This window comes from Staphylococcus sp. AntiMn-1 (assembly GCF_001663395.1).
In the GTDB taxonomy this organism is placed as follows: Bacteria; Bacillota; Bacilli; order Staphylococcales; family Staphylococcaceae; genus Staphylococcus; species Staphylococcus equorum.
Window position 1 is genome coordinate 1902354 of sequence record NZ_CP012968.1, and the last position, 57671, is coordinate 1960024.

Consider the following 57671-nt stretch of genomic DNA (forward strand, 5'->3'; position numbering starts at 1 on the left):
ACCCAAATAATATAAATAAACAGTTGTCCATATTAAATAAGGGATAAATATTTTAGTGAACCTTGATCGTATAAAATAATTCAAATCAAATCCACGTCTTAATGCAGAATTAGTTAGTAGAAATGCACTAATTACAGCAAATATAGGGGTTCCTAACCTAGCGATTTGACTTAAATAGCCTGCTATTACTGTCATACTCTGGCTATTTTCACTATTAGTATATGAAACTGATAAATGAACGCATACTACTAGTAGTGTTGCAATCGCCCTTATTATTGGAATCTCGTCAAAATACTTCAAAATGATCCTCCTCGTGTTGTTCTCTCTTGTTCTTACATGAAATGCACAAAATGATATACTCATTAGGCATTTTATAAATATTGCTAAATATCACATTGCTTAATATTATCTAAGAATTATCTTTTAATCTATACAAAAAACAAAGAATTTTTAATTTTTATTAATATATTGTATTGAAATGTTAAAATAAAATAATGAATATATGCTTGTTGGGCACAAATTTTAGATAGTATAAAATTGTATGTAATAGTAAATCTAGCTATTTCCTTGGAAAATAATAAGATGACATAAAAATAAACCATGGTGTTATATTTCCAATACATGCTAAAATTAAAATTAATAATAATGCTAAAAATTTCTGTATTATAAAATATAAAAATAATTGAACTATAGAACACTACATTCATAATATAAAAAGAAGGTGTGATTTTATTGGAACTTAGACATATGCAGTATTTTGTTGAAGTCGTAAAACAAAAAAGTATGACGAAAGCAGCAGCTAAACTTTTTATTACACAGCCAACAATTAGTAATACGATTAGATTGCTAGAAAAAGAATTAGAAGTAACATTATTTAATAGGTATAAAAATCAAATATACCTAACTGATGCAGGGGAGGCATTCTTTTTTCAATGTAAAGAAATGCTAAAAATGTATGAAAACATCCCTAATGAATTAAGTAATCTTTTAGAATTGAAAAGTGGACATTTAAAAATAGGAATTCCTACAATTATTAATATTCGAAGACTAATAAAACTCATCTCTCAGTTTCATGATTCTTATCCAAATGTAACATTTCAACTTTTTGAAAATGGGAGTAAGAAAATTGAAAATGATATATATTATGGTGATTTGGATATGGGGATTACTGTCTTACCTACGAATCATAAAATCTTCAGTACATTCACTTTTTTAGAAGAAAAATTAAAGCTTGTAGTTCATAAAGATCATCCATTATCTGATAAAGATACGATTGATATTGAAGATTTAGAGCATCAAGAATTTATTTTATTTAATTCTGATTTTTACTTAAACGATAAAATAAAAAATACGTGTAGAAACTATGGGTTTAATCCTAATATTATTTTTGAAACGACCCAGTGGAGCTTTATAGAAGAAATGTTAATAAATAATATGGGCATCTGTATATTACCTGAGGGGATACTTGATTTATTGGATAAAGATTTGAAAGCTATTAGTATTAACGAACCTTCAATGAAATGGGAACTTGCCATTATTTGGAGAAAAGATATCATAGTTGATTCATTAACTAAAAATTGGATTAAATTTATACAAGAAAACTACTTGTTACACCATTAAACGTAAGGTCATTCACAAAATTTATACCCTTATAAAAAAAGGATATTTTCTATTTATATGCTCCCGCTCTATAATTTATGACATAAACATTATAGAACGGGAGTTTTTCATGGAAAATTATAAATATCCGAGCGATAGTAAAATTGTCAGTACCGATCAAGTGTTAATTAATGACTTGAATAATTACAACACACTATTTGGTGGCGTATTGATGAAAAAAATCGATAATAATGCGACATTGTCTGCTAGAAGACATGCAAGAGTTAAAGAATGTGTCACAGCATCTACAGATAGTGTAGAATTTTTACATCCTATTACTCAATCTGATTCAGTTTGTATAGAATCTTCTGTAGTTTATACAGGAGAAAAATCTATGGAAATATTTTGTAAGGTTATTTCGGAAGATATGATTACAGCAGAAAGAAAAATTGCTGCTATCGCTTTTCTTACGTTTGTAGCCTTAGATGAAAACAAAAAATCAATTAAAGTACCTAAAATTACAGCGCAGACTGCAGATGAAAAAACATTGTATATGTATGGTGAAGAAAGAGCGAAAATGCGTAAAGCGAGAAGAGCACAAAGTAAAACATTAATTAAGTCTCTTAATTTATGTAAACCATGGGAATTGGAGAAGTGATAAAAATGGTTAATGAAATGGATGAACTCACACAATGCAAATTAGATTTAAAAACTTTGAGAGAAGAATCTCCTCAGTTATATGAGCAATTAGAATATATAGCAAGTTTAACAAGACAATTAAGTATTCACTATAAATATTTAGGATTACTTATGTTTTCAAATAATAATGAAGCTATTCAAAACAACAGACCTATCTTAATTAGAGATTCTGTTTTGGAGTTATATGAAAGAGAAGTTGAAAAAGTAAAACAAAATAATGAATTCAAATTTGTTAATGAAATGATATTAAAATTCCAATTTGTAGCTTACTCACAAATATTCCTTATCGTTTTAGGTGCAGAACCTAGTTTTGTATTTAATAACACGATTATTAAATAATACAGGGCTACTTCTATCTTGAAATGAGGCAGCAATAAATGAGCATATCAGAATGTAGATATTTATGTATCAAACAAGACAAATCCTTTGAAAAAGGTAAGCTATATTGGCTTTTCCCAACAGAGGTGTCTACACTTGATGAAAAATATTTTTACGTATCAAACGATGGACAACTTTTAACAGAAGCGTACAAAAGTAGTAACTTTATTAAAAGTGTCTCGAACTAATGTAATTTAGCATTTTTTAAATACGGTAGGAACTCAATCCACTGTTGTTTTAAAAAATTAGGATTTTGAACATGTCTAGTTATCTATTTTATAGTATGCATCCTCAATCATACTATTCCTTAGTTGGCCGGACTCTTCAAAATATGACAAGTATAGATGTATAAAAAAAGCAGTCACAAATTTAATGATTTGTGACTGCTTTTTATAATATCATTCTTTTTCAACATTTGATGCACAAGCAAAGCAATACAAGTGATTGTCATTATATTCACCATTCAAGAAACCATTTAAACAATAAATATCTTTTTGGCAGACAGAACATTTTCCTACTAATTCTCTCATTTAAAAAACCCCTTTGAATATTCATGCATTCGTCTTAAGTTAATCATACTATAAATCAATAATATTTATACAGTTGAGATAATGGAGCTAAATATATTTTGTATAATTGTATCGATTTTGGAACGTGCTGACGCCCAGGGAAATAGTATGAGGGAGAGACTACAGGCTCGAGCCATACCCCTAGGCAAGCATGCACTTTCAAAATCGTAAGATTTTAGTATAGAAAAAAGAACTAATACATAATTTAATGTATTAGTTCTTTGCATTTGAGAATATATGATCATATCAGAGTTTTTTTACAGTCAATAATAAATAGATAAAGAATGGGGCGCCGAATGCAGCAATGAACACACCAGCCGGAACTTCTTTTGGTAAAAATACCGTTCTGCCTATAAGATCCGCAATGACGATGGAAAGTGCGCCAAAGATCGCTGACATCAATAAGCGCTTTAAATAATTCCCTTTAATTAAAGCTTTAGCAATATGCGGTGAGATTAAACCAACAAAGCCAATATTACCCACAAAACTAATCGCTGTACCAGCAAGGATCGTTGTAATCACCATTTGAATGAGTCGCGTTTGATTAACCTTTATGCCTAAACCTGTGGCAACATTATCATGCATAACGGATACTTTCATTCTCGGGAGCACGATAATCAACAATGGCAGAGTGCACACTATAAATAACCCCAATATTAAACTGTTTTCAAATGTGGCACCAGATAAACTACCGACAAGCCAAGTATATGCTTTAGACGCAGCAAGTTGTTTTGTAAGCACAAGTGTGCCATTAACGAGCGCCATAAATAACGTCTGAAGTGCGATACCAATAATAACTAATGTCGTTGGTTGGATATTGCCTTTTTTTTGAAAACTGATAAGAATCATCATGACCACAGCTGCACCAGTGAGCGAAAACGCAGGCAGCCAATGGACACTAATATCTCCTAAAAACGCAATAAATGCTACTGCACCAAATGTTGCGCCACCTGTTACACCTATAATATCTGGAGAGGCGATAGGATTTTTAAGTACATTTTGTAGAATCAAACCACTAACGCCAAGTGCTGCACCAGCTACAATCGCCAATATAATTCTTGGCAAGCGCAACACTTCGATTGTAAATTGATCAGGACTTGAAATAGGATCAATAATATAAGAAAGGATACTATTTAACGATATAAAAGTAGACCCCAGCATTAAACTCAAGATTGAAAAAACAATCAATATGAGTACGGCAATGACTAAGCGTTTAGTATCTTTTTTATGGACTGTCTCATTCATATGCGTTGAATTCCTTTCCTAATAATATAAATAAGTGTAATTGAGCCAATGACTGCTGTGATAACACCTATAGGAAGTTCGAGTGGTTTAATAATTGTCCTAGCTAAAATATCGGACAATGTCATTAATATAGCGCCACTAACCGCAGTGAAAGGTATTAAATATTTATAGTTAGCCGGCATTAACTTTTTACTAATATTCGGTACGATTAACCCGATAAACATAATAGATCCTGCAAGTGCGACCGAAATGCCGGCAAGCGCACTAATAGTTAATACCATAACCATTTTTGTTAATTTGACCTTTTGACCAAGTGAAGAAGCAATTTCATCACTCGTCATTAAGATGTTGATATGTGACGACATCGCAAAGGCAATGAGCAGAAATATAATAATTATTGGAATGACCCAAGGCACTTCCCACACATTACGCATAGCAACAGAACCACTTAGCCAAAACAGAAAACTTTGTAAATTGCTTTGGTTCATAATTAAAATGCCCTGTGTAAATGCTCCGAATAATGCTGAAATCGCTGCGCCAGCCAATATCACACGTTTAGGTGAAAATTGCGCTTGTTTAAACATGCCAAGTGTAATGACAAGAACAGTTACAATAATTGCCCCGATAAATGAAATAGTTATGAGCGCTTCAAATGATTGCACTTTAAAAAATGTTAAGCCACAAATCACGAAGAACACGGCGCCTGAATTAACACCGAACAGTCCAGGTGAAGCAATTGGATTACGTGTTAATACTTGCATAAGCAAACCAGATACAGAGAACGCCGCGCCGGTAAGTAGAGCAATGATTGTTCTTGATGCGCGTGATTCGGCAAGTAGAATATGTATATCGTTATTGCTATTAAAGTGGAACAACGCTTGTACCAACTCTGAAAGTGATACAAGCGTGTTTCCAATTATTAAACTTAAAATCGTTACAACGATAAGGCATAAACCAGAAAGCATTAATTTATACCGCGGTTTAAGTAACATGAGGTAACTCCTTATTGATTAAGATTGTTTTTCAATATCTAATTTTTTGTATAAATCATCAATGAGTTCAAGAGATGAAGTATAACCACCAGCCATGTTCCATGTGATTTCATCTACATTTTTTGAAACTTCATCATTTTTTACTGCATTTAAGTTTTTCCATTGATTACTTGATGTCCAATCTGCTTCTGTCTTCTTAGTTAACTCTGCGTCTTTATCAGTAGTGTTGGACTTGAACATAAATATATGATCAGCATCCATAAGTGGAATGCTTTCTTTAGATGTTAATTGAATGATGTCTTTACCTTTATCAACTTGTTTTTGTTGTCCTTCTGGTCGTTTAAATCCTAAGTCATGTAAGATGTCTCCAGCGTAACCACTTGCATAAATACGTGCATGATCTGGTCTGAAGTTGATAACTGAAGCTGACATTGGCCATTGTTCTCCATACTTAGCTTTTGCATCTTTTTTAAATTGTGCAACTTTATCATCATATTTCTTTAATAACTCATCAGCTTTGTCTTCTTTACCGAGTGCTTTACCCATCATTTTCGTTGTATCTTGAAATTTATACACCGTATCGTGCGTAATTGTTGGTGCGATTTTAGAAAGTTGTTCATATTGTTTTTCATTTCTGACTTTAGAACCGATGATTAAATCTGGTTTTAACTTAGATATTTCTTCTAAGTTTGGTGAAGGTTCTTGACCTACTATATTTGTATCTTTTAGGTCGTCTTTTATGTAATCATATTTAGGTTGTTGCGTCCAAGATTCTACAGCACCGACAGGCTTGACACCTAATGCGACAGATACATCAGTCGCGCCTTGATATAATGTTACGACACGTTTTGGTTTTCCTTTAATTTCAGTGGTCCCCATAGCATGTTTGATCTTGGTTGTTTTACTATCTTCTTTTGACTCCGATGACTTTTCGGACTCCCCATTTCCACAAGCTGCTAACACCATAACGGCTACTAAAACAGTAATGAATACTTTTGTTAAATGCTTCATTTCTCTAAAACCTCCAACTTGGATTGATAATCATTATCAATCCTAATATCTTATAAAGTAAACGATATGTCAACAAAAATTTTTAATTTTTTTAAAAATTAAATAAAGATTTGACATTTTTAGAAAGGATACCTAGAATACAGTTTATTGATAATGATAATCGTTATCAGTATTGTAGTGTTATTAATAATCCATATTTTTTAGGAGGAATTTAAGTGAGACAAGAACCTAAGCATTGTCATGATTCTTTACTTTCATGTATAGGCAAAACGCCAATGATACAGCTCCAGCAACTGTTCCCGGAACATAATGTTTACGCAAAATTAGAATATATGAATCCAGGCGGCAGTATGAAAGATAGACCAGCTCAATACATCATTGAAGATGGTTTTAAAAAAGGAACAATTACTAAAGGTACACATTTAATTGAGAGTACTTCAGGAAATTTAGGTATTGCTCTAGCAATGATCGCTAAGATAAAAGGATTAACACTAACATGTGTGGTAGACCCGAAAATTTCAGAAACAAATTTAAAAATTATTAAAAGTTATGGTGCAAATATAGATATGGTAAACGAAGCGGATGAAAATGGTGGGTATTTAATGACACGTATTCAACGTGTTCGTGAATTACTTGATTCCACTGACAACGCATATTGGATTAATCAATATGCAAATGAATTAAATTGGAAAGCACATTATCATGGTGCTGGTGCAGAAATCGTAGAGCAAATAGAAACTCCAATTGATTATTTTATAGCGCCAGTGAGTACTACAGGTAGCATTATGGGCATGAGTAGAAAGATCAAAGAATATCACCCGAATGCACATATTATTGCGGTGGATGCGAAAGGGTCAGTTATTTTTGGTGAAACGCCTACAGATAGAGAATTACCAGGTATTGGCGCGAGTAGAGTGCCTGAAATTTTAAATAAAGAAGAAATAGACCAAGTTGTTCATGTGGATGACTACCAATCAGCACTTGGATGTAAGCGCTTAGTTGATTATGAAGGTATTTTTGCAGGAGGATCAACAGGTTCAATTATATCAGCGATTGAAAAAGTCATTGATTCAATTGCTAAAGATAAAACAATTGTGACGATTTTACCTGACAGAGGCGATCGCTATTTAGATTTAGTTTATTCAGATGAATGGTTTGATGAAGTGAAAAACAAAAAAGGAGCGCTAACACGATGAACAAAGACATGTTGTATTTAAATAGATCAGATGTTGAACAAGCAGGAGGTAATCATTCAACAGTTTATGTAAATGCATTAACTGAAGCATTAAAAGCCCATGCGAATAAAGATTTTGTGCAACCATTAAAGCCATATTTACGCGCAAATGGTACAGAAGGACATATTGCGGATCGTATTATTGCCATGCCAAGTCATATTGGCGGTCAAGATCCAGTATCAGGTATTAAATGGATTGGAAGTAAACATGACAATCCTTCAGAACGTAAGATAGAACGTGCAAGTGGTGTCATTATCTTGAATGATCCTGAAACAAACTATCCCATTGCAGTGATGGAAGCGAGCTTAATTAGTAGTATGAGAACGGCGGCTGTTTCGGTCATTGCTGCTCAGAAATTAGCAAAAAAAGGATTTGAAGCATTAACAATTATTGGCTGTGGTCTAATCGGTGATAGACAATTGCAAAGTATGTTAGAGCAATTTGATCATATTAAACAAGTATATGTTTTTGATCAATTTGAAAAAGCCAGCGCTAATTTTATTGAAAAATGGACCGAAGCACGTCCAGATATTCACTTTGTTCAAGCGACAACAGCGAAAGAAGCAGTTGAAAATGGAGAGGTAGTCATTACTTGTACAGTTACGGACAAACCTTACATTGAATATGATTGGATTCAAAAAGGCACATTTATCAGCAATATTTCAATTATGGATATTAAAAAAGACGTCTTTACACAAGCAGATAAAGTCTTGGTAGACGATTGGTCACAAGCAAATCGCGAGAAAAAGACAATTAACCAACTTGTATTAGAAGGGCGCTTTAGTAGGGAAGCCTTACATGCTGAATTAGGAGAATTATTAACGGGTGCTAAACCAGGAAGAGAAAATGATGACGAAATTATTTTATTAAATCCAATGGGTATGGCAATCGAAGATATTTCAAGTGCTTATTATATTTATAAAGAAGCTAAGCAACAGCAAATCGGAACAACATTAAGTCTATATTAAGGAGTGTCGTACAGTGATAGAAGTCACAGCGAATCATCAACAAAATCATGCACACACTACTATTTTAAGAGATCTAGTGGATGGTCTATTATTTGAAGATGTCTTTGGTCTTTTGACAAAAAGTGAAGCATTGCAAATCGCTTCAGATACGATATTGAAATATGGCAATGAAGATAAGGTGCTCTATATACCTGTTTATCATAGTGGTTTAAATATTTATAGATTAAAAGGAACGACCGTCTTTGTAAAAGACAATGACGAACAACACGAGATCAATGCTTTAGCGTTATGGGATGCATTAGTTGAAATGAATGCACCGTCGAGCCGTGAATTGAATACAGTACGTTTTCGAGAAGGCCTAGAAGTTGCGATAGATCAGTTAACAGCCCAATTAGCAGGATTAACCTTATCAGAGCATCCCTTTATCAAATCAGAACAGTTTGCGAGTTTAAAGGATCGTCCATTTCATCCTTTAGCTAAAGAAAAACGTGGTTTAGATACAGAAGATTATCAACAATATCAACCCGAATATTTTAAAACTTTTTCTTTAAAAACGGTCGCGATACATCGTGATTACATTTTAAAGAGTGAGTATTTAAACGAAAGCTTACTCAATAAAGCATTAGCAATCGAAGATGAGGATATATTGGCACACACGCTTGAGTCTGCAGGTTTATCTTCAGAGTCGTATATAGTATTTCCTGTACATCCTTGGCAAATGACACATGTGATTCCCGAAATGTTTCAAGCAGAAATCGCAGCGCGCATCATTGTGCCATTAGATTATGAGTTCGGCGAGTTTCTACCCTCATCATCTATGCGCTCGCTTATTGATATTCAACGTCCGTTTCAGCATATTAAGGTGCCGTTTTCAATGCAGTCATTAGGTGCACTGAGGTTAACACCGACACGCTACTTGTTAAATGGTGAAAAGGCAGAACAATTATTAAGTGAAATTATAGCTCAAGACAGCACTTTAGAAAATAAGGTAGCGCTGTGTAATGAAAAGCAGTGGCTATCGTTTATTAATGCAGATAAAGATATATTCCAAGATCAAATAGGCCATCTGACAACACAGATTAGAAGTTATCCTAAGCAAGTGACAGCACCATCGTCACAACTCGTATCGATGGCTGCATTAGCGGCACATGATGCCACATTATATGAAGATATTCTTGGCATAGCCCAAGATCAAATGGAAAGTCAGCAATTAGAAGTGTTATTTGATGAGATGATAGATCAATTTCTTCATATTATGCTTAAATTTATGCAAAATGGTGTCTTACCAGAAGTACATGGACAAAATATTTTAATTTTATTTAAAGAAGGGCACGTGGATCAATTTATATTGAGAGATCACGATACAGTGCGTATTTATCCACGGTGGATGTATGAAAATAACATTGATATTCCACAATATGCGATAAGCAAAAATTCTCCAAATACGTTAATTAATGAAGATATAGAAACATTCTTTACATATTTTCAAACATTAGCAGTATCAGTGAATTTATATGCAATTGTAGATATGCTACATCACGTCTTTGGATTGGATGAACTAATGTTAATGAATAAAATTAAATCATCACTTTCAAAGCATGTGCAGCAGATGGATTGTTCGGAAGTGGATAAAGCACAAATGCAACATATTTTGTTCGAGAAGCAAACGTGGCCTTTTAAACGCGTACTCTTACCACTTTTACATCAACAAGAATCAGGTGGCGGTAGCATGCCATCCAGTATTGGGACAATACCAAACCCAATGATGCGTCATGAACAGTGAAGCGATTTGGTATAGGAACTTTCGCATATTATGGCTGAGCCAGTTTATTTCGATAGCTGGACTGACCGTACTCGTTCCTTTGTTGCCAATCTATATTGCATCGCTCAAGGATTTATCTGTTACAGAAATTCAAATGTGGAGTGGGATTGCAATTGCAGCGCCCGCTATCACAACGATGATTTCATCACCGCTGTGGGGCAAACTTGGCGATAGAATCAGCCGAAAATGGATGGTACTCCGTGCATTATTAGGTTTAGCAGTTTGTTTATTATTGATGTCACTCTGTACGACGCCACTGCAGTTTGTGTTAGTCAGATTATTACAAGGTTTATTTGGCGGTGTCGTAGATGCTTCTAATGCATTTGCGACGAGTGAAGCACCTGAAAAAATGCGTGGTAAAGTACTTGGGAAATTGCAAAGTTCTATTAGTGCGGGCTCTCTTGTGGGACCACTTATCGGAGGCGTTGCAGCAAGTATTGTTGGATTTCAGTCGTTACTGTTAGTGATTGCTATTTTGACATTTATTGTCTGTGCAGTAGGTATTAAGTTACTTATAGAAACCACACATCAGCATAACAGTAGCGAACCAGAACCTATACGTTGTGGTGTAAGACAATCATTTAAATGTTTACTGTGTTCGCAAGTGACATGTCGCTTCATTATCGTTGGTATACTTGCCAATCTTGCGATGTATGGCATGATGACTGCACTCGCCCCTTTAACAACTGGCGCCAACCAGACATTTTTAGATGATAAAGCGGCAGTAGGTCTTGTTCAATCTGCATTTTGGACTGCTTCTATTTTAAGTGCTCCATTATGGGGAAGCTTAAATGATAAAAACTACGTCAAATATGTCTATTTAATCACTGCACTCATTTGTGGCTTAAGTGTTATATTCCAAGGTCTGTCCACTACACTATGGATGTTAATGATTTTTAGAGTGATACAAGGCTTTACGTATAGTGCATTAATTCAAAGTGTGATGTATGTCGTTGTTAAGTCATGTCATCAAGATTTAAAAGGCACTTTCGTTGGTTCCACAAACAGTATGCTAGTTGTAGGACAAGTAGCAGGCAGTATGTTAGGCGCTGTGATTACAAGTAGCTATAACCCTACGGTTACATTTATCGTGATGGGTGGCATATTTATAAGCAGTTGTGTTGTCTTATTATCATCTCAATTAAACACTGTGAAAGATTATAAATTAACAATGAATGTATGGGAGTTGAATAATAAACGTGCAAAGTAATCAGAATATTGAAATAGCTGAACAAGCAGCTGTAGAACGTATATTGAATGTATATTTTAGAGAACAAAATTTGTACAATGCGCAGCCAGAGCAAAACATGTGGCACATCACGCTCGGGCCGTCTAAAACGTTAATAGGTAAATTTAATTATTGGTCAGTAATGGGTCATAACACATACCACCCAGTGATGTGTGCACAAGACAATGGCACGTCTTCACAGTTAGCACCAATGGAAGTGATTGAGCACGTGTTTGAGATGCTCGAACAACAAACAGGAGATGAAGATAAAACCGGATTAAAAGCAACACTACACAATATTTATAAAGATATTAACAATAGTGTAAAACGCACTGCACTCTATTTAACACGTGCGCAACAACAACAAACAGAAGATGAGTATATTATTTCGGAACAATCCCTTTATTTAGGTCATCCGTTTCATCCAACACCCAAAAGTTCTGTCGGATTTAGCGAAGAAGATTTATTGCATTATGCACCAGAGTGCCACGCACAATTTCAACTGTATTATATACAAGTTAATCGTTCTATCATGCTAGAACGGTATGTGGAAGGTAGAGCTGCCGCAGTAAATGAATTGGTATTACAGTTGGCACAGTTAGATTCTGATGACATAGACGACGGTTATACATTGTTACCCTTGCATCCATATCAAATAACCGTATTAAAAGATAACGCTAAGTTTAAACAATGGATGGATAACGGCTTAATTAAAGACATCGGTATCAGCGGACATTATGTCTATCCAACGTCTTCTGTTCGCACGGTATTTTCAAAAGAGCTTAACATTTACTTGAAATTACCGATAAATGTCAAAATCACAAACTTCGTAAGAACGAATGATTATGAACAAGTAGAACGAACGATTGATGCTGCAAATGTCATCGCATCGATAAAAACAGACTATGAAACAAAGCATTTTAAACTGATGTTTGAAGAAGGTTATCGTGCATTGAAATATTCGTCTGAAGCAGGGGCTTTTGATTTATTAGCAAACACTGCAATGATCGTGCGTGAAGGTATTGAAGATTATCATTTGGAGAAACAAATTCACGTGTTAGCCAGTCTATTTGAAACCATGCCACATGAGCCGGATTCTATGTTAGGAGACTTGATTACTCAAAGCGGTTTGTCGGATGTGGAATGGTTAAGTGCATATTTAGACATTACCTTATATCCAATGCTTGAATTACTATCTGAAACTGGCATTAGTTTAGAAGCACATGTACAAAATACTTTGATTGAATTTAAAAATGGCCATCCGCAAGTGTGTTATGTCAGAGATTTGGAAGGTGTATGTATAGCAGAAGATATCGCAAAGCGCGGGCAAATTATTCCTAATATAATACAAAGCGATAGTCCAGTTGTCTATAGTAATGAAGCGGCGTGGCATCGTTTTAAATACTACATTATTGTAAATCATTTAGGACATTTGGTCGCTACAATGGGCAAACGCGTTGGCAGTGAAACGACATTATGGCAAACGGTTCGCAATAAATTGCTGAATTGGTCTCAAGACGCAAGTACATCCACACAAATGAAAGTCTATGTGGATGACCTATACGAAAGTCCAACAATTTCAGCAAAAGCAAACTTTATGAGCAAAATAAAAGATTGCGGCGATAACCCACTTTATACCAATATACCGAACCCAATGTTTATGGAAGAGGAGGTACGACAACATGATGCACAATATTGAACAACAAGTAAAGCAACGCATTATGAATCAACTTGTAACTTCTATTATATATGAGGATGTTGTGCAATATGAGGTGACACAACAAGGTGCTACTTCGATAGTTACCATTGAAGCTGAAGACGCAACGTATCGCACTGAAGTGAGAGAATTAGACAGCTTTCAAAGGCTAGAACTTACGTCACCCGTATGGCGCATCACAGGTGATGGCGATTCAGCAGTAACAGTTGATTACGCTACAATGTTACGAGAAGTTATATATACATTTGAGAAAAACAATGAAAAAGTTGAGGCGTTTATCAACGAATTACTACAAACGGAGCTGAAAGATACACAAGCCGTGCGATATAAAGAGATGACTGCGGGTAGTGTTAAATTAACGTTCGATGCACTTGAATCTTATGCGATGGAAGGCCATCCTTATCACCCAAGTTATAAATCACGCCTTGGTTTTACGCCTGTAGATAATTTGCAATATGGCCCTGATTTCCAACCGACATTTACATTGAAATGGCTCGCAATTCCCAAACAATATATTGAACAAACTGTCTCTCGAAATATTGAAGCGCAAGACTTACTTCAACAACAATTAGGTGATGAAGTTGTGCAGCAGTTTAAAGAAGTGCTACTAGCATTAGACAAATCATTAGCAGACTATGAGTGGTTGCCTGTGCATCCTTGGCAATTTGATCACATTATTGCGAGTGAACTTGCTGAACAATGGATTAATGGTGAAATTATATTACTAGGCGAATCGGAAGAATACTATACACCGCAACAATCGATTCGTACATTATCACCTGTGGACACGTCTAAATATTATATTAAAGTGCCCTTAAGCATTACGAATACATCCACTAAACGTGTATTAGCGCCACATACGATCGAGAATGCAGCGCAAATTACAGATTGGTTAAAGCATATTCATGAACAAGATAGCTATCTAAATAAGGAATTAAAAACAGTATTCTTAGGTGAAATATTAGGTATGTCTTATATTAATGATAATTTAACTGAATCAAAGCGTGAAGCAATATATGGTGCAGTATCTGTCATATGGCGAGAGAACTTACACAGTTACTTAACTGAAACAGAAGATGCGATACCGTTTAATGCGATTTATAGTTTAGACCAACGACAGAATCCAATTATTCAGCAATGGATTGCACAATATGGTGTAGCAGCTTGGGTTAGACAATTTATCAAAGTTGCAGTGCAACCGATTATCCATATGCTTTATTATCACGGTATTGCGCTTGAATCACATGCGCAAAACATGATGCTCATTCATGAAGACGGTTGGCCAACACGTGTAGCAATTAAAGATTTTCATGATGGTGTGCGTTTTAAACGTGGATTACTAAGTACAGAGGCACAAAATCCTCAATTAAAAGACACACCAGAGGAACATAAGAAAATTAATCGTAATTCATTTATCGAAACAGAAGATGTGGAACTTGTTAGAGATTTTGCTTTAGACGCATTTTTCTTTATTAATATTTCTGAAATCATTATGTTCTTTGAACGTCACTACAATTTGAGCGAACATCAACAATGGATGTATATATACGATGAAATCGAGCAGTATCGTCAAACCCATCCTGACTTACCTAATTATGAGCACTTTGATTTGTTTGAAAAAACGATACAAGTAGAAAAATTAACGACAAGAAGATTATTAGAGGATACGGAAATAAGAATCCATCACGTAACTAACCCGTTAGGAGTGATTCATCATGATGACGTTATCCCTCAAAGATAAATTGGCACAAGACGCTGAAGTCTATGGCATTTTCAATTCGATTCCAAATCCACTTGTTATTGAAATCATCGCAGCGAGTGGTTATGATTTTGTAATTATAGATACTGAACATGCTGCCATTAACGATGAAACGTTAGAACATTTAATTCGTGCAGCTGAAGCAGCGCAAATCACGCCAATTGTCAGGGTCACTCAAGTCATTGATCGAGATATTATCAAAGTGTTAGACATGGGCGCAAGAGGTATTATTATCCCTCATGTTAAAGATAAAGCGACCGTAGAACATATTGTGGAATTAAGTCGCTATTATCCTCAAGGTATGCGCAGTTTAAATGGTGGACGTATGGCCAAGTTTGGTGAAATTCCATTAACAGATTACATGGCGAACGCAAACGACAAAATTATTGTCATGGCGATGATTGAAGATCAAGAGGGCATCAGTGCCATAGAAGACATTGTACAAGTTGAAGGCTTAGACATGATTATTGAAGGTGCTGCCGATTTATCGCAATCGTTTGGCATGCCATGGGAAACGAGCAGTGAAGTCGTACAATCAGCATTACGTTACATGCATGACGTGACAAGTGATTATAATAAACACTTTTGTGCCTTACCAAGAAATAAAGAACAACAAGATATATGGGCACAACGTGGTGTTAATACGTTTGTACTTGGAGACGACCGTGGCAAACTCTACCGTAACTTAAAATCAGAATTAACCTCATTTAAAGGAGGAGTCGAACGTGCCACAAATATTCGACAAAATTAAAGAGATAAAGCAAACTGGCGCACCTGTTTGTCATTATATATATGATTTAAACGCATTACGTCAACATATGCATAAAATCGTGTCGTCCTTACCAGAGAACTGTGAGATGTATTATGCGATGAAAGCGAATAGCGAAGATGACATTTTAGCAACGATGAGTGAATCCGTTGCTGGATTTGAAGTTGCATCTCAAGGTGAAATACAAAAAGGCTTAGCACATAAAAAAGCGAACCGTATTATTTTTGGTGGCCCAGGAAAAACAGACGAAGAATTAACATTTGCCATCGATCAAGGCATTCAACGCATTCACGTTGAAAGTATATACGAATTAAAAAGGTTAAATGCTATCCTAGGTACCAAAAATAAACAGATGGATGTCTTATTACGTGTGAATTTATCAGGACCTTTCCCCAATGCGACGCTACACATGGCAGGACGCCCAACCCAATTTGGTATATCGGAAAATGAAGTCGAACAAGCAATTAAACTTGCACTTGAACTACCGCATATCAACTTAGAAGGGTTTCATTTTCATTCTATTTCAAATAACTTAGATGCAGCGTTACATTTAGATGTCATGCGACTCTATTTTCATAAAGCCAAAATATGGTCAGAAGCTTTTCAATTTCCACTGAAACATATCAATATGGGTGGAGGTATCGGAGTCAATTACGCAGATTTAAATCAACAATTCAAATGGCAGAAATTTGTTGAAGGCTTTCAAGACGTGATTAATGAAGAAGCGATGAATGATGTTACGTTGAACTTTGAGTGTGGCCGTTACTTAGTTGCGCATATCGGTTACTATGCGACTGAAGTCATTGATATCAAGCAAGTGCATAATGCGTATTACGCTATTTTAACAGGGGGCACGCAACAATTCAGACTTCCAGTATCATGGCAACACAACCATCCTTTTGAAATATGTCATATTGACCATAACCCTTATCACTTTGAACGCATGGAAGTCGCAAATGAAAAGGTGACATTCGTCGGTCAACTCTGCACGCCGAAAGATGTTTTCTCAAAAGAAACACCAGTAAAATCTGTAAGAACTGGGGATGTCGTAATATTTAATTACGCTGGCGCTTATGGTTGGTCTATTTCTCACCATGATTTTTTAAGTCATCCACATCCGACATTTATCTATTTATCTGATCAATAAGGAGGACTAAAATGGAACAAATGTATAAAGCATTAAAACTTGTACCAGTGGAACACATAGACTTACACGAAACATTTGAGCAAAAGCGTTTAGAAAAGACAAAGCAAAGTATTGAAGCGGAACAAATTATGAGACATCCAGTGTTAGTTACACAAACACAGTCAGGTAGATATATGGTCATCGACGGTGTGCATCGTTTCACGAGTCTCAAGGCACTTGGATGTCGCGTTGTACCAGTGCAAGATATTAATGAGACACAATATTCAATTAGTACATGGAACCATAAAGTGGCTATTGGTCAGTGGTGGGAAACTTTGCGACAAGATAACAGTTTGCCATGGACGACAGAAATTAAAAATGCCACGCCATTTATTACAATGTGCAAAGGCTATGACGAACAATATTTATATGTAGAAGATTTAGGAGAACAGAAACTAGAAGCGTGGGCAAAGGTCGTTGCCAGTTATAGTCAAACCTATGATGTGGAACGTATTGCACAGAGTGATAATAATTGTGTATCTAACCAGCATATTTTGATGAAATATCAGCCGCTTGGTTTTCAAGAAATCGAAACAATTGTCAATAGAGGAGAAACTGTCCCAGCCGGTGTCACACGTTTTAACATTTCTGGTCGCTGTCTTAACTTACAAGTGCCATTAACCATTTTAAAAGAACAGAGTGAGCTAAATAGAAATGTAAAATGGAATGAATTTTTAGAGGGAAAAATGGATAGTGTACGTTGTTACTCTGAAAAAGTATATTTAGTTGAGCAATGACGTCTTATTATAAAAAAAGAACGAGTGATGCATGGCATCCTCGTTCCATTCTGTCGACAAAGTCTTATGATTTTGTCGATTTTTTGTGCCTATTTAGTTTTTTCATCTTTACGAGCCTGTTTTAAATCAATTTGAGCTAATAGTGGATCATGATCACTCGCACGACCTGACATATCAGTGAAATCACTGTTTACATGAATTGGATCTAATTCTGTATGGTTTTTCAAGTTATTTGAAACGAATATGTGATCAAGTGCTTGCGAATTACCTTGATAATTGTATGAATAACGTTCGTTTTCAGGTAAATCGTAAATCATATTGCTCATATTAAAACTTTCAAATGTTTTTAACGGTTTTGACCATTGGAAATCATTATAATCGCCAACGGATACGATATTTGCATTAGGGTTGTCTTTTTGAACTTGTTCTACAAAACGTCCAACTGACTTCGCAATTTCAACACGCTGATTTTCACTTTCTAATACAGGTGGTTGTTGACTACCGAATAGCGGTGTATCACCATTTTTAGAGTTCCAATGATTCGCTAATACGATGACTTGTTCGCCATGGAATTTAAATTGAGCAGCCAATGGTTTTCTAGAATCATCAAAGGCAGGGTTATTTGGGTCGATGCGACCTGGATTTAATGTTAAATCGCCATCTTTATATGAGACTGCTGTGTCCGCATCTCCAGATTCAATAGATTTATCAAATTGAACACGCTTAGGATTGTATAAGAAACCAACACGAATATTTGCATCAGGCTGTCCGCCGTCTTCATTCATTGAAGGATCGATATTTAAATATTTATATTTAGGACCACCAGCTTCTTCAATATCTTTAATTAAGCGCTCATAAGATTTATTAGCTTCTGGTCCGCCTTCTTTTGGTCCGTCATTATCTTGTACTTCAGTCACGCCGATAATATCAGGGTTTTTCATGTGTTCCGTGATACCATTCGCTATTTTATCCGCTTTATCCTCTGTTGTAGATGATGAATTGTTAGAGAAATTTTCTAAATTATAAGATGCAACATTGAGCTTTTGATTACTCGGTTCAATGGAAGTTGGTTGTGGTTCAGTGTCACCCTCGACATGTGCTTGTTTCATGTCATCTAAATCTACATTTAATTTGTAATTTTGGAATCCATAATTCACATGACCAATAATTGGACCTTTAAATTTATCGCCTGTTGCTACATCAAAATCACGCGCTTTATTATTATCATACATTTTAAAAGGAATACGTTCACCATGCTGGTCATTTTCTGTTAAACGTACACCGCCATTGTCAGTTTCAGCAGATTGGTCGTCTAAAACAGTGAAAAGGTCACCGTGTTCTTGTGGGCCAACACTTCTGACATCGCCAACTTCAACACGCATGCCCTCTAGCGATTCCCAGTAGTCAATTGCGTATTGCTCACGATCAAAGGTCTGAAAGTTATCGTTTGCAGAAATTTTGCTTGGTACTTTTTCAATCTCATAAGGCTCGGGCAATTTTTGGTTACTTTCTTGAATAGACACATTGCCACCTTTATCGTCACGCGCATTAATTTGAGTTACTGGTAAGTCAGTTTCTTGTTTATCGCCATAACCGTCAATATAATATTCATCGACAGTGCCCGTAACATTAACTAAGTCACCTTTTTGGGCGTCGTAATTTTGATTACCCGTATAAATGATAAGCCCCTCAGATGTATTTGGGTTATTATCCTGTTTATCGTCAGGTGTTTCAATATGTAAGTACTTGCCACCATTTAATTCATATTGATATGTAACAATGCCTTTTATGTTGTTTACTTTTTTGCCATCGTAAGGTGATTGATGACCTTCGCCTTGGATATCGTGAATCTCTATACTTTTTGTCGAACTATCTTTTGTATCTTTCGTACTCTGCTCTGCTGTCGTTGCGTGAAGTGTACTAGGTGCTATGACAGTAGTTGCTAATGCCATAGATGTGATTAATGACCAAGTTAATTTCTTCAAAACCATTCCCCTTTAAATTTAAAATTTAATTATATTGTAACAAAGCTAATTCAAAGGAATTGTTAAGATAACGTAAATTAATATTAAGTTTGGCTTGGTTGATGGTAATGGGAAATAAAAGTGATGGTTAAGTCGCATATGCAATGGTAATTACTTGTTTAAAAAAATAAAAACTGTAATTCAAGACTGGGGTGGAGTTAAAAGAAGGAGTGATAAATTAGTAATTAAAATAAATAGCCATCTTTATAAGATGACTATTTTAAATTATTTTATTCTTCTATGATATATCTGTAAAGTTCATCTTTTACGGGTGTTTCTAGTGATAAATTCATTGTTACAATATTGTCTTGTTTTTCGTTAGGCATTGTCGTTTGTTCTGCTGTATCTTCAATGTAATGTGCTTTGCCTAAGTAATAATAATCTTTACCATCTGTTAAGGCTTCTTTTTTTACAAAAACATGCATAGTAATACCATCTCTTTGATGATTTAAAATATCTTTAACTTCAGGTGAATCTATCTTTCTTTCAGATTTTGTAAACCATTTTATTTTCTCATTACTTAAAAATGTATCTTCATACTTTGTATTATCACTTATATCATCTTGTTTATGATAATTAATAAAAATAGGTAACGTTCCAGAACCAAACATATAACCATTTACTACTGAAGATACATCGCTATCCCAATTTAATAGTTTTACAAAATCTTTTCGTGAATATTTATTATATAAAATAAGCGAGTTTTTACCATCATAATGTTTTTCATTATTATATTCAGCCAATTTGATAATATCTTCTACATAACACTTAAACAAATCTTTGGATAAAGATTCGATAAAGGTTTCTGTTAAATAAACATTATTATTATCTACCTTGATAATGGGGTTGCCATAAGATATATTTATATTTTCACTGAAGAAACTAAAATCCAAGATTTTCAAACTTGTAGAAACATCGTCAATTGTAACGGTAGAGTCGACTTCTTGTGCTCTAGCAAATAAATGATTGATATTTTGTTCTTGATTCATAACTGCTTTCAAAACTATATGGTCTACATTTTTTAATCCTTGAGCAATTTCTCGTGATAAAAATGTTAAATTCTTTTTCTCGTTTTCATTTAATTCATCTGAAACTTTCTTGTATCTAACGAGAAAATCATGATAGTTTTTATATGGGCTCCTTGAATTTCCGTTTGAATCAGTTTTAGAGGTGTATATGAGTCCCGGATCGATAGAATTTTGTTCAATAAAATCCATTAACATAGGTATTCTACCAATTCTACTTTCAACTGTTGTATAAGCTTCTTTAATTAATTTGGCTGAGTTTAATTTAACTGCTTTCAATGAGTCATAGATTTTCTTCTTAGCTATTTCTTCAAAATTGATTGTCGATACGCCATTAAGTGCTGAATTATTTGTTAAAAATTTTCTGTAGTTATCCTTATTTTGCGACTGATCTCCAGACAAGGCTATTGGGATTAGATAGTTTTTATTATAGTTACCAATAAAATCTATGATTGTTACATATTCTTTATTACTACTTTTTCTTAACCCTCTACCTAACTGTTGGATGAAAATAATACTAGATTCTGTTTCCCTCAGCATTACAATTTGATTGACAGAAGGTATATCAATACCTTCATTAAATAAATTAACAGTTATTATATAATTAATTTCACCTGATTTAAGCTGTTGAATAACTTCTTCTCTTTTTTGAGGATTATCTTCTCCAGTTAGTGCGATAGAAGGAACACCACGTAATGACAAGTTTTCGGCTAAATCATATGCTTCTTCTTTTCTACTTACAAAAATCAAACCCTTTAATTCATCACCTGAGTAACCATAATAGCTAGTTTTTTCTAAGACATGCTCAACTCTTTCATTAGAAGTTAAATCTGACAAATTACTTACCTCATCGATTTTTTCTCCGTTATGGACATAGTCAGTTACTCCAAAGTAATGGAAAGGGCATAGCACTTCGCTTTCAAGTGCTTTTTGTAATCTAATTTCGTAAGCAATATTATAATCAAACATTTCAAATATATTTAGACTGTCTGTCCTCTCAGGCGTAGCTGTCATACCTAGCAAAAAATTAGGTTTGAAATAATTAAATACTTTTTGATAAGTAGCGGCTGCAGACCTATGAGCCTCATCAAAAACGATATAATCAAAGTGATCTTTTTCAAATTGATTGTATATATTTTCGTTAGAAAGAGTTTGAATAGTAGCAAATAAATATTTAGCATTAATATCTTTATTTTTACCAGTTAATAATCCGAAATCTGCGTCATTTGATTGAGATAATACTTTTTTGAATTCATCTATTGCTCTGTTTAAGATCCCCTCGTTATGCACTACAAACAAGAATTTTTTTGGATCATAGTTTCTAACATCTAAAGCACTTAAAATAGTTTTTCCTGTACCAGTCGCCGAAATGATAAGTGCTTTATCTTTTGCATTTTTTCTCAGTGACGTTAATGATTTTAAGGCTTCTCTTTGGATTAAATTCGGCTCAATTTTAATTAAATTTTTTGTTTGTGTTTCAACTAGTGATTGCGTTTCTGCAACTCTAACTGTATTTTTAAAAGTTTGGTATTCAAATGTATTTTCATACGCCTCAATCCATTCATGTGAAAGAGGTACACTCGTTGCCCATAATTCATCAAATTGTGATTTGATATTATATATAAGGTCACCACTTTGCTGTGTTGAAAAAAGGATATTATGTTCATAGTTTATTTTCAAAGCATTAGAGGTTAGGTTAGAGCTTCCAATAATTATTGATGAATAATCAATATGATCAAACATATAACCCTTTGCGTGAAAACCATTCACATCCGTTAATCTAACTTCTACGTTTTTAAGTTTTAATAACTCTTTATACATATTGGGTGTGTTGAAACCTAAATAGTTTGAAGTAATAATCTTACCTTTAATTCCTTTTTCATTTAAGTCATAAAGATAGGATTTCAAACTCGCCAAGCCACTTTCAGTTATAAAAGCTACTGAAATCGTAAATGACTTACACTTATGAAGTTCGTCTATAATTGTAGACAAAACATTCTCTTCTTTATTGTTTACCAGTAATTTCGGCATAAAGTTTCCTTTATGAGCAATAGTACGGTCAATAAATCCTTTATGTAATGATTGATTAAAGTCTTCTAACAAATTAGTCATAATTATTCCTCATTTACAATGATTTCAACTGCTGGAATGTCCGCTGGTGCCCATTCTAATTTTTCTAATTCTTGGATTGCTACCCATTTGATTTCTTTATGTTCTGTTAAAGTTGGTAATTTTTCATTTAATGTACATTTATAAGTGCTTAGTTTTACGATACCAAAATTATATTCATATTCGGTAGTGGTGATTTTGTCACCAACTTCAATATCACATAGCATTTCTTCTCGTATTTCTCTTTTTAAAGCATTAATTTCTGATTCATCTTTTTCTATTTTTCCACCCGGGAATTCCCATAATAGAGGCAAACTCATATTTTCATTTCTTTGTGCACATAGCACTTTATTTTCAGAAAAAATGACAGCACCCACAACTTCAATTTTTTTCTTCAAATTACTTCCTCCTAAATTTTACGTTTGATTTAATTCTAACAAACTATGAAGATTAGCGTAATTATTCAAAACTGTTATAAAGTAATACTTTAAATATACCTAAATAAAATTAAATAGTAATTTGAAATTTACAAAGTCCATATAGCATTAACTTTAGATTAATATTACATTGCTAGAATAGTGAATGAAACATTAAAAATTCATATTGGGAGGTACGTGTGATGGCATATAAGTATCGTTCTATTGCTGTAAGTACTGTAATGAGTCTAGCTATAGTATTTACTACAGTTTCAGCACCAACAGCTGATGCAAGTGGTTCAGGTAGTGCAGGTAGTGCAGGTAGTGCAACAGAAGGGGAAAAAAAGGTGATATTGAATTACTGGATAAAAAACCTAAAGTAGCTGAGGTTCCAGAGAACAACAATCCTAACCGTGTAATTACAAATTTAAAGGGTGATACTAAAACAGAAATGGGTTTTAGTTGGTATACAACAGACAAGTTCAAAGATTCTAAAGTATGGGTTTCAGAATCTAAAGATTTTTCAGATGCAAAATCATTTGATGCAAAACCTAAAAAAGTAGACTCTAAGTATCTTGAAAGAGATAAAGATGGCAATATCATCTATAAAGATGTAGCCAAAGATGATGAAGGCGAACCTATTGAAAAAAATGGCAAACCTAAAGTGAATGGTTATTACACCGATGAAAATGCAGGTGGCCCTGAGTGGACGAGTGGCGACAAGCACGGTAAAACAGATTTAATCAAAGAAAAAGAATATACATACAAAGCACAAGCTAAAGATTTAAAACCGAATACACAATATTACTACAAAGTGGGTAGTGAAAGTGGGAAGAAAAGTGAAATAGGTAAGTTCAAAACTTCCGGTGATAAAGGCGATCCATTTAGCTTTGTACAATACACAGATACGCAAAATGCTTTTTGGAATGAGAACGTAAGAAATGAAGCAGCATTTGGTGCTGATACATTGAAAAACGCAATCCAAACAGCAGGAGATCCTAACTTCGCACTACATACAGGGGACTTTGTAGAAACTGCTGAAGTTGAAGATGAATGGAAAGACTTGTATAAACAATCTAGACCATCATTTATGTCGTTACCAGTTGCTGCAGCACCAGGTAACCATGATGAGTATGCGTTAAATGAAGAAGACGAAAAATTATTGAATAAATTCAATGAACACATGAACGTACCAAAAGAAAATGACGCAGTAAATGGCGGTTCGTACTATTCATTTGATTATAATGGGGCACACATGGTAGTAGCGAATACAAACGATAATAAGAAATCAAAAGACAATCCAGATGAAAAAGCCATCGGTGATGAACAGATGGAATGGATTAAGAAAGATATTAAACAGGCGCGAGACAATGGGGCAAAATGGGTTGTTTTAAACTTACACAAACCAATGTATTCTAAATCATATCATGCACTTTCAGATGAAGATGTGAAGAAAGTAAGAGACGAATTAACAAAAGAAATTGATGATCTTGACGTTGACTTAGTATTACAAGGACATGACCATGTGTTATCACGTACACATCCTTTAGAACATACATCTACGAAAAATAGTTTTGTGAACGCGAATAAAGAAGATACTGAACAATTCGTTGGCGAAGATGGCGTGAAATATTATGACGATCCAGAAGGTTCAGTTTATGTGTTACCTAACACTGGTGGTACGAAAGAATATGATAGTATTTATGACCGTTCATTAGAGCACATTAAAAAGGTTAGACCAGAATTAAGCTGGTTAACTCAGAAAGATTTAGATCATTACAACAGTCTATTCAAACTAGGCGAGCAGCCACAAGAAACAGACGCATTTGAAGATAAACATGAAAATAACAGAGATTCATCAGCTCAAAACTTCTCAGTATATGAAGTTGAAGGCGATCAATTGAAAGTTAAAATTTATCAACTACGCGGTGACATCAGTAAAGGTGAACAACGTAGCGTAGAATTAGTAGATGAATTTGGTATTCAAAAAGATTAAATATAATTAAAACTGATACCTAAGCTGTAATTTATTTTATAGCTTAGGTATATCGGTTTTCCTTTGAAAAAGGAGACTTTGTTTTATGAAACAATATATTAAAGTATTATCAATGGTATCTATTTGTACAGCGTTACTTATGGGTTGTAGTAATGAAAAAGCTGAGACAGATAAATCGACTGGAAAAGAAGCAATGGCACAAGAGTCCAGTAAAGAAGAAGCATCAAATAAAACTCAAATTTCTGATGAAGAACAGAAGAAAATAAAAGAAGAAATGATAGATTGGTTAGCTGAAGATAAAAAAGAAGACGGTAAGGCAGTCTCCAACCGTTATTTTAGTACAAGTAGTATTTCTGATGGTGATTGGTATGCGGGTACGGAAAAAGGAGAAATACAAATCAATAATACAGGCAAACCTGGACCTGAAGCATTCGATTTGCATGCTGTAACTGGCGTCGTTGCCTATACACCTAAAGATGGTGAAACAGGCTTTGATAAAGAAGCGGAAGACCTTTCTAATGTAGAAGGTTATAAGGAAGTTGCAGACTTAAGTAAGCCAGTGACAAAATACATTTTCACTGAAGAGGGCAAGGTCTACGAATACCAATTTGAAGGTAAAGATGATGTGACTTTAGCATCAGGCTTCGCACCAAAAGATCATACTGGTAAAGACCCGAACCTACGCCCAGACCAACAATTTAAAGAAACCGAAAACAAAGCGTTGAGTAAGTTTTATAAAGAATTGGTTGAAGAATATAAATAAGAGAATTTTTAAAGTAAAAGTGGAAAAGAAATATATTTGAGATTAAGCAACGATAAGTTGTTTGATCTCTTTTTTGTTTTGACGATAAATTATAATAATTGTACGTGTAAGACAAATAAATGAATATTAACGTGTTGTGAATTGAATGCTATATTTAGATTAATGAGAGGACCGGTGTTGGTAAATTTACCGTCTTACAAAAGCAATATATAAATCAATAACAAAGAGGTTAAGTTAATTAATGAATTCGGATATTATTATTAGTTTACTTTGTTTTGTAACGTCGTTGCTCACATCTTTTTATATTATAAAAACGAAAAACATTAAAATTATAGCATCAATAGAACCTCACAAGGTTCCTAAAAGTAAAATTAATAACATAGCGTATTTATTTGTGGTGTGTTTGATGCTAGCCACAACGTCCATTGTCTTAGCGATATTAACAATCGATTATAATGAATGGGTGGCATATGGATTATGTGCCATGTATTTTATAGTTCTTAGTGTATTTTATGTTTACTATATGACAATCACAAAATAAAATGTTGCTATACTTGTGGTTTAGTAATATTTGAACCATCTCATGCTTTATTTAGTATATATAACGCCCCTCATCATTTATGACGAGGGGCGTTTCATGAATAAAATATTAGCTTTCATTTTCTAATATAATGTCTTTATACTTATGAACATCGATACGGTTAACAATCTCTCTTTTGATTGATTGAACATGTTGTGCTTTGTTCATACTACTAGGCATATTAACTGGTTTGTAGTTTTCCCAATAGTCGAGTTCCGTGAATAATTCGTGCAATGATTTCATAAAAAATACCACCTTTTCATTTTTTATAAATAAAATAGCCCTTCTTAGACAAGAAGAGCTTTCGCACATCTTCTCATCTTTCAATTCATATAAATGAACTGTTGGAGTTAGCACATCGCTTGTTAAAGCTGTTGCTGGAGTTTCACAGGGCCAAATCCCTCCACTCGCTCTTAATAAGAGAACTATTCTATTTAAAAATACTATAACCAAAATTTAACAGAATAGCAAATAACTAGTCTAAATATGTATCCCACATAAACATTTACTTCTATTTAATTTTGAATTAATACTATTTTGATAAATTTAAGAGAAAGAATAGTATTAATAAATACATAACTAAACTAGGAGTGGGTACGTTTTATGAAGAAAAAGTCAGCGGGTATATTATTTAGTCTATCAGTTGCAGGATTTATAATTGCATCTTCAAATGCACATGCTAACACCTCAGGAGAGACAAACGAGCCAATACATAATGTTGAACAATCGGTAAATAAAGATGACAATGTACAACAAAATATATCGTCGACAGAAGATAAAAACATTTCTTCTAAAGATACAACAAGAACAAATAATGAACCTCAAAATGACACTTTAAACTCTGAAGACAATAATCAACAAAATATAGAGCCAGCAAAAGAAAATGGACAAATGAACATAAATTCATCAGATGAAAACCAAGAACAGCAAGAACAAAATGAGCAAGATATTACTGATCAACAAACTCTAGATGCTACAAATCCAGAAGAGAATTCACTAACTGAAAAGACTCAAAGTAAAAAACAAAACGAGGAAATAAGTGAAACACCTACTAAAAACACAATTGATTCCCATGAGAATATAGCATCAAATCATAACCCAGGAAATACTGAACAAGAAGAAACAAGCGTAACAAATGAAAATACCAATAATACAACTAAAGAAAAAAGTGCAGATCAACCACATAACAAATTTACAGAACAACAAGGTCCTCAAAATGGAAATACAAAGATGGACCAATCAGTGAAATCAACAAATACTGAAACACAAAAAAATGAACAACCATCAAATGGAACGCCACAACCGTCTCAAAATATTTCAGAAAAACCAGCTAGTGAATCTCAACAAGCGACTCAAAATCAACAATCAAACGAACATCGTTACCCAATTTTAACAATTGGTGCGGATAATTCAGAAAAAAATCTCACTTGGTACCATGAATCAGATGAACAAGGCTACGTGGAAATTGCAGAAGCAAACAAAGATGAAGATTTTTCTAATGCAAGACGTATTAAAGGACAAACGCATGAGGGAAGTAACACGGAACTATTTTTAAATAAAGATGTACCAGATATGAATTATACACAAGCCACGCTATCCAATTTAGAAGAAAATAAAGAATATATGTATCGTTTTTATAATGGTGACAACGGAGAGAAATCCGCAATACGCCGATTTGATACTAATAATAATGGCGAAACTAACTTTATTGCAATAGCTGATCCACAATTAGGTGCTTCAGGTAATTTAGAAGAAGATAATGCAGGATGGCAAAACACAGTAAATCAAATGGATAAATTAAACAAGAATCCTGATTTCTTATTGAGTTTAGGTGATCAAGTTAATGAACCTTGGGATGAAAAAGCTTATAGTGGTTTCATCGAAGCACAAGGTATGGAGAATTTTACAGTTGTACCCACATTAGGTAATCACGATAGAGCAAACAAAGCATTTTCCCAACATTTCAACCTACCGAATTTACAAGATGATGGAAAAAATTTAGCGAGTTCAAATTTTTACTATACTCATAATGATACTTTGTTTGTAAGTTTGAATTCGGAAAGCTTGGATTTTAAAGGTCATGAAGAAACACTGCGACGTGCAATCGAAGATACAAAGGGTCAAGACCCTAAATGGATTGTTGGTTTAACACACCGTAATCCATACTCTGCAGGGAAACACTCAGATACATTAGCAACTAAAAATAGACGTAATCACATTGCACCTTTAATGGAAAAATATAATGTAGATCTTGTATTAGGTGGTCATGATCATTCTTACAGTCGTTCGCATGTCATGAAAGGTAAAGAACCACAAGTACAATGGGATGAAAATGGTGAAGCACCGCAATCGTATACAAATCCAGATGGTACAGTTTATGTTACTTTAAATTCTTCGAGTGGTAGTAAATTTTATGAGCTTGATGGTGAAAAAGATTACGCTGCGAAATCAATTCAAGACAACAAACCTACATTTAGTAAAGTAAATATCAAAGATTCATATATTGAAGTCATAACATATCATGTACCTCAAGGTTCAGAAGAACTAGGTGAACCTATTGATAAAGTACGTATTAATAAATCATGAATGTTTTACATGAAACATTCCTTGTAAAACCTCTCACATCAGAAAGGTCAGTCATCGGGTTGTCTGGCCGAACAATGCCAGGCGTCTAGAAAACAACAATGAAGCACGCACTTCTTATCTAAAAGGAGTGCGTGTTTTTCATATCTTCTAAGGTAACTACTAGCCTAGATATTTCCGCATTTTATATACTTTAATATCGCCTTCACCAGTTTCACCTACATAATCGTAACCTTGTTTTTGGTACAAGCGCTGGGCAGAAGTATTATTAATTTCTACCGTCAGTGAAATAATATCATAGCCTTTATGTAAGGCAAGTTGTTCAGCATAAGTAAGTAGCTTTTTAGCTATACCCATACCTCTAAATTGAGAAAGTGTGGCAAGCATGCTTACATGATATTCTCCTGAACTACCTTCATCTAAATTAATCAAAGCGACTATAGCTTTAAAGTTATTGATGAACTGAGGTACAATTTGAAGTTTCTGTATTTTTACTATCTGTTCGACAGTGGCTAATGTCTGATTTTCAAGCGTATCATAAGGAAGACAAGAGATAGCACCGGCGGATTGACCATCTACAAAAGCAATCATCGTGTTGTTGTAGCTAAATCGATTGCCATTTTGTCGCCATAGATTTTGCATGCCTTGTTCAAGTTTAATTTCATCCTCTGTATTGAAAAAGACTTTGGCCATGTCATCAATTGCTAATAAGTTAAAATATCCACCCTTTTGTAATTCAGGATAGGCAGGTTTAATTATTATAGGTGACAAAATAATCCTCCGTTTCTGATTTATGAATATTTCATATTAACATTTACCCTTAAAGTGACAGAAATAAATTGAATATCAAATTATTTTACAAAGAACTATCTGATATTACGATAATCGATAATATGTAAAGTGTTCAACTTATTTGTTATAAAATAAATAATATCAATAATTAATAATAAAATAAATAATTAGACGTTTGCAATACAAGTGTATTGTGCTAAACTTAAAATCAAGGCATTCGAACGTGAAGGGATACCTAAGTTTATATTAAGGGGAAAATGAATAATGAAAGAAAAACTAATTTTATCAACGATACTTGTTGGAACGCTTGTGTTAACAGGATGTGCGAGTGACTCATCGCAGAAGGGTTCCGAAGAAAGCAATAATAAAAATCATGCAAGTGAATCGAAAGATAAAGAAAATGGCAAACCTTATAGTGACGTGGCGTATCCTGAAGACGGCGTGAAAGGTATCTATGTTAGTGCAAATTCAACAAATGGAGAAAAATTTAAAGAATTAACAACATTTATTGATGAGACTGATTTAAATGCGATGGTTATTGATGTTAAAGATGATACAGGTAATGTGACTATCAATTTTAATACTGGTAATAAGCAGATTGATGATAATACGATTGATATCGTAGATGCAAAGCCATTACTTAAAAAAATGGAAGAAAAGAATATTTATCCCATCGCGAGAATTGTTACTTTTAAAGACTCAAAATTAGCTGAAGACCACCCAGAATGGTCATTTAGAGAAGAAGATGGCAGTGTATGGGAAAGTGATGGCGGTGATAAATTCGTTAACCCATTTAACAAAAATGTATGGAATTATAATATTGATATTTCTAAAGAGGCGGCTAAAGCTGGATTTAAAGATATCCAATATGATTATGTACGTTTTCCTGAAGGTTTTGAAAATGTGGAAGGTAGCTTGCAATATAGCAAAGATGGATACGAAGATAGTAAGTTAAGTGATATAGACCAGCGTGTTGATACAGTCACTCAATTTTTAAGTACTGCTAGAAAAGAATTAAAAGATTATGATGTGAAAGTATCGGCTGATGTATTTGGCTATGCGGCAATGGTAGAAGAGGCTCCTGGAATAGGTCAAAGCTTCCCTAAAATAGCTGAAAATACAGACGCAATTTCATCTATGATTTATCCTTCGCACTGGAGTCCAGGAGATTTCGGTCTTGCAGCACCAGATAAAGAACCATACAAAGCAATAGATAATTATTTAGATAAAGAAACGTCAGTGCTAAATGCATTAGGCAAAGACAAACCAAAATCACGCCCATGGTTACAAGATTTTACTGCTCAGTATTTAGGTGAAGGTAATTATAAAGCGTATGATAGTCAAGCAATTGAGGATCAAGTTAGAGCGCTTAAAGATCACGGCGTAAATGAATTCTTATTGTGGAATGCTGCGAATGATTATACAACAGGCGTAGATTACACACCTGAGGCAGATAAAGAGAAATTAAAAGAAAACAAACAAGAATTAAAGGACGAATCAAAAGAAAGCAAAGATAAAGAAAAGTAATATTTAACTAAATTAAATTGCCGACAAAGACTCAAAATTTGTCGGCAATTTTTGATTACGATGAATAAAAGTATATGGCTGTTAGTGCTTACCAAAGCGAAAATAAAATACACATAGCGCACTCGATAAAATCAGAATGTACAAAATATATAGTACATTCTGATTTGTTATATTGTATAATACTGTATATAATACATTTTATATAAATATAATTCAAAGAGGTGCACCGTTTTAATGATTAGAATATTGATTCCATGTTTTAATGAAGCGTTTGTAATTAAACAAACTTATGATAAATTAACAGAAATTATGCAACATGATAGTTATATTAACGGTTATACATATGAATTACTTTTCGTGGATGATGGTAGTAGAGACCAAACATTAACAATAATTCAACAATTATCTGAATTAGATAGTAGAGTGAAATATATTTCGTTTTCACGTAATTTTGGTAAAGAGTCAGCGATGTATGCAGGTTTGAAAGCAAGTACGGAAGCTGAGGCGTTGATAATCATAGACGGAGATTTACAGCACCCGCCTTCATTGATTCCGCAAATGATTGTAGATTTTAGAAATGGCGAAGATCAAGTGGTGGCTAAAAGGGATAGGACTGGAGAGCGTTGGTTACGTAAGCATCTGTCTAAAATGTATTATTTAATGATTAATAAAATGGTAGATGTTACCTTAGAGGATGGCATAGGAGATTTCAGGTTATTGAGTCAGCGTGCCGTTAAAGAAGTTGTTAAATTAGGAGAATACAATCGATTTTCAAAAGGATTATTTGCATGGATTGGCTTTGAGCCTAAAGTCATTGAATATCAAAATGTACAACGTGAAGAAGGAGAGTCTAAATGGTCATTTAGTTCATTGTTAAATTATGGTATAGATGGACTGATTTCCTTTAATAATAGACCGTTACGTATTATTATTTATTTGGGATTATTCAGTTGTTTGATGAGCTTTCTCTATATTGCTTTCAATTTAATTTATACACTGAGTTATGGTGTGTCTACGCCTGGTTATTTCACTACTATTTTTGCGGTATTATTTCTAGGTGGTGTGCAGCTGACTTCTTTAGGTATTATTGGAGAATATATAGGTAGAATTTATTATGAAGTGAAACAGAGACCGTTATTTATTATACATAAGACGAATTTAAATAAACATGAGGTAAATTAATATGAAATCACTAAATTTGGACAAGACGTATCTGACACTTACAGCACTATTTTTATTTTACTATTTTATGGCGTTCTTTTTACCATTAACACATGATGATTGGGATTGGTATAGTCAGTATGGCGTACAAATGTGGCAGGAAAAATATGCGAATTTAAATGGGCGTTATTTGGGTAATATTTTAGAAACTGTAGCAGTTCGTTTGGATTGGTTTAGGTGGATATCTTACGCGTTGATTAGCATGGCTATGATATATATTATTGTTCGTTTTACTCATAATACGAAACAGCCATTATATTATTTAATAGCTTTCATACTTATGGTTACGATACCAAGTGAGATATACAAACAAACTTATGGATGGTTTGCAGGTTTTTATAATTATGTCCCAGCAACTTTGTGCGTGCTGTTCATTTTATGGTTTATTGTTACGGTTTTATTCGAACGAAGAGGGCTTACACCTGTAACTAATATTGTCTTTTATATTATTTGCTTTATTGGGCAATTTTTTATGGAAAATACAACACTCTTTAATAGTATGATTTTGGTGTTAGCTATAGGTTTGAATTTATTACTTTATCGACAAATTAATCCTAAATTTATAGTTGGTTTATTATTATCTGTGGCTGGTACATTGCTCATGTTTTTAAATCCCAATTATCGTAAAATATTTTTTGAAGGCAGCAGTTACCAGAATATATCGAGTGAAACAGGATTAGTCGATAAAATATTCCATACGGTGACTACGACAATTCCAGATTGGGTCTTTTTCAATCAAATTGTGATTTTATCTATGATTATTGTTGTGGTGCTAGTTATGCTATATCGCAGTACTGTGCTGCATAGCTTATCCAAGGTGAAAATAGGGGTGACTGTTAGTGGATTATTGATATTGCCTATTTATTACTTTTTCATATATAAACAATTCGAATTACAAAATTTCCATTCAATCACTATAGCAAATCTGCTTAATACTTTGATTTGTATTATATTTTTAGGTGCAATGATTTATGCAATACATTTAGTGATCGGGCAAAAGGAAGTACGTTATACATTATATTTACTCCTAGCCTCAACTTTACTTGTATGTGCACCTTTAGTCATTGTATCACCACTGGGTCCAAGGAATTTTTATACAGTATATGTAATCTATAGCATCATTTTACTGATATTACTTGTTCAACTCAACGTTATGCATGCGTTGTGGCGTAATATGATTGTGGGAATTGCAATTATGTTTGGTGTTGTTTATTTGAGTGGTTTTTGCTATATTCACTATCAAAATGAAACGCGAATCGCGAATTTGAAACAAGAAGTAAAAGAGAATCCAGATAAGGATTTCTATACGATGGAGAAACTGCCATTTGAACATTATTTACATCATGCAACGCCAACCAGCGAGAAATATCAAACACTATTCAATAAATATGAAGGTTTACCAGCAGATACAAAAGTTAAGTATGTACCTTTTGGTAGCGAAGAAAAGAAGAGTGATTGATGAAATCATGCGTTAATTATTATAAATTATTACTAGTTTTCGAATTACTCGAAACACATAAAAGCTCCGGGATAGTAAATTTACTAACTACCCCGGAGTTTTTATTTAAATATTTGTGAAGTAATTTATTAATCATCGCCATCTTCATAATCATCATAATCGTCGCCGTCGTCATTACTGTCATCATCGCCGTCATCATCACCTGAATAAATACGTTGTTTTTGATTTGTAGGCGGTGGTTGTGTAGGTTGGGTTTCAGTTGATGCTGCATCATTATTTTTATTGAACCAAGCCACTGAGGATACTTTACCTGTAACATGATTGATAATGATATTAGCACCTTTTTGACTACTTATATCTTGAGTCACCAAATAGTATTTAATACCTTTATCTTCTTTTAAAGTAATAGATTTAAAGGTACCGCCGACATGTTCTTTTGCTATATCTTTGGCTGATGCTTCACTGATTTTTTTATCTTCCTTTTTCTGTTCCTTTTTGGGTTCAGGTTTCTTTGGTTTTAAATCCTTTGTTTGTTTTATATTAGAAATTGTTTTCTTTTCTCTATCTACTTTAATGTGATATATACCTTCACTTGATTTTAATTTTACTAAAAATTCATTTTTATTATCAGTGAGCTTGATAGATTCAATATCACCATTGTAACGTTTCTCAACCATTGCTTTTGCATCTGTCTCTGCCATAAGTTGCTGATTCGCTTTTAAAAATATAATTACACATAGGGCGACAGATAATCCAATACATGTCATTATTAAAATTAATTTAACGAGCAGTTTCATTTTTTGACTCCTTTAGGCACAGTTAAAATAAAGGATGAACCTTTATTTACTTCGCTTTTTACATCAATCACTATATTTTGTTGTGTGGCAATTTCTTGCGCAATGGACAATCCTAAACCTGAACCGCCAGTGCTACGTGACCGTGCTTTATCTACACGATAAAAGCGAGTGAAAATATGAGGCAAGTCAGATTCTGGAATACCTATACCGTCATCCATAATTTCAATATTGAATGAATCTTTATTATCAGAAATTCTGACAATAATAAGTGATTCACCATATTTGTGCGCATTATCTAAAAATATGTGTATTAATTGCTTGAATAAAGAAATATTTAGCCAAGCTTCATAAGATTCACAAGCTACTTCTACTTTTATATCTTGTTTATATACATGCTTTAAGCGATGTGTGATTTCTTCAATTAATTCCACTATATTTTCATATTCAAGACTACTTTCTGTCTTATTTTTAGTTATTTGAGCATAATATAATAATTGTTCTGTTAAATATTTCATTTTTTTAGCTTCATCACCAATAGCATGGATACTTTCATCTAATGTTTTTTGATCTTTCTTTCCAAATCTCTGCAACATTTGACTATAAGAGTTTATAACTGTAATTGGTGTTTTTAATTCATGTGACGCATTCATAATAAATGCTTGTTGTCTCTCGTCGTGTTCTTTCAATTTGTTCATCATGTCATTAAAGGAAGTAGATAATTCCTGCAATTCATACGAATCATTTTGTTGTACTTCTACAGGTAAATAATCTTTGGTTTCTTGTGTTTCTTTGATGTGCTTACTTAATTTCAAAATCGGTTGCGTGATAATATTGGTGATTACTCTATTCAAGTAAAAAATAACTATTAGTAATAATATAACTGAGCCGATTAAAATCCATTTTAAAATTTGAAAGGATTCATACTTAAAGTCTACATTTTCATAAAGCTGTAAATTGACGACTTCACCATGTTCCCAAACGATAGGCAAGGAAATCATTGCAAAATGATGACCTTTATAAGCAACGGTTTTTTTATATTGCTTACTTTGAAAGGGTTGTTGGATATTATTATAATCCACATTAGTCGTGAAATTCACTTTGGCTTTATCGTTCTTATCAATAACGCTGATGTAGCCATCAGAAAGTATGTAACTGTTATTCATAATTTCTTGATTCGTTCTATTATCCGATTTTTTAATTTCTTCTATAATATTAATACTACGTGCTTCAAGTTGATTTAGCTCAGAAGCTATTGAAAAATGTTTGAAAATAACATACACAAAGATGTTCACACAAATAATCAAAATTACGGTCATCACGGTGATATACAACTGGATTCTAGTTCCTAATCTCATATAAATTAATCCTTAATCATATAACCATACCCACGGACACTATCGATAATGGATGGTTTGTTTTTGTCTAACTTTTTACGTAAGTGACGTACATACACATCGACTACGTTAGTATCGCCTTGGTAATCAAATTGCCATACGTGTTTGATTATTTGCTCACGCTCTAAAGCCTGATTTTTATTTTCCAGGAAATAAACAAGCATTTCATATTCTTTTGGCGTAGTACTCACTATAGTATCGTCCATATAGACTTCACGTGACTTTGTATCTACAGAAATATGTCTATGTACGAGAATGTCATCATCTTCTTCTGTGTCAGCATGTAGCATTTTTAAATGCGCACGGATTCTAGCTAATAATTCTTCTATTTCGAAAGGCTTAGTAACATAATCATTTGCGCCAGAATCAAGGCCGCCGACTTTATCCATTAATGCGTCACGAGCGGTTAACATGATGACCTTTATTGAATTATCTTTCGTTCTAATACGTCTTAACACTTCCAAACCATTTAATTCTGGCAACATAACATCAAGCAAGATGAGATCAAAGGAATTATCTTGAAATGCTTGTATTCCTTGCTTGCCTGTATATGCTAAAGTCACATCGTATTCTGCAAACTCTAGTTCTAATTGCAATACACGTGCAATTTTTTCATCATCTTCCACAATTAAAATCTTTTCCATTATTCAATACACCTACTTTAGTTTTAAACCTATAAATTGCCAATAAAATAAATACATTAAGATCATAAATACTACATAAATAGGGAGTAACCACATATTTAATTTTAAAAGTTGTGAAGTATTAAATGGTCGATCATCTAACTCATAAAATATTAATAATGCTTTTGAACTTACTGGTAATGTTAAGCAATAGTTTATGCCAATTAATGTTATAAATACAACTGACATAGGATTTAATTCAAAGGTTTCTGCGAAAATAAGTACCGTTGGAACAAGTACCACAGCTCTTGTTGTATGGCTTGTAATGAGTAAATGTGAACCTACACTAATGATGCTTAGTATAATCACAAATACAATTGCAGGCATTACTGGTAATCCGTTAAGTAATGATAAAATTTGGTCTTGTATGTACTTAACGACACCGTATTTAATTAGTAATTCTCCAAGCGCAGTTGCACTAGCTACGAAAAATATTAAACTCCATGACACTTCTGATAAAGCTTTTTTCCAAGTTATGAGTCCTAATTGAGGAATCAACATGCAAAAAGCCATTAAAATTGTTACAAAAGCAATATCAAGTCCATGTAAACTTTCAGTAACCCACAGTACAATAGTTATGCCAATTAAAATAATTGCTTTACGTTCCTTTGACGAAAGTGGTGTTTGTTCAATGTCAACTTCAATATCGACAGGTTCTTTATCTGAAACTTCCTTCATAGGTTGTTGTTTAATAGGACTGTACATTAATATGACAGCAGCAATCAAACTAATTAGTAAACCAAAGGGTAAGCCCCATAACACGAAATCAATATAAGAAATTGATTTATCTGTTTGACCTTCTAAAATACCTATACCTATTAAATGACTTCCCGCACCAATTAAGGTCGTATTCGTCATAGTTAAAATAAGTATAGGTATCATTAAACCATACATCGTGGCACGCTTTGGAAACTGTGTTTTTATCGCTTGATAAATAGGTAACATTGCTGCTGCACGACTTGAAGTTGAAGGTATAAAGAAAGTCATGAGTTGAATCGTTGCCAAAATGAATAAACTTGCACGCTTTTCAGTATGGCATTTTCGGCTAAACCAATTGACGAGCCTTGTTAATAAACCACTTTCTTCTATGACACTACTGATGATAAATGCACCAATCATTAACCAAACGATATGTTGATTTAATGATTCAAATAATATTGAATCTGGAACACCCAGCAACACTGCACCGATCAAACATAGCATCCCAGCTAATCCTGCAGGTAAATTTGAAAATATAAATAATATAAGAGCTAAAATAAAAATCATTATACTTACTTTGCCTAAGTAACTTAAATCTAATACCAAAAAGATATAAAAACTTAAACAAAGAAAAGATATCCAAATCCATAGATGTGAAAATGAAACATTAGCTAGCATCTGTAACGACTTCCTTCAGTTTATGCTTTTGTTGTTCCCTTGCTTTAAAAAGGTTCATACCAATCATAATATAACGAATCGCACTTTCTACACTGCCCTCTAACCATTTATCTGCGTCGTTGATTGCATTTTCTAAAGTAGCTGGTTCAGGTATAATACTAGAAAATGCATCAATACCACTTTGATAATTTATTTTTGCGCCTTTACCAATCGTTCCTGCAAATGCTATTACAGGTTTATTGTGATTTTTAGCAATACGTGCAACTTCAGCAGGCACTTTTCCATTCGGTGTTTGATAATCAATACAACCTTCTGCAGTGATGACAATATCCGTTGATTCAAGATTGCTTTCGATTTGAATATAATTTTTAATTAAATCAAACCTTGGATGCAATGTTGCATTAGCGAAAGCGATGAGACCGGCTCCAAGACCACCTGATGCCCCTGTACCTTCTGCATAACGTAAATCCTTATTTGTATGTTGCTTAATTAAAGCAGCTAAATGATATAAATTATTTGATAAATGTTCTACGTCCTCTTGTGACGCCCCTTTTTGAGGACCAAATACTCGTGCAACGCCTTTATCACCACATAATATATTAGACCAATTTACAGCAACATCAATTGGTGTTGTTGATACTCGGCTGTCTATATTGCTTAAATCTAAGTCATGAATTTTATCAATATCAACGCCACCATCAATGTAAACTGCCTCGCCATGCTTATTATAAAATTTAACGCCAATAGCTTGAGCCATACCTACGCCACCATCAGATGTACCAGAATCGCCACAACCTATAATTATTCTATCTACACCGTAATCAAGTGCTTTAATAATCATTTGACCTACGCCATAAGTTGTTGTGTATAATGGGTTTCTTTGTGTCTTAGGGACATGTCTTAACCCTGCAATTGCAGCCATTTCAATCACAGCTACAGTTTCTTTCCCTTCTTTAAATACGCCAAAGTAAGATTGGATGCGTTGTCCGACAGGGCCAGTGACATGAGTCATTATTTTATAACCATTTCTAATTTTAATAATAGATTCTACGAAACCTTCGCCACCATCAACCATAGGTATAACATTCACTTCATAATTTGAATTGACACGTTTAATACCTTTTTCAATTGCATAACCAACTTCTTCTGCACTTAAACTTTCCTTAAAACCTGATGGAATAACTGTAAATTTCATAATCTTCATCTCCCCGTATATAGTCTTAATTAATTGATACTCTTAGACTATGGCATGGGGGTTTACAATTGCTTAAAGAATTATTAAAAAATGATTAAAAAATTTAATAAAACATGATACCCAGTGCTAATCCTAAAATTACAATTAGCCATGACGGAGCTTTACAGTATGCTAGCAATACAAATAATATGGCAGCAAATGCGAAATCCATATGTGAATTGACGGATGATGTAAAAATAGGATCATACAGTGCTGCAATTAGAATACCAACTACACCAGCACTGACCGCTTTTAACATTGCTTTAGCATAACGATTCGACTGCACGTGTTCCCAAAATGGTAAAACGCCAATTAATAGTAAAAAGGCAGGTAAAAAAATAGCGATTGTTGCGACAATGCCTCCTGGAATGCCAGACATAACGGTACCGATATATGCTGCAAAGGTAAACAAAGGACCCGGCACTGCCTGTGTTAATGCGTACCCTGTTAAAAAGTCGTTCGCACTGATCATATCTGTTGCGACAAATGCTTGTTCTAATAATGGTAGAACAACATGGCCACCACCGAAAACAAGTGCACCTGAGCGATAAAAATGATCAATCATACTCACCCATGAATTGGTTGTGAAGAAATTAATAATAGGTAAAATTAATAAAAAACTGAAAAAGAGTGTAAGTGCAATAACACCAACTAATTTAGGAATATTGAATATCTTTATTGATGGTTTACTTTCATCATTTTCTTTAAAGAGTAATAATCCAGCAAGCGCCACGATAATCAATGCACCCAATTGTGACATAGGATGAATCACTGTGACTGCCATAACTAAGGTGAATAGTGCAAGAAGCTTTGTTTTCACATCAGGCAAAAGCTTCTTGCCCATGCCAATAATGGCATTAAGCACGATGGCAACTGCAACCAATTTCAAGCCATGCGTCCAACCTAAATCACTGCTGTAAGCAAGGAGCAGCGTCGCACAAAGCATTAATACAATGACTGAAGGCAATGTAAAACCAAGAAATGAAATAACACCACCAAGTAAACCTGCCTTCGTTATGCCGATACCAAAACCGACTTGGCTACTTGCAGGACCAGGTAAAAACTGACATAACGCGACTAAATTTGTATATTGCTGTTCTGTGAGCCACTTCCTACGTTTAACGTATTCATCATAGAAGTAACCGAGATGTGCTGTTGGGCCACCAAAAGATGTACAACCTAATCTTAGCGCGACCAAAAAGACTTCAAGATATTTCATTAGCATAACCTCCCAATTTATAAATTATACTTCGCCAACAAGTTCTTTTAATTTTTGTTGGCTTTTGGCTAACATTTCTTTACCAAATGAAGTGATGGTATAGTTCTTGCGTTGTTTACCTGCAACCACATTTTTCTCACTAACAAGTAATCCTTCGTCTTCCATACTATGTAAGAGGGGATACAACGTACCAGCGCTCATTGTATAACCGTGTTCTTGAAGTTCCTCAATCATCCAACTACCATAGATAGGATGTTCACTTGCATGATGCAAAATGTGAATATAAATAAACCCTAAAAACATACGTCTTTCTAATTTTGATTCCACATACATTCATCCTCTCTAATTAATATATTGAAAAGCGATATCGCATTTCGATTTCAATGTAACATTTATACTTTTGTCTGAGGTTGAATTTACATAAAATTTAAGAAATTATCATATTTTGTAATATTGCTTATAGCTCATTTTTCTTAATTAAAAAATAGTTTATTTAGTGAGAATTAGAAAATGTTTTTAAGATTTAAATTATAAAAATATTGTAAATATTCACTTAATTAATGTACACTGTATAATGTATACATTAAAAAGGGGTGTGAATATGAAATTTAAATTAGATTATGAAGAAATAGATTTAACTTTTGATAATGCTTATTGCATTGGATATTCAGGAAGAAATGTTGAAAAGACAAAGGAGCATATAGCTGAATTAAAAGAACTAGGCGTGCCTGAACCTAATTCAGTTCCTGAAATATATCATTTAGATCCGCTACTTTTTAGACAAAATAAGTCTATTTCAATTATTGGTGATCAATCTAGTGGAGAAGCTGAAATTGTTATTATCTTTGATAATGATAAGCGCTATGTGACGCTTGGTAGTGATCACACTGATCGTGAACTAGAAACTGTGAGTATTCATAAGTCTAAACAATTATGTGCAAAGCCAATCGCCAGCACTATATGGGATTTTACTGAGGTAGAAGAACACTGGGATGAATTAGAGCTAAGGTCATTCGTATTCGTAGATGGGGACTGGCAATTATATCAAGACGATAAAGTAAGCAGTATTTTACCTTATAAAGATTTAATAACTTCTTTAAATCAAGATGACGCAAATTTAAAAAATGCTGTTGTTTATTGTGGTACTGTGCCATTGGTTAGTGGATTTAAATATCCGAATGCTTTTAAAGCTGAGTTAGTAAATCCATCTAATAACAAATATATTACATTAGAATATGAGGTGAAAAAACTATGATCAACGTCCAATTATTTCAATTTAATGTTGCCTTAGGTGATTTCGAAAAAAATAAAAATAAAATCATGCAATTATTTAGTGAGGAGTTGTTAAAAACTACAAGTATTGTTGTTTTACCAGAAATGTGGAATAACGGTTACGATTTAGAAAATTTAAATGAAAAAGCTGACGATAATCTGAAAGTAACCATAAACTTTATTTCAAATTTAGCTAAAGAATATAAAGTGAGCATAGTTGCAGGGTCTGTTTCGAATAAAAAACAAGATGAAGTTTATAATACGTTAGTTGTTTTTAATGAGAATGGCGAACTCATTTACAATTACGATAAGATTCATTTGGTTCCAATGTTAGACGAGCCAAAGTTCATGGTTGGAGGACATTTTTTACCACAACCTTTTCAATTGATGGATACAGATATGGGGGCATTATTTGTTACGATTTAAGATTTCCTGAGTCAACACGTCAATTAGCAGTAAATGGCGCTAAAGTGATTTTTGTCGTTGCAGAATGGCCAGATTCAAGGTTATATCATTGGAAGCACTTAAATATTGCTAGAGCAATTGAGAATGCGGTATATGTTATAGCTTGTAATTCATCTGGAAGTGATGGCAAAACGACATATGCAGGACATTCTATGATTGTTGATCCAAGGGGAAACGTTATTCAAGAAGCTGGAGAAAGTGAAAGTACAATTTTTACTGAAATAGATGTGGAGCTCGTTCATGAAATACGTGAAAGTATACCCGTATTTAAAAATAGAAGAATAGATTTATATTCTTAATGGGCCTTTAAGGGGATGACATTTTATGAAAAGATTTTTTTCATTTTCTTTATTAATAGTTTTAATATTAAGCGGCTGTCAAAGTGGTGAGGATAAAACTAAAGATGAGGAAGTAAAAACAATACGTCTGGCACATACTGGTTCAGATACACACCAATATAATATAGCTTCCCAAAAATTCAAAGAATTAGTTGAAAAGAAATCTCAAGGTGAGTTAAAAGTTAATGTCTATGGAAATGGAAGCTTGGGTAATGAAGACGAGTTAGTAGATCAAACGATGACTGGCTCAATTCAAATGTCTACTGTAGCAGCTGATAGTAGCTTGTCAAACACAATACCAGAAATGAACTTATTTGGTATACCGTATTTATTTGAAAATAAACAAGATGTGTATTCTAAACTCGATGGCAAACCAGGAAAAGATTTATTGAAATTAGCACAATCTAAAGATATGCAAGGTCTTGGGTATTGGGAAGTAGGATTTAGGCATTTTACGAATAATAAAAGAGAGATAAAGCATCCTGAAGATATGAAAAATCTAAAGCTAAGAGTACAATCTGCGAAGGTATGGAATGAACATTTAAAATCTTTAGACGCAATACCTACGCCGATTAGTTTTAGTGAATTATATTCTGCATTAGATCAGGGCGTTGTAGATGGCCAAGAAAACCCATTACCAACAATTGCATCTCAAAAATTATACGAAGTACAAAAATATATTTCTTTAACCAATCATACTTACACACCTGCAGTTATCCTCATGAATCAAGATTATTATAAGAACCTTTCTGAGCAGGAGAAGAAAATAGTGAATGAAAGTGTTGAAGAATCAACGAAATATCAACGTAAATATATTGCAGACCAAGAACAAAAAATAAAGAAACAACTAAAAAATGAGGGCATGGTTATTACTGAAGTAAATCGGGATGAGTTTAAAAAGAATACGAATGATGTACATTCAGAAATCAATGATCAAGTACCTAAATCCATAATTCGTCAATTTAGCGAATAAGGGGGATAAATATGAATAAATTAAAGATAATAGAGAAGAAATTTATAACCATTCTTACTCACCTAATGACAGTTTTTATGATTTTATCGATCTTGACTATATTCTTGCAGCTCCTTACACGTTTTGTTTTTAAAACTTCAATTTTTTGGTCACAAGAACTTTTAATGTTGTTTTTTGTGTACAGTATTTTATTTGGAGCAGTGGTATTAATGTATAAGCAAGAGCATTTACAAGTTGATTTATTTGAAAAGTTACCTAAAAAGTTAGAAAAAGCGCTAGATTATTTTGTGAAAAGTGTAATCACCTTCGTACTATTAATAATTTTTTATTATAGTATTTTACAAGTGAATTTAAGTATAAGTGCGGGGCAAGTTATGACTTCTATGCCAATTGGTAGATGGATTATGTATATACCAATGCCAATATGTTTTATATTGATGATTTATTTTACTTGGAAGCCGGGTGATAAATCATGATATTATTTCTAATTATATTGTTATTTGTACTTATAATTATCAGAATGCCCATTGCGTTTTCTTTAATGACTGTATCTATTATAGGAATTGGATGGACTGGTGTAGAATTTTTAGAAATTATACCGAGGAAAATGTATTTTGGCATAAATAATTTCTCACTTTTAGCTATACCTCTATTTGTATTAGCTGGAGAAATAATGTCAAAAGGTGGTATGTCTAAAAGAATTGTTGAATTCTCTAAACTACTAATTGGTCCATTGCCTGGTGGTTTAGCAATGGTTGTAATAATTTCGAGCGTATTTTTTGCTGCGTTAACAGGTACAGCAATAGCTGCAGCAGCAGCAATAGGTGGCATGTTGTTACCATTAATGAAAAAAGAAGGATATGATGAAGGTTTTTCTGCATCATTAGTTGCTTCGGCTGCGACAGTGGGACCAATTATACCACCTAGTATTATATTTATTTTATTTGGTGTTATGGCAAACCAATCTATAAGTGATTTATTTATTGGAGGAGTTGTACCCGGTATTTTAATGGGTGTTGGGTTGATGATTTATAGTTACTTTGTAGGTAAAAAAGAAGGGTATAAATCTATGGATAGTTTTCCACCATTAAAAGATATACTCTTAGGTTTTAAAGATGCAGTTTTGGCGTTATTGATGCCAGCAATTATTATAGGAGGTATTGTTAGTGGATTATTTACTGCTACAGAATCTGGTGTAATTGCAGTTTTATATGCGATAATAATAAGTAGTGTTGTATATAGAGAATTAAACTTCAAAAAATTGTATGAAGCATTAATTAGTAGTACAAAGACTTCCGTTGGTATCATATTTTTAATAGGAAGTGCAGCAATATTTATTTGGTTTGTTTCCTTTAATAATGTTCCAGAACAACTACAATCTATGTTAGGTGTTTTTGCAGATAATCCAATTTTACTATTACTTGTAATAAATATTGTATTATTAATAGCGGGTACATTTATAGATACGATAAGTGCAGTTACTATTTTTACGCCAATCTTCTTACCGCTAATTATGGCAACAAATATAGATCCTATTCATTTCGGCGTGGTAATGGCTGTGAACCTATCAATAGGAATGATAACGCCACCAGTAGGAGTTTGTTTATTTGTAGTATCATCTATAAGTAAAGTGCACATCAAAAAAATTATCAAATCAGTTACACCACAATTAGCTATTTTACTTGTAATATTAATAATTATTACGTACGTACCATGGTTAATTACTTATCCGGTTTCGTTATTTAAATAAATTCTCTAGGAGGTTCAAGGATGTATGATTCTTTAAAAAAAGTTAATAGAAATTCAATAAAACAAGAAATATATGATCAAGTTAAGCGTTCATTATTTAATAATGAATTACCACTTGATCAATTTATTACTGAAGTTGAATTATCTAATTTACTAGACGTCTCTCGTACACCGGTTAGGGAAGCAATAAATGAATTAGTGTTAGAACAACTTATGATTTTTAAACCAAGAAAAGGTTATAAAGTAAATACATTTACTAACCATGAAATTGATCAAATTTTCTTATTGAGAGAATCACTGGAGATTGCTTGTGTGCCTTTTATTGTACAAATAATAGATGAAGATCATATCCATGATTTAAAAGCTATTATTGAAAAACAAATAAAAGCAGCTCAAAATGATGATTATTATACATTTATGTTATTAGACAAAAGTTTCCATACCTACTTAATGGAAATTATTCAGTTTGAGTTATTTTTAAAAAGCTATAATGTGCAACATGACCTATCCATTCTTATTGGTACTCAAGGATTAAAAAGCCAAGGAAGAATGATAGAAGTTATTGATGAACATAATGAAATAATTAAGGCATTATCATACAAAAATGAGGAAGCTATCGTAAACACGATGAAATCTCATTTAGAGAAATCTATGACTGCGTTTAAAGTGAAATAGTTGTAGTTTTTATAGCAAATATTTCCTATATATAAGTTTAAACAATGAATGATAATAAATAATTGAAGATACTATATTATTATGGAAGTGGCACTAATTTGGGCTGACTCCTGCGGGAAAGGCACTGGCCGAAGACTACAGGCTGAGGCCGTGCCCGCGGAAAGCATGCACAAAAAAGTGCCAACAAAGTCGAAGACTTTGTCTATACCATGAAAAACGGCAAACTAAATATGTTTGCCGTTTTTTTATGTTGTTATGAAAATAAGTTAATAGAAATATATAAAATTAAATCGTCGAGCTTTCAACGTAGCCTTAATTTAAATATAAAGTGTCACCCTCTCTATGATTAACTACGTGAATGTTTGTAGTGACTCATGAATATTAAGATTAAATTGATAAGTCCTACGGTGAGACCACCTATCAGCGCATACAATCCAAGAGGTACGAGAAACCAAGGCTCATGCAGTATGCCGTCTTGTGAAACGTAAGAGGGGATGGCTAAGAAAAGTATCGCACAGGTGATACCAATCAAAATTAAAATCATACTTACAATACTTAGACGTATGCGTTTGATGCTTTTTCCATCATTAACGAGTTTATCTTTAATAACGTCATCGCCTAAGATTAAATCATCGAGTGACAAGTGGAACGTTTTAGCGATATGCACAATTATTTCTATATCTGGTAAATATCTATTATTTTCCCAAGCTGATACTGTTTGTCTCGATACATTAAGTTGTTCGGAAAGTTGCTCTTGTGTGAGTTGATGTTCTTTTCTAATCGATTTAATTTGATTTCCAAAATCCATACGATCTTTCCTCCAATCTCTATATAGTTAGATTCTTTGTAAAAGCTGATGTTATGCGATTGCTAGCAATACTTTACACCTCCCGCAAGACATACTGTCACTCAAAACAGCTATGTCTTGTGATGCTTTCTTTTATAAATACATTCTATATTTGATAATAAAAACTTGAAAGAAGGCAGTTAATTGTCTAATAAATTTAGGAGGTTATATACAGATTATGAGTAAAAAAATATTTTTTTCAAGTATTTTTTGCATGATTTTCGGAATTTTAATGGGAGGTCTATTTATTGTTTTACCTAGTCATGTCGATCAAGATGGCATCTTACGTGAGCCATGGTTTTTAGTGGAATTTGGTTTCTTATTTGTGGCATTAGGGATATTATTAATGATCGTAACTGTCGTAAAATATTTATACCATCGTTTTGTACAGCATAAACAATAACGTTTTAAGAGACTAGAGCATAAATAAAGCATCTCATGTTGATAATTTAAATATCTAGTAATCTTTATAGAGCGTGAAAAGAAATCAAATGACAAATTTTGGTTTATTTTCTCGCTTTTTTTAAAAACAAAAATAAGATAATTTACTAAAAAAGTAAAATTAATGTACAATAACATGTAAGCGCTTACTAATTTATTTGAATCATACTAAATCAAGTTTTTAAAAGGAGAATGTAAATGAAGGACAAAGTGATGATGATAACGGGCGGTAGTAGTGGCATGGGCAAAGCAATGGCGAAACGATTTGCTGAAGAAGGTGCCAAAGTAGTCATAACAGGTCGCTCATTAGAACGACTTGAAGTTGCTAAAGCGGAAATTGAACAATATGAAGGTCAGGTGCTATGTATAGACATGGATGTACGTGATCCAGAGCGTGTGCAGTATACAGTAGATGAGACTGTAAAAACATTTGGACAGATAGATGGCCTTGTGAACAATGCAGCGGGTAATTTTATTTGCCCTGCAGAAGATTTGTCGATTAATGCGTGGAATTCAGTTGTAGATATTGTATTAAATGGTACTTGGTATTGTACACAAGCAGTAGGTAAAGAATGGATTAAAAATGGTCAAAAAGGTCGTATTTTGAATATGGTTGCGACGTATGCTTGGAGATCTGGTCCAGGTGTTATTCATTCTGCAAGTGCGAAAGCTGGCGTCCTTGCTATGACGAGAACACTTGCCGTGGAATGGGGTTCTAAATATGGAATTACAGTGAATGCCATTGCACCGGGGCCAATTGAAAATACAGGTGGGGCAGGAAAATTAAGTCTATCTGAAGAAGCACGTCAACAGACACTAGATAGTGTACCAGTTGGTAGAATGGGTCAACCTGAAGAAATTGCAGGTTTGGCTAAATTCTTGTTTTCAGACGATGCGGGCTATATCAATGGCGCTTGCATGACCATGGATGGTGGGCAATGGCTCAATCAGAATGCATTTTAAACAATTCTCAATTTATATAAAAGACAAATCGGACGATTCATATCGTTTGATTTGTTTTTTTAATTCAACGCTATCGCTAATATATAATAAAAGTAACGGATTCAATTACAATTTATAAAACAAATTAACCTTATTCAATTGAAATAAATGACCATTTCTACTATGATATATACTTGTGTTAAAAAATAACGAAAAATTATATCTTCGAAACTTTTTGGTTAATAACTGAAAAGTTTCTTTTTATGTCGTGCTTCCTAGCCGATCAATATAAATGAAATAAAACAGTAGGAATGAGTGATTTTCAAATAAAAGGAATGAGGTGTTATTGGGATGTTGTACAAAATCCATTTTAAAAATATATGTTTCTGTATTTTAGGAACATTTCTTATAGGTATAGGCATTAATGTGTTTGTAATTCCTGCTAATTTTGGGGAGGGTGGTACAGTAGGTATTTCGCTAAATCTAAAATATACACTAGGCTTATCACCGGCAATTACTTCTTTAATTATAAATATGATATTAATTGCGGTAGGTTGGAAATATTTAAGTAAAACGACAGCAGTTTACACATTGATTACAGTAATTTCGAGTTCAATATTTTTAGGACTAACTGAATCATTTAATATGCAGATTGAATCTGATTTTATAAGCACAGTGTTTGGCGGCTTACTACTTGGTGTCGGTACTGGACTTGTAATCTCAGCGCGAAGTACATTAGGTGGCACATCTGTTATTGCTAAAATTATAAACAAGTATACTGAAATCAAAACTTCTCAAGCATTGTTTATGCTTGATTCAATCATTGTGTTATCTTTCTTATTCATCCTTCCTGTGCAAAATGTTTTATATACTATTGTTATGCTTTTTATCGTTGAGAAAAGTATGTCATTTGTAATAGAAGGTTTTAATCCTAAAAAGGCAATTACAATTATTTCAAATTATAATAATGAAATTAGTAAGGGGATTAATAAAGAAACAGGTAGAGGTTCAACATTATTGAATGGAGTCGGTGGCTATGAACGAAAAGAGACGAATGTGCTTTATGTTGTCGTGCCGCAAAACCAATTATCAAGAATTAAGAAAATCGTTAATGCTCACGACGAAAATGCTTTTCTTGTTATTCATGATGTGAGAGATGTCTTAGGCAATGGCTTTATGAAAGTACAGTAACGTAAAATATGTGTAGATATAAATACGCCTCAAAAAGTCCTAATACTGTCATCAGTGTTAGGACTTTTTTTAATAATTATGGCAATGTTAGATTTTAATTATGGGTGGAAGATTACTTTATCAAAATGTTTCTTTTTATTAACTAATGCATCAAATGTTTCAGGACCTTTTGCTAAATCTAAGCGATCTGAAATCATCGGATCCACTTGAATCTCTCCTGTAGACATGTAATGAAGGGACGCATGCCATTCTTCGCCTGGAAATGGGGCGGATAAGCCGTTCCAAGATCCAATAACATTAAGTTCATTGCGTAATATTTTTTCAAAATGAACACGATCCATTTCAATATCGGAGTAAGGTATGCCTAGCAGTAAGACTTCCCCGCCCTTAGCTGGTAACGTTAAGACTTGTCCAATCGTAAATGGTGAGCCTGCTGATTCAACAGCGACATCTATGTTATGAGGAATAGTAGCGATAACGTCATCTAAATTTTCTGCTTTAGAATTAATCGTATAATCTGCGCCAAGCGTCTTAGCAATTGCTAATTTATCTGGGTCGATATCAATAGCAATCGTCTTAGCGGCACCAAATATTTTAGCCCATTGAATGGCTAGCAAACCGATACTGCCACATCCTATAACAGCTACAGTCGCCCCAGGTTTCATACTTGTTCTATAAAAACCATGTGCTACTACTGCAGAAGGTTCGACCATAGCAGCTGTATCAAAGTCTACATTAGTTGGCAATTTTAAGACGTTATTTGCAGGTAGTTTAACGAATTCTGCAAAACAGCCAGGTTCATAAGAGCCAATAACATATAAATGTTCACATCTAGAGTATTCACCTTTTTCACATTGTTCACAGGCGTGACAAGCGATAGCTGGGCAACCCGTGACTGCATCGCCAACTGCCACATGATTAACGTTATTGCCTATACTTTCTACAACTCCTGAAAATTCATGACCAAATGTCATGCCTTCACGATAAGGGCCTAGCTTCTTATAGCGAGAATTGTCTGAACCGCATATACCAGTTGCAATCACTTTAATAATGACATCGTTACTGTCTTCAATTTCAGGCGGTTTTGTTTCTTCGTATCTTAAATCTTCAATGTCGTATAGGTTCAAAGCTTTCAAAGTATTTCACCTCTTATCTTCTGAATATTAATTCTGTTCAGAAGTAACTTTTTTCTTTTTAAAAAATTTTGCGCCGAAGTAACCAAGAAAAACGACTATATTACAATAAAGTAAGTTATTCATATATAAATCTGTAATACCTCTCAATGGCCCAAGCATGAAATCTAACATATGTTCTACCATAATAATTATCTCCTTATATCATTTAATTGCTAAATGATGGTTATTTGAAACAAGTTAATCGATAGGGCGAAGGAGTACTTTGATGCCTTCTCCACCTTTGATATGGTTGTAGCCTTCTTCCCATTGCGTAATATCAAGTTCATTTGTGACCAATGCTTCAGCATTAACATCACCACTGCTTAATAGTTGTAAAGAAGGTTCCCAGTCGGCTGGTTTTTGACTTCTCGTACCGACCATTCGTATTTCTTTTTGTATAATTTTTTCTAAATCAAAAGAAATTTCTGGATCTTTAAAGATACCAACTTGGACATATTGTCCTTTTTTACGTAAGATATCTAAACCTTGTTTGGCAGCGGGTACTGCACCAGAACATTCTAAAACTACGTTTGCACCATAACCATTCGTAATACTGTTTACATAGTCTTTTAAATCAGTATTTTGAATATTGACGACATGATCTAATTTAAGTTCTGTTGCCTTATCTAATCTTGTTTGATCATTATCTAATCCAGTGATTACGACTTCTGCACCTTTACTTTTAACGACTTGCGCGACAAGTAATCCAATAGGTCCGGGCCCCATAACGACTACGACATCGTCAGGCTGTATTTCAATTTTAGAAACAGCATGGTGGGCACAAGCTAATGGCTCCGTCATAGATGCTGCTTTATATGAAACATTATCAGGAATACGGTGGACACTAGCTGCACGTGCAACTAAGTATTGCGTGAAGCCACCATTTTGTTGTGTGCCTAAACCTTTACGATGATTACATAAGTTATAATCACCACTTTGACAATATTCACATTCACCACAAATGTAATATGTTGTTTCAGAAGTGACGCGATCACCGATTTTAAAATCAGTGACATTAACGCCTGTTTCTACAACCTCTCCTGAAAATTCATGGCCAAGTGTCACTGGAAAGTTCACTTTATAATGACCTTCATACGTGTGCACATCCGTGCCACAAATGCCTGCATAATGGACCTTTATTTTTACTTCATCTGCGTTCGGTGAAGGTATCTCTCTATCTAAGACTTCTAGATTCCCGAATCCTGGTTCAGTTTTAACGAGTGCTTTCATGTAATGTCAGCTCCTATTTGTTAATTAAATAAACTAAAGAATTTGAAGATAATGTAATTTAAGATGTTACCACCTTGGTCAAGACTTGAAATTTGAGCTGAACCAGATGGCATATTTACGTTTGTGCCTTCTGCCATGCTTGTGAATATCGGTGCAACATCTGTTGCGATATATAAAGAGATGGCAATCATGATTGTGCCGACAATAACCGAGTGTATGATATTACCTCGTGCAGCACCTACGATAAATGCGACGATAAATGGAATTGTTGCTAAGTCACCAAATGGTAAGACTTGGTTACCAGGTAAAATAACTGCTAGTAATACTGTGATCGGAACTAAAATTAAAGCTGTTGAGATAACTGCTGGGTGGCCTAATGCAACCGCAGCGTCTAAACCAATATAGATTTCACGATCTCCAAAGCGTTTGTTTAACCAAGTACGTGCAGATTCGGAAACAGGCATTAAACCTTCCATCAAAATCTTAACCATACGAGGCATTAACACCATAACGGCAGCCATTGACATACCAAGGTTGATAACATCGCCAGCGTTGTAACCAGCTAATAAACCAATGATTAAACCAAGTACTAAACCGACGAATATGGATTCACCAAATGCACCAAAACGTTTTTGAATCGTTTCTGGGTCTGCATGTAATTTGTTGATACCAGGCACTTTTTGTAAACCTTTAACTAAGAAAATACCTGGCGCATATGAAATTGTACTACCTGTGGCGATCGATACCCCAGGTAAATCGTAGAACTCACTCATCATTGGTGCAGTCCAGTCAGCCACTTTCAGACAGACGATTTGGAATATTGCTGCAGCCACTAATGATTGCCAAATGCTATCAGATACGGCGTAAACCATGGCACCCATAAATGTATAATGCCAGAAGTTCCAAATATCTACGTTCATTGTTCGGGTAGTCTTTGTCAGTAACATGACAATGTTAATCACAATACCTAAAGGAATAATAAATGCTGCGATAACAGATGCCCATGCAATAGATGATGTTGCTGGCCAACCCACATCAATAACATTTAAGCTTACCCCTAGGTTCTTAACCATAGCTTGAGCAGCGGGTCCCAAGTTGTTTACAAGTAAATCAATAACTAAGAAAATCCCAACGAATGCGACACCAATCGTCAAACCAGATCTAAATGCTGCGCCGACTTTTTGCCTAAAGAATAATCCTAGTAAAAATATAACGATTGGAAGGATTACTGTTGCCCCTAAATCTAGAAAAGCTTGAATAAAATCTACAAATCCACTCATCCCTTACACCATCCTCTTTAATATAAAGTGATGTTGGTATAAATTAAGACGCCATTTTGATAAAACCATGAACTTCTTTTTTGATATTTATCCCAACGATTGATTCGGTATTTTAAATTAAATGACTCATTATTCTTGTAATGCGTCTAAGATTTCTTTCTTAGTATCTTCAACGCCAATTCCAGTTAAGAAATTACGTGCGTTAATGACAGGGAAGTCGTATTCTTTTTGCGTCATTGCAGTTGTAACTAATAAATCTGCTGAATCTGCGTAAACACCAACTTCTGAAATTTTAATTTGTTTTAAATCTACTTTGATATTGTGCTCTTTTGCCATTTCTTCGATTGCACTGTTTACTACCGTTGAAGTTGCGATACCTGCGCCACATGCTACTAATACTTGTTTCATAATAATTTCCTCCTAATTTGAGAACTTAATATTTAAATTCTCTTCCTGTTATATTTTTTATTAATAAATTAAATGATTATGCGTCTGCTAATTCTTGCTCAATAACTTCTACGACTTGATTGCTATCTGCTGCATTGGCAATGGTTTCAAGTATTTGATCATTTTGGAAAATACCCATCAATTTTTGAAGTAATGATAACTGTGCATCCTCTTTATCCATTGCGAGCATAAAGATTAATTTCACATCGGTTGTTTCTTCAACTTCGCCCATGATGACGAAGGGCACTGTTTCTTTAAGGACAGCCACACCGATTGATTTTGAATTCACGTGCTGAATATCTGTGTGTGGGATAGCTACAGAACAATAAACTGTAGGTAACCCTGTAGCAAATGATTGTTCCCTTTCGATGACTGCATCTTTGTATGATGCTTTTACGTAACCATTGTCATGCATTAAATCAGCTAATTGACTTAATACGTCTTCTTTTGTTGTGGCCTCTAAACCAATGACAACATTCGAGGCATCAACTGTTAAACCTTCCATATGACGCAACCCCTTTGCTTTAGTCTATTTTTGAAAATTGTTTAATCGTTTCAAATATTTGGGACTTTGAATCTGTTTGTATAATGCTTTGCATACTTTCATTGTCTTGTGCTAAATCTCGTAACTGTAATAGAGGTCTTAAATGTTTGAATTTATCTGTTGCTGCGATAACCACAAAGACCTGTACTTTCAGACCTGTACTTAGCGTTAATGGTTCATCTAATACCAACATACTCATAGACGTACGGTTTACGTTTTGTTCGTTTTCAGCATGTGGTATGGCGATGTGTTGATTGATAACCATATAAGTATCGTCAAAAGATTGAATCATTGAATCGATGTAATTTGCATCTATATACTTTTGACTAGAAAGTGGTTCAGCTGTTAGCCGAATTGCTTCTTCCAAATTTGAAACATGAGATGCAAATTGAATATGGTGTATCGGTAATAAATCTTGTAAATTCAAATGACCATTTAACGAAATTGAAGACGATTTGATTGAAGCATATGCATGAATATCATCAAATTGGTTTTTAATTTCATTAAGTAAAGCATCTTCGTTATGAATATCAGCATGTTCACGTATCATGGCTAACATCTTTTCAGCGTGTATGTCTGTCTCGAAACTATTGTTGAGTTGACCGAATACGTGCTGACGAAGATCGTGTTTTTCTTTGGCAGTTAATATAGATTTCGTGATATATAATCTTTTGTGTGTCATCACGTGCATTGGTGAAAAGACAATATCAAAGTCTAGCGTATACTGATTAAATTCACGTAGTGATAATGCATCTAAAAATATGAATTCTGGAAACACACTACGCAATTCTTGTAACATCAATTGAGAAATTGATGTACCTTGTGTACAAACCACAACAGCTTTTACTTTTTTGTCGATGTCTTCATCTTGTCTTCTTAGAATACCGCCAATGAGTATGGTTAGATATGCGAGTTCATTATCAGGTAATGGTTGGTTAAAGAACTTTTCCATAGGTTTAGAAGAGAGTTTAACAAGATGAAATAATTCTTTGTAATCATCTTTCAGATTATTCTGTAAACTATCGACATCAGATAACTCGTATCTAATTCTGTAAAAGGCAGGCTTCATATGAAATAACAATTGGTTGACCAATGTTTCACGATCTTCAAAAGTGATAAAAGTGATTTTCTCAAATTGATCAAGCATGCTTTGTAGTGCAGTTTTTAATTCTGGTAAAACTTTCACATCATCTAATTCCGACCATTGCACGCTTGTTGATAAGAGTTGCAATGTTATAAATAATTTCTCTTGCCGAGGTATATCAGGATAGTTTGAAGTTAGTATTTCAGTTGCTTGATACTCCTCAGTGTCGGAAAGGTCATCGTATCCAATTGAAAAAGGTGAGACGATCTTATCGTGCTGAATTCTTCTCATAATGAAATAGAGTTTGTAGCGTAATGTCTCAGTACTTTGATCAATAAAATTATTCTCTAAATATTGTTCGATTTTGTTGATTTGAAAATCGATAATTTGAAGTTTCTCTTCTTGCAACGCTAAACTTGCTAAAATATCATCTTTTGAAATATTTAAAGTGAATACTTTATCAATTAAGCGTGTTAAAAGTCTTCTGATTTCAAACTCATTACCGACTAAATAATAACCCTCCTGCCGTGAATATTTCAGAGTGACATCATATGGTTCTAGTAATAATTTTAATTTTTTCAAATCATTTAACACTGTGTTCTTACTTACTTTTAAATCGATTGCAAAGTGATTTAATGACAATGTTTCATCTTCTCTAAACAACATCAGTAAAATGAGATGCGCGCGTTGGTAAGCAGTATATACTTGCTCATCTTCCTGTGGAATAGGTTCAATTGATACATTAAGAAAATTTTTGATTATATCATCAACGATGAAAAATCCTTGGCTTGTGCGTTCAATCGTTGGGCAATCTTGTTCAGTTAACCATTCATTGATTTTTTGGATTCGATAGCCAAGTTGTCTACGAGACATGTTGAACATTACTTCTAAGTCTTTGCCTTTAATTTTCGGATTTTTAATCATTTCGGTAATGATATTAAAGTTTTCTGCTTGTATTTTGAATCCCTCCCTTGTTGTTGACTCTAATTTAGCACAGCTCATCAAAGAGTTGTACACTCATTAGACACAAATGCATTTCCGTTTTATGTACATCATTGTGATTAGCATGAGAAAAAGCACTTACCATCGCATTTGGAATGATAAGTGCTTATCGTATAATATGTTTATTATTTTAATAATTTCATTCTTAATTCATTGATTATAAGATATGAAAGTTAAAAAGAGAAATTATATTACCTTTACTGAATGATTTTCTAGGATACTTTTCCATTCGTCATCAAATTCAATATTTGTCACGATATAATCGATGTTGGATAAGTGACCAAAGCTTATTAAACTATTGGCATCAAATTTAGAAGCATCAATTGCCAAAATAACTTGTTTGGCTTTATTGATTATGAGTTCTTTGTTGGTAATAGCATGATAATCACAAGCGCAAGCACACTGATGATTAACCAAAGCGGTTTAAATGTGGTGTTTTTATTCTTTGCTGAATGTTGTTTCATCTTTAAAATGCTCCTTTTCTTAATTTTTCAATTTTATAATATCAAATCAGTAAAACGTGCTCACTATAATATTAAAAAGTTCATAAAAATGCCTTTAGTTAAGTAAGAAATATAAAGAAGAGGATGAGAACCTACATTAATAATGACTGAAAAATTGTGTGCATTCTATAAAATGTTTAATTATAAAGAAACAGAGAATAATAATGATGTAGAGATAATGTGCGTGAATTTAAATAAATGATAATAAGGTGATTAAATGGATTTAAGATTTCCAATAGGAGAATTAGAAGTTCCAGATAATGTAACATTAGATGATATACAAAAATGGGCGAAAGAAATAGAAGGTTATACTGAACGCTTAAGAGAGACTGTAGACTCGTTAGATGATGAAGCGTTGAATGCAAAGTATCGTGCAGGTAGTTGGACAGTACGTCAACTT

At 33.7% G+C, this 57671-nt stretch carries 55 protein-coding genes, 1 pseudogene and 1 riboswitch (2 of these 57 cut by a window edge); of the genes and pseudogenes, 30 read left to right on the forward strand and 26 right to left on the reverse strand.

The window, feature by feature from the left end; genetic code table 11:
- Window positions 1–300, reverse strand: the start of a protein-coding gene (locus AOB58_RS09290; RefSeq protein WP_064783337.1) for an acyltransferase. Its footprint begins 792 nt before the window's first position; the window shows 300 of its 1092 coding nt (coding positions 1–300); it begins with the start codon at window positions 298–300; its stop codon lies off the left edge, out of view.
- Window positions 301–732: 432 nt separating this feature from the next.
- Between AOB58_RS09290 and cidR the strand changes: the two genes are divergently transcribed.
- The 4 genes from cidR to AOB58_RS09310 all read left to right on the forward strand — a co-directional run bounded on the left by cidR (window position 733) and on the right by AOB58_RS09310 (window position 2864).
- The gene (gene cidR / locus AOB58_RS09295) at window positions 733–1620 is read left to right on the forward strand and encodes a cidABC operon transcriptional activator CidR (protein ID WP_002506331.1); all 888 of its coding nucleotides are present in this window, start codon (window positions 733–735) and stop codon (window positions 1618–1620) included.
- 109 nt (window positions 1621–1729) lie between these two features.
- On the forward strand, window positions 1730–2257 hold the full coding sequence (locus AOB58_RS09300) for an acyl-CoA thioesterase (protein WP_064783338.1): 528 nt from the start codon (window positions 1730–1732) through the stop codon (window positions 2255–2257).
- A gap of 5 nt (window positions 2258–2262) precedes the next feature.
- Entirely contained in the window at window positions 2263–2637 is a 375-nt protein-coding gene (locus AOB58_RS09305; RefSeq protein WP_002506333.1) for a hypothetical protein, read from the forward strand.
- A gap of 38 nt (window positions 2638–2675) precedes the next feature.
- Window positions 2676–2864 (forward strand): hypothetical protein, encoded by a 189-nt coding sequence (locus tag AOB58_RS09310; protein ID WP_021338994.1) that lies wholly within the window; start codon window positions 2676–2678, stop codon window positions 2862–2864.
- A 210-nt stretch (window positions 2865–3074) separates the two neighbouring features.
- On the opposite strand, the gene AOB58_RS13975 is transcribed toward AOB58_RS09310, so the two are convergent.
- The 4 genes from AOB58_RS13975 to AOB58_RS09325 form a co-directional block, all read right to left on the reverse strand.
- The gene (locus AOB58_RS13975; protein WP_256092634.1) at window positions 3075–3206 is read right to left on the reverse strand and encodes a hypothetical protein; all 132 of its coding nucleotides are present in this window, start codon (window positions 3204–3206) and stop codon (window positions 3075–3077) included.
- A gap of 285 nt (window positions 3207–3491) precedes the next feature.
- Window positions 3492–4490, reverse strand: a complete 999-nt coding sequence (locus AOB58_RS09315) for a FecCD family ABC transporter permease (protein WP_064783339.1) — start codon at window positions 4488–4490, stop codon at window positions 3492–3494.
- Window positions 4487–5482: a FecCD family ABC transporter permease gene (locus tag AOB58_RS09320; RefSeq protein WP_064783340.1), complete on the reverse strand. Its 996-nt coding sequence runs from the start codon at window positions 5480–5482 to the stop codon at window positions 4487–4489. The genes AOB58_RS09315 and AOB58_RS09320 overlap by 4 nt, the downstream gene beginning before the upstream one ends.
- 18 nt (window positions 5483–5500) lie before the next feature.
- On the reverse strand, window positions 5501–6493 hold the full coding sequence (locus AOB58_RS09325) for an ABC transporter substrate-binding protein (protein WP_064783341.1): 993 nt from the start codon (window positions 6491–6493) through the stop codon (window positions 5501–5503).
- A 275-nt stretch (window positions 6494–6768) separates the two neighbouring features.
- Here AOB58_RS09325 and sbnA point away from each other — a divergent pair, with 275 nt between their 5' ends.
- From sbnA to sbnI, 9 genes are read left to right on the forward strand one after another with little or no spacing between them, the layout of a single operon-like run.
- The gene (sbnA, locus tag AOB58_RS09330) at window positions 6769–7689 is read left to right on the forward strand and encodes a 2,3-diaminopropionate biosynthesis protein SbnA (RefSeq protein WP_432718165.1); all 921 of its coding nucleotides are present in this window, start codon (window positions 6769–6771) and stop codon (window positions 7687–7689) included.
- Window positions 7686–8696 (forward strand): 2,3-diaminopropionate biosynthesis protein SbnB, encoded by a 1011-nt coding sequence (gene sbnB / locus AOB58_RS09335; protein ID WP_064783342.1) that lies wholly within the window; start codon window positions 7686–7688, stop codon window positions 8694–8696. Before sbnA ends, sbnB begins: the two co-directional genes overlap by 4 nt.
- 13 nt (window positions 8697–8709) lie before the next feature.
- Complete coding sequence (sbnC, locus tag AOB58_RS09340) at window positions 8710–10479, forward strand: staphyloferrin B biosynthesis protein SbnC (RefSeq protein WP_064783343.1); 1770 nt, start codon at window positions 8710–8712, stop codon at window positions 10477–10479.
- Window positions 10469–11728 (forward strand): MFS transporter, encoded by a 1260-nt coding sequence (locus tag AOB58_RS09345; protein WP_064783344.1) that lies wholly within the window; start codon window positions 10469–10471, stop codon window positions 11726–11728. Before sbnC ends, AOB58_RS09345 begins: the two co-directional genes overlap by 11 nt.
- Window positions 11718–13445: an IucA/IucC family protein gene (locus tag AOB58_RS09350; protein WP_064783345.1), complete on the forward strand. Its 1728-nt coding sequence runs from the start codon at window positions 11718–11720 to the stop codon at window positions 13443–13445. The genes AOB58_RS09345 and AOB58_RS09350 overlap by 11 nt, the downstream gene beginning before the upstream one ends.
- Window positions 13432–15204 carry a staphyloferrin B biosynthesis protein SbnF gene (gene sbnF, locus AOB58_RS09355; RefSeq protein ID WP_237283178.1) on the forward strand — a complete coding sequence of 591 codons (1773 nt, stop codon included), beginning with the start codon at window positions 13432–13434 and terminating at the stop codon, window positions 15202–15204. The genes AOB58_RS09350 and sbnF overlap by 14 nt, the downstream gene beginning before the upstream one ends.
- A complete protein-coding gene (locus tag AOB58_RS09360; protein ID WP_064783347.1) occupies window positions 15179–15973 on the forward strand; it encodes an HpcH/HpaI aldolase family protein in 795 nt (264 codons plus the stop codon). Before sbnF ends, AOB58_RS09360 begins: the two co-directional genes overlap by 26 nt.
- Window positions 15948–17138 carry a type III PLP-dependent enzyme gene (locus AOB58_RS09365; RefSeq protein WP_064783348.1) on the forward strand — a complete coding sequence of 397 codons (1191 nt, stop codon included), beginning with the start codon at window positions 15948–15950 and terminating at the stop codon, window positions 17136–17138. Before AOB58_RS09360 ends, AOB58_RS09365 begins: the two co-directional genes overlap by 26 nt.
- Before the next feature lie 11 nt (window positions 17139–17149).
- A complete protein-coding gene (gene sbnI / locus AOB58_RS09370) occupies window positions 17150–17914 on the forward strand; it encodes a bifunctional transcriptional regulator/O-phospho-L-serine synthase SbnI (protein ID WP_064783349.1) in 765 nt (254 codons plus the stop codon).
- An 89-nt stretch (window positions 17915–18003) separates the two neighbouring features.
- Here the strand turns inward: sbnI and AOB58_RS09375 are convergent, their stop codons facing one another.
- The 3 genes from AOB58_RS09375 to AOB58_RS09385 form a co-directional block, all read right to left on the reverse strand.
- Window positions 18004–19905, reverse strand: coding sequence for a DUF8508 domain-containing protein (locus AOB58_RS09375; protein ID WP_371988350.1), 1902 nt, complete (start codon window positions 19903–19905; stop codon window positions 18004–18006).
- Window positions 19906–20168: 263 nt separating this feature from the next.
- Complete coding sequence (locus tag AOB58_RS09380) at window positions 20169–23075, reverse strand: DEAD/DEAH box helicase (RefSeq protein WP_064783351.1); 2907 nt, start codon at window positions 23073–23075, stop codon at window positions 20169–20171.
- Window positions 23076–23077: 2 nt separating this feature from the next.
- Complete coding sequence (locus AOB58_RS09385; protein WP_064783352.1) at window positions 23078–23470, reverse strand: (deoxy)nucleoside triphosphate pyrophosphohydrolase; 393 nt, start codon at window positions 23468–23470, stop codon at window positions 23078–23080.
- 221 nt (window positions 23471–23691) lie between these two features.
- On the opposite strand from AOB58_RS09385, the gene AOB58_RS14065 reads away from it, so the two are divergent.
- The 3 genes from AOB58_RS14065 to AOB58_RS09395 all read left to right on the forward strand — a co-directional run bounded on the left by AOB58_RS14065 (window position 23692) and on the right by AOB58_RS09395 (window position 26247).
- Window positions 23692–23871 carry a hypothetical protein gene (locus tag AOB58_RS14065; protein WP_439895560.1) on the forward strand — a complete coding sequence of 60 codons (180 nt, stop codon included), beginning with the start codon at window positions 23692–23694 and terminating at the stop codon, window positions 23869–23871.
- Between the two features lie 68 nt (window positions 23872–23939).
- Complete coding sequence (locus AOB58_RS09390) at window positions 23940–25484, forward strand: purple acid phosphatase family protein (protein ID WP_439895559.1); 1545 nt, start codon at window positions 23940–23942, stop codon at window positions 25482–25484.
- An 85-nt stretch (window positions 25485–25569) separates the two neighbouring features.
- Entirely contained in the window at window positions 25570–26247 is a 678-nt protein-coding gene (locus AOB58_RS09395; protein WP_064783353.1) for a hypothetical protein, read from the forward strand.
- A gap of 649 nt (window positions 26248–26896) precedes the next feature.
- Here the strand turns inward: AOB58_RS09395 and AOB58_RS13670 are convergent.
- On the reverse strand, window positions 26897–27070 hold the full coding sequence (locus tag AOB58_RS13670; RefSeq protein WP_165349529.1) for a hypothetical protein: 174 nt from the start codon (window positions 27068–27070) through the stop codon (window positions 26897–26899).
- A gap of 70 nt (window positions 27071–27140) precedes the next feature.
- A riboswitch (SAM riboswitch) is annotated at window positions 27141–27250 on the reverse strand.
- Window positions 27251–27430: 180 nt separating this feature from the next.
- Between AOB58_RS13670 and AOB58_RS09405 the strand changes: the two genes are divergently transcribed.
- Window positions 27431–29413 (forward strand): purple acid phosphatase family protein, encoded by a 1983-nt coding sequence (locus AOB58_RS09405; RefSeq protein ID WP_064783355.1) that lies wholly within the window; start codon window positions 27431–27433, stop codon window positions 29411–29413.
- Between the two features lie 159 nt (window positions 29414–29572).
- On the opposite strand, the gene AOB58_RS09410 is transcribed toward AOB58_RS09405, so the two are convergent.
- Window positions 29573–30181, reverse strand: a complete 609-nt coding sequence (locus AOB58_RS09410) for a GNAT family N-acetyltransferase (RefSeq protein WP_064783356.1) — start codon at window positions 30179–30181, stop codon at window positions 29573–29575.
- Window positions 30182–30466: 285 nt separating this feature from the next.
- Here AOB58_RS09410 and AOB58_RS09415 point away from each other — a divergent pair, with 285 nt between their 5' ends.
- From AOB58_RS09415 to AOB58_RS09425, 3 genes are all read left to right on the forward strand, one after another.
- The gene (locus AOB58_RS09415) at window positions 30467–31729 is read left to right on the forward strand and encodes a putative glycoside hydrolase (RefSeq protein WP_064783357.1); all 1263 of its coding nucleotides are present in this window, start codon (window positions 30467–30469) and stop codon (window positions 31727–31729) included.
- Between the two features lie 234 nt (window positions 31730–31963).
- Window positions 31964–32911, forward strand: a complete 948-nt coding sequence (locus tag AOB58_RS09420; protein WP_064783358.1) for a glycosyltransferase family 2 protein — start codon at window positions 31964–31966, stop codon at window positions 32909–32911.
- 1 nt (window position 32912) lies between these two features.
- On the forward strand, window positions 32913–34409 hold the full coding sequence (locus AOB58_RS09425) for a DUF6056 family protein (protein WP_064783359.1): 1497 nt from the start codon (window positions 32913–32915) through the stop codon (window positions 34407–34409).
- Between the two features lie 128 nt (window positions 34410–34537).
- Here AOB58_RS09425 and AOB58_RS09430 read toward each other — a convergent pair whose 3' ends face one another.
- The 7 genes from AOB58_RS09430 to AOB58_RS09460 all read right to left on the reverse strand — a co-directional run bounded on the left by AOB58_RS09430 (window position 34538) and on the right by AOB58_RS09460 (window position 41440).
- Window positions 34538–35206, reverse strand: a complete 669-nt coding sequence (locus AOB58_RS09430) for a PepSY domain-containing protein (RefSeq protein WP_064783360.1) — start codon at window positions 35204–35206, stop codon at window positions 34538–34540.
- Window positions 35203–36561 (reverse strand): sensor histidine kinase, encoded by a 1359-nt coding sequence (locus tag AOB58_RS09435; RefSeq protein WP_021338973.1) that lies wholly within the window; start codon window positions 36559–36561, stop codon window positions 35203–35205. Before AOB58_RS09435 ends, AOB58_RS09430 begins: the two co-directional genes overlap by 4 nt.
- Before the next feature lie 5 nt (window positions 36562–36566).
- Window positions 36567–37244 carry a response regulator transcription factor gene (locus AOB58_RS09440; RefSeq protein ID WP_002511690.1) on the reverse strand — a complete coding sequence of 226 codons (678 nt, stop codon included), beginning with the start codon at window positions 37242–37244 and terminating at the stop codon, window positions 36567–36569.
- A 12-nt stretch (window positions 37245–37256) separates the two neighbouring features.
- Window positions 37257–38660: an SLC13 family permease gene (locus AOB58_RS09445; protein WP_064783361.1), complete on the reverse strand. Its 1404-nt coding sequence runs from the start codon at window positions 38658–38660 to the stop codon at window positions 37257–37259.
- On the reverse strand, window positions 38650–39855 hold the full coding sequence (locus AOB58_RS09450) for a glycerate kinase family protein (RefSeq protein ID WP_064783362.1): 1206 nt from the start codon (window positions 39853–39855) through the stop codon (window positions 38650–38652). The genes AOB58_RS09445 and AOB58_RS09450 overlap by 11 nt, the downstream gene beginning before the upstream one ends.
- Before the next feature lie 103 nt (window positions 39856–39958).
- Window positions 39959–41113, reverse strand: coding sequence for a chromate efflux transporter (gene chrA / locus AOB58_RS09455; RefSeq protein ID WP_064783363.1), 1155 nt, complete (start codon window positions 41111–41113; stop codon window positions 39959–39961).
- 24 nt (window positions 41114–41137) lie between these two features.
- On the reverse strand, window positions 41138–41440 hold the full coding sequence (locus AOB58_RS09460) for a PadR family transcriptional regulator (protein WP_002506400.1): 303 nt from the start codon (window positions 41438–41440) through the stop codon (window positions 41138–41140).
- Between the two features lie 274 nt (window positions 41441–41714).
- Between AOB58_RS09460 and AOB58_RS09465 the strand changes: the two genes are divergently transcribed.
- The 6 genes and pseudogenes from AOB58_RS09465 (at window position 41715) to AOB58_RS09490 (ending at window position 46585) form a co-directional block, all read left to right on the forward strand.
- On the forward strand, window positions 41715–42368 hold the full coding sequence (locus AOB58_RS09465; RefSeq protein WP_002511686.1) for a DUF2848 family protein: 654 nt from the start codon (window positions 41715–41717) through the stop codon (window positions 42366–42368).
- A gap of 65 nt (window positions 42369–42433) precedes the next feature.
- Window positions 42434–43149, forward strand: a pseudogene (locus tag AOB58_RS09470) (carbon-nitrogen family hydrolase).
- 25 nt (window positions 43150–43174) lie between these two features.
- Window positions 43175–44161, forward strand: a complete 987-nt coding sequence (locus AOB58_RS09475; RefSeq protein ID WP_021338969.1) for a DctP family TRAP transporter solute-binding subunit — start codon at window positions 43175–43177, stop codon at window positions 44159–44161.
- 11 nt (window positions 44162–44172) lie between these two features.
- Window positions 44173–44637 (forward strand): TRAP transporter small permease, encoded by a 465-nt coding sequence (locus AOB58_RS09480; protein ID WP_102134921.1) that lies wholly within the window; start codon window positions 44173–44175, stop codon window positions 44635–44637.
- A complete protein-coding gene (locus tag AOB58_RS09485; protein ID WP_002511682.1) occupies window positions 44634–45911 on the forward strand; it encodes a TRAP transporter large permease in 1278 nt (425 codons plus the stop codon). Before AOB58_RS09480 ends, AOB58_RS09485 begins: the two co-directional genes overlap by 4 nt.
- A gap of 20 nt (window positions 45912–45931) precedes the next feature.
- On the forward strand, window positions 45932–46585 hold the full coding sequence (locus AOB58_RS09490) for a GntR family transcriptional regulator (RefSeq protein WP_046465742.1): 654 nt from the start codon (window positions 45932–45934) through the stop codon (window positions 46583–46585).
- 346 nt (window positions 46586–46931) lie between these two features.
- Here the strand turns inward: AOB58_RS09490 and AOB58_RS09495 are convergent, their stop codons facing one another.
- Window positions 46932–47393 (reverse strand): helix-turn-helix domain-containing protein, encoded by a 462-nt coding sequence (locus tag AOB58_RS09495; protein WP_002511680.1) that lies wholly within the window; start codon window positions 47391–47393, stop codon window positions 46932–46934.
- Window positions 47394–47610: 217 nt separating this feature from the next.
- On the opposite strand from AOB58_RS09495, the gene AOB58_RS09500 reads away from it, so the two are divergent.
- The 3 genes from AOB58_RS09500 to AOB58_RS09510 all read left to right on the forward strand — a co-directional run bounded on the left by AOB58_RS09500 (window position 47611) and on the right by AOB58_RS09510 (window position 50006).
- Window positions 47611–47835: a DUF3955 domain-containing protein gene (locus AOB58_RS09500; protein WP_002511679.1), complete on the forward strand. Its 225-nt coding sequence runs from the start codon at window positions 47611–47613 to the stop codon at window positions 47833–47835.
- 236 nt (window positions 47836–48071) lie between these two features.
- Window positions 48072–48836: a 2,4-dienoyl-CoA reductase gene (fadH, locus tag AOB58_RS09505; protein WP_064783364.1), complete on the forward strand. Its 765-nt coding sequence runs from the start codon at window positions 48072–48074 to the stop codon at window positions 48834–48836.
- A gap of 330 nt (window positions 48837–49166) precedes the next feature.
- On the forward strand, window positions 49167–50006 hold the full coding sequence (locus AOB58_RS09510; RefSeq protein ID WP_002511677.1) for a YitT family protein: 840 nt from the start codon (window positions 49167–49169) through the stop codon (window positions 50004–50006).
- Window positions 50007–50104: 98 nt separating this feature from the next.
- Here AOB58_RS09510 and AOB58_RS09515 read toward each other — a convergent pair whose 3' ends face one another.
- The 8 genes from AOB58_RS09515 to AOB58_RS13365 all read right to left on the reverse strand — a co-directional run bounded on the left by AOB58_RS09515 (window position 50105) and on the right by AOB58_RS13365 (window position 57185).
- Window positions 50105–51142, reverse strand: coding sequence for a galactitol-1-phosphate 5-dehydrogenase (locus tag AOB58_RS09515; protein WP_002511676.1), 1038 nt, complete (start codon window positions 51140–51142; stop codon window positions 50105–50107).
- Between the two features lie 27 nt (window positions 51143–51169).
- On the reverse strand, window positions 51170–51325 hold the full coding sequence (locus AOB58_RS13675; protein ID WP_002506404.1) for a hypothetical protein: 156 nt from the start codon (window positions 51323–51325) through the stop codon (window positions 51170–51172).
- Window positions 51326–51379: 54 nt separating this feature from the next.
- Window positions 51380–52411, reverse strand: a complete 1032-nt coding sequence (locus tag AOB58_RS09520; protein WP_064783365.1) for a zinc-binding dehydrogenase — start codon at window positions 52409–52411, stop codon at window positions 51380–51382.
- Window positions 52412–52431: 20 nt separating this feature from the next.
- Complete coding sequence (locus AOB58_RS09525; protein WP_046465746.1) at window positions 52432–53691, reverse strand: PTS galactitol transporter subunit IIC; 1260 nt, start codon at window positions 53689–53691, stop codon at window positions 52432–52434.
- Window positions 53692–53820: 129 nt separating this feature from the next.
- Complete coding sequence (locus AOB58_RS09530; protein ID WP_021338961.1) at window positions 53821–54099, reverse strand: PTS sugar transporter subunit IIB; 279 nt, start codon at window positions 54097–54099, stop codon at window positions 53821–53823.
- 76 nt (window positions 54100–54175) lie between these two features.
- Window positions 54176–54643: a PTS sugar transporter subunit IIA gene (locus tag AOB58_RS09535; RefSeq protein ID WP_064783366.1), complete on the reverse strand. Its 468-nt coding sequence runs from the start codon at window positions 54641–54643 to the stop codon at window positions 54176–54178.
- A gap of 19 nt (window positions 54644–54662) precedes the next feature.
- Window positions 54663–56690 (reverse strand): BglG family transcription antiterminator, encoded by a 2028-nt coding sequence (locus tag AOB58_RS09540; RefSeq protein WP_237283144.1) that lies wholly within the window; start codon window positions 56688–56690, stop codon window positions 54663–54665.
- Window positions 56691–56954: 264 nt separating this feature from the next.
- Complete coding sequence (locus tag AOB58_RS13365) at window positions 56955–57185, reverse strand: DeoR/GlpR family DNA-binding transcription regulator (protein WP_082920401.1); 231 nt, start codon at window positions 57183–57185, stop codon at window positions 56955–56957.
- A gap of 303 nt (window positions 57186–57488) precedes the next feature.
- Between AOB58_RS13365 and AOB58_RS09545 the strand changes: the two genes are divergently transcribed.
- Window positions 57489–57671: the beginning of a YfiT family bacillithiol transferase gene (locus AOB58_RS09545; RefSeq protein WP_064783368.1), read on the forward strand. The gene runs 327 nt beyond the window's last position; only the first 183 of its 510 coding nucleotides appear in the window; it begins with the start codon at window positions 57489–57491; its stop codon lies off the right edge, out of view.

Excerpts from the sequence above, each read along its gene's own strand:
- AOB58_RS09420 (WP_064783358.1), top strand. The coding sequence starts at position 31,964 with ATGATTAGAATATTGATTCCATGTTTTAATGAAGCGTTTGTAATTAAA.
- AOB58_RS09440 (WP_002511690.1), bottom strand. The coding sequence starts at position 37,244 with ATGGAAAAGATTTTAATTGTGGAAGATGATGAAAAAATTGCACGTGTA.
- AOB58_RS09475 (WP_021338969.1), top strand. The coding sequence starts at position 43,175 with ATGAAAAGATTTTTTTCATTTTCTTTATTAATAGTTTTAATATTAAGC.
- AOB58_RS09520 (WP_064783365.1), bottom strand. The coding sequence starts at position 52,411 with ATGAAAGCACTCGTTAAAACTGAACCAGGATTCGGGAATCTAGAAGTC.
- AOB58_RS09300 (WP_064783338.1), top strand. The coding sequence starts at position 1,730 with ATGGAAAATTATAAATATCCGAGCGATAGTAAAATTGTCAGTACCGAT.
- sbnB (WP_064783342.1), top strand. The coding sequence starts at position 7,686 with ATGAACAAAGACATGTTGTATTTAAATAGATCAGATGTTGAACAAGCA.
- sbnF (WP_237283178.1), top strand. The coding sequence starts at position 13,432 with ATGCACAATATTGAACAACAAGTAAAGCAACGCATTATGAATCAACTT.
- AOB58_RS09425 (WP_064783359.1), top strand. The coding sequence starts at position 32,913 with ATGAAATCACTAAATTTGGACAAGACGTATCTGACACTTACAGCACTA.
- AOB58_RS09345 (WP_064783344.1), top strand. The coding sequence starts at position 10,469 with ATGAACAGTGAAGCGATTTGGTATAGGAACTTTCGCATATTATGGCTG.
- AOB58_RS09450 (WP_064783362.1), bottom strand. The coding sequence starts at position 39,855 with ATGAAATTTACAGTTATTCCATCAGGTTTTAAGGAAAGTTTAAGTGCA.
- AOB58_RS09540 (WP_237283144.1), bottom strand. The coding sequence starts at position 56,690 with ATGATTAAAAATCCGAAAATTAAAGGCAAAGACTTAGAAGTAATGTTC.
- AOB58_RS09490 (WP_046465742.1), top strand. The coding sequence starts at position 45,932 with ATGTATGATTCTTTAAAAAAAGTTAATAGAAATTCAATAAAACAAGAA.
- AOB58_RS13670 (WP_165349529.1), bottom strand. The coding sequence starts at position 27,070 with ATGAAATCATTGCACGAATTATTCACGGAACTCGACTATTGGGAAAAC.
- AOB58_RS09480 (WP_102134921.1), top strand. The coding sequence starts at position 44,173 with ATGAATAAATTAAAGATAATAGAGAAGAAATTTATAACCATTCTTACT.
- AOB58_RS09395 (WP_064783353.1), top strand. The coding sequence starts at position 25,570 with ATGAAACAATATATTAAAGTATTATCAATGGTATCTATTTGTACAGCG.
- AOB58_RS09305 (WP_002506333.1), top strand. The coding sequence starts at position 2,263 with ATGGTTAATGAAATGGATGAACTCACACAATGCAAATTAGATTTAAAA.
- sbnI (WP_064783349.1), top strand. The coding sequence starts at position 17,150 with ATGGAACAAATGTATAAAGCATTAAAACTTGTACCAGTGGAACACATA.
- AOB58_RS14065 (WP_439895560.1), top strand. The coding sequence starts at position 23,692 with ATGGCATATAAGTATCGTTCTATTGCTGTAAGTACTGTAATGAGTCTA.
- sbnA (WP_432718165.1), top strand. The coding sequence starts at position 6,769 with ATGATACAGCTCCAGCAACTGTTCCCGGAACATAATGTTTACGCAAAA.
- AOB58_RS09310 (WP_021338994.1), top strand. The coding sequence starts at position 2,676 with ATGAGCATATCAGAATGTAGATATTTATGTATCAAACAAGACAAATCC.
- AOB58_RS09485 (WP_002511682.1), top strand. The coding sequence starts at position 44,634 with ATGATATTATTTCTAATTATATTGTTATTTGTACTTATAATTATCAGA.
- AOB58_RS09500 (WP_002511679.1), top strand. The coding sequence starts at position 47,611 with ATGAGTAAAAAAATATTTTTTTCAAGTATTTTTTGCATGATTTTCGGA.
- AOB58_RS09435 (WP_021338973.1), bottom strand. The coding sequence starts at position 36,561 with ATGAGATTAGGAACTAGAATCCAGTTGTATATCACCGTGATGACCGTA.
- AOB58_RS09465 (WP_002511686.1), top strand. The coding sequence starts at position 41,715 with ATGAAATTTAAATTAGATTATGAAGAAATAGATTTAACTTTTGATAAT.
- AOB58_RS09495 (WP_002511680.1), bottom strand. The coding sequence starts at position 47,393 with ATGGATTTTGGAAATCAAATTAAATCGATTAGAAAAGAACATCAACTC.
- fadH (WP_064783364.1), top strand. The coding sequence starts at position 48,072 with ATGAAGGACAAAGTGATGATGATAACGGGCGGTAGTAGTGGCATGGGC.
- AOB58_RS13975 (WP_256092634.1), bottom strand. The coding sequence starts at position 3,206 with ATGAGAGAATTAGTAGGAAAATGTTCTGTCTGCCAAAAAGATATTTAT.
- AOB58_RS09530 (WP_021338961.1), bottom strand. The coding sequence starts at position 54,099 with ATGAAACAAGTATTAGTAGCATGTGGCGCAGGTATCGCAACTTCAACG.
- AOB58_RS09325 (WP_064783341.1), bottom strand. The coding sequence starts at position 6,493 with ATGAAGCATTTAACAAAAGTATTCATTACTGTTTTAGTAGCCGTTATG.
- AOB58_RS09360 (WP_064783347.1), top strand. The coding sequence starts at position 15,179 with ATGATGACGTTATCCCTCAAAGATAAATTGGCACAAGACGCTGAAGTC.
- AOB58_RS09320 (WP_064783340.1), bottom strand. The coding sequence starts at position 5,482 with ATGTTACTTAAACCGCGGTATAAATTAATGCTTTCTGGTTTATGCCTT.
- AOB58_RS09380 (WP_064783351.1), bottom strand. The coding sequence starts at position 23,075 with ATGACTAATTTGTTAGAAGACTTTAATCAATCATTACATAAAGGATTT.
- AOB58_RS09535 (WP_064783366.1), bottom strand. The coding sequence starts at position 54,643 with ATGGAAGGTTTAACAGTTGATGCCTCGAATGTTGTCATTGGTTTAGAG.
- AOB58_RS09510 (WP_002511677.1), top strand. The coding sequence starts at position 49,167 with ATGTTGTACAAAATCCATTTTAAAAATATATGTTTCTGTATTTTAGGA.
- AOB58_RS09375 (WP_371988350.1), bottom strand. The coding sequence starts at position 19,905 with ATGGTTTTGAAGAAATTAACTTGGTCATTAATCACATCTATGGCATTA.
- chrA (WP_064783363.1), bottom strand. The coding sequence starts at position 41,113 with ATGAAATATCTTGAAGTCTTTTTGGTCGCGCTAAGATTAGGTTGTACA.
- AOB58_RS09315 (WP_064783339.1), bottom strand. The coding sequence starts at position 4,490 with ATGAATGAGACAGTCCATAAAAAAGATACTAAACGCTTAGTCATTGCC.
- AOB58_RS09525 (WP_046465746.1), bottom strand. The coding sequence starts at position 53,691 with ATGAGTGGATTTGTAGATTTTATTCAAGCTTTTCTAGATTTAGGGGCA.
- AOB58_RS13675 (WP_002506404.1), bottom strand. The coding sequence starts at position 51,325 with ATGGTAGAACATATGTTAGATTTCATGCTTGGGCCATTGAGAGGTATT.
- AOB58_RS09405 (WP_064783355.1), top strand. The coding sequence starts at position 27,431 with ATGAAGAAAAAGTCAGCGGGTATATTATTTAGTCTATCAGTTGCAGGA.
- AOB58_RS09430 (WP_064783360.1), bottom strand. The coding sequence starts at position 35,206 with ATGAAACTGCTCGTTAAATTAATTTTAATAATGACATGTATTGGATTA.
- AOB58_RS09390 (WP_439895559.1), top strand. The coding sequence starts at position 23,940 with ATGGGTTTTAGTTGGTATACAACAGACAAGTTCAAAGATTCTAAAGTA.
- AOB58_RS09445 (WP_064783361.1), bottom strand. The coding sequence starts at position 38,660 with ATGCTAGCTAATGTTTCATTTTCACATCTATGGATTTGGATATCTTTT.
- AOB58_RS09415 (WP_064783357.1), top strand. The coding sequence starts at position 30,467 with ATGAAAGAAAAACTAATTTTATCAACGATACTTGTTGGAACGCTTGTG.